We start from the raw sequence: 44,392 nt of genomic DNA on the forward strand, positions 1-44,392 counted from the left end.
CCCCCCCCCCGCGACTCCCTCGCGCGCGCCGCTCGCGGCCAATTCTGGCCGCTCACGGGCACGCGCCACCGCATCGGCTTTTATAAGTCATCTCCGTTGCAGCCCGTCTATTTTTAATTGTCACATCGACCTACCGTCTCGATCGAACCCACGTTCGAAGGGGCTGCCCTCACGGAGCTACTGAGCCGGATCCCACGCCGAAACCGCCACACCCGGCGTGGGGTATATACGCGCGAACGGCCTACGTGAACTCGTGACAACCCGGACCATCCGCGCCCGCGACCGGCCGGTGTTCGGCGTCGACGTGCACAGCGGCGACGTCCGCGGCGACGACCCCTCCTACGCCCTCGTCATCCTGGACCCCGTCGACGAGGACGACCCGGACGCGCCCGACGCCGACGGCCCGATGGCGCGCGTGACCCGGGACGTGGTGTCGTTCCGGAAGCTCTGCCGGCTGATCGACGACCGCGAGCCCCTCTACGTCGCCACCGACAACGCCTACGAGCTGGCGGCGGACAAAAACGAACTCGTCGGGTTCCTCCGGTCGCTGCCCGACGGCACCCGGCTGGTGCAGGTGACCGGCGCGGAGCGCCCGGAGCCGCTCTCGCGGGTCGCCTCCCGCCACGGGATCCCGTACGGGAAAGAGCCGATGAAGGAGGCGGAGGCGTCGGCCCGGCTGGCCGCGGCCAACGTCGGCCACGAGGTGACCGCGTTCACCGACGAGACGACGGTGAAGGTGTCCCGCGGGCGCTCAACCGGAAAGGGCGGGTGGAGCCAGGACCGCTACACGCGGCGGATCCACGGCAACGTCCGGAAGCGAACGCGGCAGGTCCAGTCGGAGCTGAAGGACGCGAACCTCGACTTCGAGCGCGACGTGACCGAGAAGTACGGCGGCTACGCGAACGCGACGTTCACGGTCGAGGCGCGTCCCGAGGACATCCCCGTGTCGAACTCGCGGGCTGGCGACGTGCGCGTCGAGGTCGAGCGCGAGCGCCGCGACGGGATCGAGTACGAGCCCCTCGTGCAGCGCCGCGACCGGGTGATCGTCGGGATCGACCCGGGGACGACCACCGCGGCGGCCGTCGTCGGGCTCGACGGTACCGTCCACGCGCTCTACTCCTCGCGGACCGCCGACACGGCCGACGTGACCGAGTGGATCATCGAGCAGGGCCGCCCGATCCTCGTCGCCGCCGACGTGGAGCCGATGCCGGAGACCGTCGAGAAGTTCCGGCGCTCGTTCGACGCCGCCGGGTGGCGGCCGACCACGGACCTCCCGGTCGACGAGAAGCTCCACCGGACCCGCGAGGCGAGCTACCAGAACGACCACGAGCGCGACGCGCTGGCGGCGGCGCTGTACGCCTACGACGACCACGAGGACCAGTTCGAGCGCATCGCGGCGAAGACCCCGCCGCGGCTCGACCGCGGGGCGGTGATCGCCGGCGTCGTCGCGGGCGGGGCCTCCGTGGAGTCCGTCATCGCGGACCTCAGCGAGGACGACGGGAACGACGGGGGAGACGGGGAGGGCGACGCCGACGAGACGGACCCCACAGAGCCGGAGCGCACCGAGGAGGAGGAGACGATCCGCCGGCTCCGGGAGCGCGTCGAGCGCCTGGAGTCGCACACGGAGTCGCTGGAGGCCGACCTCGCCGACCGCGACGAGCGGATCGCGGAGCTGGAAGGAGAGCTGGAGGAGGCGAAACGCGAGGAGCGCATCGAGGCGCGCTCCCGGCGGGCCGTCTCCCGGCTGGAGCGCGAGACCGACCGGCTGGAGCGCGAGCGCGACGAGGCGCGAGAGACCGTCGAGGACTTGGAGGGCAAAGTGGAGACGCTCAAGGAGCTGTGGCGGCTCGACCACTCCAACTTCGACGACGTGGCCGCCGACCAGGGGCTCGCCAGCGTGAAGACCGTCGAGCAGTTCACGCTCGACGCGCTGGAGGCCGCCGACGAGGCGTACGGGCTCGTCGCCGGCGACGTGGTGTACCTCCGGGACGCCTCGGGGGCGGGGCGCCGGACCGCCGAGCGACTGGCCGAGACGGAGCCGCGGGCGGTGATCCGGGACGGAAACCTCTCCGACGTCGCCGATCAGGTTCTCTTCGACCACGACGTGCCGGTCGTCCCGGCCGACGCGGTCCCCGTGCGCGAGGTCGACGACCTGGCGGTCGCGAGCGAGAGAGAGCTGGACGCCGCCCTCGACGACTGGGAGCGGGGAGCGGAGCGGCGGCGGAAAGCCGAGAAACAGGAACACCTCGACCGGATCATCTCGGAGCATCGGGCGGGGCGGACGCTGCCCGAGACCGAGGAGTAGGTCCCGGGGCTCCGAGGCGGGCGCTCGCTCCCTCGCCACCCGTCCGCGCGCTTCCAGAAGTCATATGTCCGACAACCGCACAGTCGTGCGTATGGACGCCTACGAGCGGATCACCCGGAACGCGGCCGAGGTGGTCACCGAGGAGGAGATCGAGGCGCTGGCCGACGACCCCGACGGGAAGCGGGCGTACGTCGGCTACGAGCCCTCGGGCGTCCTCCACATCGGGCACATGCTCACCGCGAACAAGCTCATCGACCTCCAGGAGGCCGGCTTCGAGGTGACGGTGCTGCTCGCCGACGTACACGCCTACCTCAACGACAAGGGGTCGTTCGAGGAGATCCGCCACACCGCCGAGCGCATGCGCGACCAGTTCATCGCCTACGGGCTCGACGAGTCGAACACGCAGTTCGTGCTCGGCTCCGACTTCCAGCTCGACGACGACTACACGCTGGACCTCCACTCGCTGGAGCTCGAGACGACGCTCGCGCGGGCCGAGCGCGCGATGGCCGAGATCACCTCCGGCGACTCCGTGAAGGTGTCGCAGGCGGTGTACCCCCTGATGCAGGCGCTCGACATCCCGTACCTCGGCGTCGACCTGGCGATCGGCGGGATGGAGCAGCGCAAGGTCCACATGCTCGCGCGCGACGTGCTCCCGAGCATCGACCGCGAGCCGCCGACGAGCCTCCACACGCCGCTCATCGCCGACCTCGGCACCGGACGCGGGAAGATGTCCTCCAGTGCGGGCGTCACCATCTCGATGGAAGATTCCCGCGACGACATTGAGTCGAAGGTGAACGACGCCTACTGCCCGCCGACGGCCGACCCCGAGCCGACGGACGACGGCGAGGCCCGGGAGAACCCCGTCCTGCAGGTGTTCGAGTACCACGTGTTCCCGCGGTTCGACGCCGTCACCGTCGAGCGCCCGAAGGAGTACGGCGGCGACCTGGCGTACGAGGGCTACGGGGCGCTGGAGGCCGACTTGGAGTCTGGCGAGCTTCATCCGGCGGACGCGAAGGGCGCGCTCGCGGAGTACCTCGACCGCCTCATCGCACCGGGACGCGAGCAGCTCGCGGAGTAGGCGGACTCACTCCTTTTTGTCGCCGGGCGCGTGTCCCGCGTACTCGCAGGTCCCGTCGAGACAGTCGCGGCCGGTCGCCGTCTCGAAGACCGGGAGCCCGCAGTCGCACTCGTCGACGACGACGCCGGATGGGACCGAGAACGTCGTCTCGCAGTCGGGGTAGCGCTCGCAGCCGAGGTAGACGCGGCCGGGCGCGGATTTCACGAGCAGTTCGCCGTCGCAGTCCGGGCAGTCCCAGACGCGGTCGAACCGGTCGCTGACGGCGTCCTCCATCGGGTCGCACCCGGGGTCGAGACAGAGGTGGAACGGCTCGCCCCGCTCGATCCGGATCTTCGGGAGGCCGCAGTCGTCGCACACCCCGTCGGTGACGCACGCGCCCGCCGGGAGCCCCCACCGCTCCTCGCAGTCGAGACAGACCACGTCGCCGCGCGAGCGCACGAGCGCCCCGCCGTCCTCCGGGCAGGTGCCGACCGGAACTCCGGCCTCCGTGATAGGGAGGGCGCGGCCGGCGGTCGCCTCCTCGGCGACGACGCGGAGGCGTCGGGTGCCGTCGCGGGCGGTGACGGAGAAGCCGTCGCCGTCGCCCTCGACGACGACCGAGTCGGGGCGGGTGAGCCACGCGACGGGCTGGTAGCCGTCGGCGTCGTGGACGAGCGTGGTGTCGTCGGGCTTTATGAGGACGACGACGCGCCCGCGGTGCGTGCGGGAGCGGTCGCCGCGCTCGGTCACTCGACAGTCGCCGGCGAACACGCGGAGTCGTTCGGGCATACGACGGGTGGCCGCGGTATGTGTGAAAAGCGGTCGTTGCGGGGGTTTATCAGGGATATAGAGCGGTTGTTGTGAGTGGTCGAGATCGGGTGTCTCTCGTTGCTGGCGCGGTGACCGATTCCGAAGTTTCGGCCGATCGATTATAAATGGTTGATCGCATATCGACGGTGAAACCTCCAAATCCACAGCCGCTCGTTTATAAACCACTACTGGTGGATCGATGGTGGACACTGTCAAAGCCCCAGTCGCGCTCGGCTCCCACAGCTCGCTGCGGTCCTCGGTCGCTGCGCTCCCTGTGGTCCTTGGGTCGCTGGGGTTCGCCGAGCGCGACTGCCCCTTTGAGTCCCACCCCGCCCCCACAGCACCGCACCTCACGCCTCCCCAACCTCGCCGCTCGCTCGGGGCTCCCTTCGGTCGCCCTGTCACTCGCGGCGTCCCTCGCACCGTCGGCTCGCGGCCCTCTGGGCCGCTCACCGGGGCGCGCCACCGCACAACTATTTATAAGCGATCGTCGCTCCCACTCATGACTCTTTAAATATCCCGTCGCCAGCGACGACTCACGGGGTCGGATTCCGACGCCGCTCCTACTCCACGCGAACCGTCCGCGCGGCCCTGACGGGCATCAGCGGCAGGTCGGGGAAGACGGCCTCGACGACGAACGCCAGTTCGTCGGCGTCGGGCGGCCCGAACACGCCGACCGGGACCGTCGTCTCCCCGTCGAGGTACGTCGTCGTCGCGGTCATCTCCACGTCGTTGACGGTGACCCGGATTCCCGTTCGAGCGCTCCCGGAGACGGTCGAGACCGCGACCTCGCACATGTCGTTTTCGCCCGCCGCGATCGCGTCTGGGAAGTCGCCCCAGTCGACGTCGATCCGGGGGCAGTCGCGGGCGGCGTCGACGATCCGCTCGGCGACAGAACCGCTCATCCCGGCGTTCTCGAGGGCGCTTGAGCCGGCGTCGACCACGGCGGCGGGGGAGGTGAGCCCGGCGTCCGCGAGCCGCTCCGCGCGGCCGGAGCCGACTCCGTCGATCGCGGTGAGTGCGACCGCCTCCCGCGAGACGCCGTGTTCGACGCGCGCCTCGACGCGGCACGCGAGGTTCGCGGCGCGCGGGCCGGCGAACCGGTCGAGGAACTCCGAGAGCGCGGCGATCAGGCGGAGCGCGTTCTGTCGGATCACCCACGCGTCCGACCGCAGGTCCGAGGGGATCGAGTCCGCCATCCCGGCGAGCAGGATGGCGAACACCTTGCGGTGGCCGTCCTCCAAGTCGGTGTCGTGGCCGTCGAGGATGCGATCTATCGCGTCCGACTCGGCCGACCGCGCCGAGACCGAGTCGAACTCGCCGGCCGAGGCGACGGCTTCGAGGATACGGTCGACCGTCAGCGTCTCGCGGTCGGCCAGCTGCCGGAAGCGACGGGCGGTGTCCAGCCGGAGGTAGTACTTCGAGGCGAGCCGACCGAGCCCCGTCGGCTCGATCGCGAGGTCGTCGTCGGCCGCGACGAAGCCGTCGTCGACGAGCGAGTCGAGGGTGTCGCGCACGCGGTCGCGGAGGGTGCCGAACTCGTACTCGTCCGGTTTCGACTCGGCGCGGACGTAGTAGAAGGTCGTCTCCAGCCACTCCATCACGTCTTCGAGCCCGCGGATCGTCCCCATCGCGATCTCCGCGTTGAGGTGCGACTCGAGTTCCGCGGCGAGCCGGGACTCGATCTCTTTGCCCTGCTTCAACAGCTTCCGGTACTTGTCGGCGTCCGCTCGGTCGCAGACCACCCAGCCGTACCCCACGTCGTCGTAGCCGGGGCGACCCGCGCGCCCGAGCATCTGGAGGACGTCGAGCGGCGAGATGTCCGTCTCCCCCTCCAGCGGGTCGTGGTACTTCGTGTCACGGATGACGACGCAGCGCGCCGGGAGATTCACCCCCCACGCGAGCGTCGACGTCGAGAAGAGCAGCTTGATCTTCCCCTGTTTGAACCACTCCTCGACGCGGTCGCGGTCCCCCTTCCCGAGCCCGGCGTGGTGGAAGCCGACGCCGTCGGTGACCGACTGCCGGAGCGTGTCGTTGGTTAGCCCCTTGGCCTCGTTGTGGAAGTCGTAGTCGTCCCGCGAGTCGATCGGGATGTCGCGGTCGGTTATCTCGTCGCGCGCCTTCTTGGCCGCCTGCACCGTGTCCTGCCGCGAGGAGACGAACACGAGTGCCTGCCCGTCCTCGCGCACGTGCGGCTCCGCTAGGTCGAGCGCGCGGTAGAGCCGCCGGTACTTGTCGGCGAAGGCGTTCGAGCCGTGCGAGTACGTCTTCACGTCCGTTTCGAGGTCGACCGGCCGGTACTCGTCGCCGAACTCGTAGGTCGTCTCCGCGGGCGCGTCGAGCCACTCGGCGACGTCGGCGACGTTCGGCATCGTCGCCGAGAGCGCGACGACGCGCGGGTCCTGTAAGCGGCGGAGCCGCGAGACCGTCACCTCCAGCACCGCGCCGCGCTTCTCGCTGTCGAGGAGGTGGACCTCGTCGATGACGACGCAGTCGACGTCGGTGATAAACGAGTAGCGCGCGGAGTCGTGTTTCCGCGTCGCGCTGTCGGCCTTCTCCGGGGTCGTCACGAGCACGTCCGCGCGCTCCGCGCGGCGGGGGTTGAGGTCGCGCTCGCCGGAGACGACGTAGACGGAGTAGCCCAGCTCCTCGAAGCGCTCCCACTCGCTCTCCTTCTCGTTGGTGAGCGCGCGGAGCGGGGCGACGAAGAGGGCAGTTCCCCCCTCGGAGAGGGTCTTGCAGATCGCGAGCTCGGCGAGCGCGGTCTTCCCGGAGGCCGTCGGCGCGGAGGCAACGACGTTGTGATCGGTCTCCAAGATCCCCGGTAACGCCTCCCGTTGCATCCGGTTGAACTCCTCGAACCCGAAGGCGTCGGCGAACTCCGGCACCGCGTCCGCGACCTTCACGGCGGACCACGCCCGTGGGAGACTCGACGGCGACCGAGAGTCGTTCGCATCACGTCGAACCGGGGGCTTCGAGAGCAAAGGCGTTTCTCATGCGGTCGGCGGAGACGGGGCGTTCGGCGGCCGGCGGTGTCGAGGCCTTCGGCGTCGACCCCGAGCGTTTAGGTGACGGCGGGTCGACCCACCGGTATGATACCGTCGGATCCGATCGTCGTGGGGGCCGTGGCCGTGATCGCCCTCCTCGTCCTGTTTGCCGTCGTCAGCCGTCTGCGCGGGCCGTCCGAGGAGGCGAAGGAATCGAAGCGCGCCCACGAGGCCGCCCAGGACCGCGACCCGCCCGTCGAGATCGGCGAGACGTACGAGCTCGGCATCACCGAGCTCACCGACCATCACTCCGGCGAGGAGGTCGCCGTCGGCAAGGTCGAAGGGTTCGTCGTCTTCACCGCGGACATCCCGCGCGACCTGTCGACGGGCGACGTGATCCGCGCTAAGGTGCTCTCGTTCAACGAGGGGCGCACCTCGGCCGACGCGACGTTCGTGACGAAGGCGTAGCGAGACCGCGTTCGGATCGAGCGGAACCGGAGCCCGGAGCGAGCGGAACCGGAGTCCGGAGCGAACGCGCGCCGCCGGCTCCACCTCCGCCCCGAGCATGAGGTTCATACGTGGTGGCGACGAAGTGGCTTCGTAATGGCTCAGGCCGGGAATCAGGACCTCACGGAGCGGTTCATTCAGTTCTACCGTAACTACTACCGCGAGGAGATCGGCACCCTCGCGCAGCGATACCCCAACGAACAGCGCTCCCTGTACATCGATTACGACGACCTGTTTCAGTTCGACCGCGACCTCGCGGACGACTTCCGCACGAAGCCGGACCAGATGCGCGAGTACGCCGAGGAGGCGCTGCGGCTCTACGACCTCCCCGCCGACGTCAGCCTCGGTCGCGCGCACGTCCGCATCGAGAACCTCCCCGAGAGCGTCGACATCCGCGGCATCCGCGTGCACGACGACCACATCGGGAAGCTCGTCTCGGTCAAGGGAATCGTCCGCAAGGCGACCGACGTCCGCCCGAAGGTGACCGAGGCGGCCTTCGAGTGTCAGCGCTGCGGCACGATGACGTATATCCCCCAGAGCGACGGCGGCTTCCAGGAGCCGCACGAGTGTCAGGGCTGCGAGCGACAGGGCCCCTTCCGCGTCAACTTCGACCAGTCGGAGTTCATCGACTCCCAGAAGCTCCGCATTCAGGAGTCGCCGGAGGGGCTCCGCGGCGGCGAGACGCCGCAGTCGCTTGACGTCGACATCGTCGACGACATCACCGGGAAGGTGAGCCCCGGCGACCACGTCACCTGCGTCGGCGTCCTCCACATCGAGCAGGTCGAGCAGGGCAACGAGAAGTCCGCCATCTTCGACCTGTACATGGACGGCGTCTCCATCTCCATCGAGGACGAGGAGTTCGAGGACATGGACATCACCGAGGCGGACAAACGCGAGATCATCGAGCTCTCCAACCGTGACGACATCTACGAGGCGATGGTCAGCTCCATCGCGCCCGCCATCTACGGCTACGAGGAGGAGAAGCTCGCGATGATCCTCCAGCTCTTCTCCGGCGTCACCAAACACCTCCCCGACGGGTCGCGGATCCGTGGCGACCTCCACATGCTCCTGATCGGTGACCCTGGTACGGGTAAGTGCCAAAAATTTGATACTAAAGTGACACTAGCCGACGGGTCTGAACAGGCAATCGGGAATATAGTAGAATCAAGCCTCGAGGAGCCGATAGAGGTTGACGACGGAGTGTACGAACCGGTTGATATTGACGTTCAAACCGTAACGGAAGCGGGAGAAGTCGAGACTGGGACCGCAACAAAAGTCTGGAAACGAGAAGCGCCGGATGAGATGTACCAGATTACGATGGCCTCGGGGCGAGAGGTAGAAGTGACGCCATCACACCCTCTGTTCAAACAGTTGGACAGAGGATTGTCTCCACAGCGAGCGGATCAATTGGCGGAAGGAGATCTCATTGCCGTCCCCGAAAATATCGACGCGGATTGGAACGATTCGCTTGACGTTTCGTTCCAGCGGGTCGAAACCTACAACGCGAATTCCTTCACCCCTCCCAGTCAGATCGACCCCGCACTGGCGCGGCTTCTCGGCTACATCATTGCTGAGGGCCACACCCATATTTCGGGATCAAGCGCCGCTACCGCGATCACGAACGTCGACGAAGAGATCCTGACGGACGTGGAACACTGCTTCCGGGAGTTGGGTGTTCGGTGGTCCCGCCGGGATAAACAGGACCACGAAACCGCCGAGATTGTCAGCTGCTCTTCGTTGGAGTTCGTCCGGTTCCTGAGAGAACTCGAACCGGCGATTCTCGAGACTTCTGAGGATCAGCTCGTACCCAGTTGTCTTAAACGAGCGAGTCCAAAAAACAAGGCAGCATTCCTACAGGCGTACGTTGACAGCGAGGGAACTGTCTCGCCAAAGGAACGCGAGATCACAGTTTCCTCGATGAGCAGAGAATTGCTAGCAGGTGTACAGACACTGCTTGTTGCGTTTGGTATCCAGAGCCATCTCCGGAGACGGCACAACGACAGCTATCGACTGCACATCAGTGGACGGGATTTCGTCAAATACGTCGACGAAATTGGGTTCGTTACCGATCGCAAAACGACGGCCTCGCGAGCGTTCGAGGACGTTCCAGAGAACACAAACACGGACGTGATCCCCGGACTGAGTGACGACCTCCGGCGGATTCGCGAGGCGCTCGCGTTGTCGCAATTCGATATCGGACTGCCGCGTCCGACGTATCAACACTACGAACGTGGCGACAGAAACCCGAGTAGATCGAGTCTGAGAGCGGTTGTCGACACGTTCGAAACTCGCTTGGACTGGCTTCGCGAGAAGCGCGGAGAGCTGCTGGACGGCGACTGGCAGGGAGTCGAGACACTGCGGAAGGAACTGAACATCTCTCAGAAGATGCTCTCGGAGGGTATGGACGTCTCTCAAACCGCGATCAGCTACTACGAGCGGAACGACGTCGCTCCCGACGGTGGACAGACCGCGGACGCAAAGGACGTGATTTTGGATCGTCTCGATGAGGCCTTATCGGTCGCCCAAGATGTCTCCGAACTCGATCGTCTGTGTGCGAACGACGTTCACTGGGACCGGATCGAGTCGATCGAGTCGGTCGATCCGGATTACGAGTGGGTCTACGATCTCGAGGTCGCAGACACGCATACGTATCTCGGAAACGGCGTCGTCTCCCATAACTCCCAGATGATTTCGTATGTAGAAAATATCGCGCCCCGCTCGGTGTACACCTCCGGGAAGGGCTCGTCCGCGGCTGGGCTCACGGCTGCAGCCGTAAGGGATGACTTCGGCGACGGCCAGCAGTGGTCGCTCGAAGCCGGCGCGCTCGTCCTCGCAGACAAAGGGATAGCCGCTGTCGACGAGCTAGATAAGATGGATTCGGCGGACCGGTCGGCAATGCACGAAGGGTTGGAACAGCAGCAGATCTCCGTCTCGAAGGCGGGGATCAACGCGACGCTGAAGGCGCGGTGTTCCCTCCTCGGCGCCGCGAACCCGAAGTACGGCCGGTTCGACCAGTACGAGCCGATCGGCGAGCAGATCGACCTCGAACCCGCGCTCATCTCGCGGTTCGACCTGATCTTCACGGTGACGGACACTCCCGACCCGGAGCACGACTCTCGGCTGGCGAAACACATCATCAAGACGAACTACGCCGGCGAGATCAACACCCAGCGGACGGAGTTGGCGAGCTCGGAGTTCACTTCGGACGAGGTGGCGGAGGTGACTCAAGAGGTCGCCCCGGAGATCGACTCCGAGCTGCTCCGGAAGTACATCGCCCACGCGAAGCGGTCCTGTTACCCGACGATGACGGAAGAGGCGAAGGAGCTGATCGAGGAGTTCTACGTCGACCTGCGTTCGAAGGGCGCCGACGAGGACGCCCCGGTACCCGTCACCGCACGGAAGCTGGAGGCGATAGTGCGGCTCGCGGAGGCGAGCGCCCGGCTCCGGCTCTCGGACACCGTCGAGCGCGAGGACGCGGACCGCGCGACCGACATCGTTGAGTCTTGTCTCAAGGACATCGGTATCGACCCGGAGACCGGACAGTTCGACGCCGACGTGGTGGAGACGGGCACCTCCAAGAGCCAGCGCGACCGCATCAAGAACATCAAGGCGCTCATCGCCGATATCGAAGAGGAGTATCAGGAGGGCGCGCCCGTCGACGAAGTGCTCGACCGCGCCGGCGAGATCGGGATGGACTCGGGAAAGGCCGAAGCGGAGATCGAGAAGCTCCGGACGAAGGGCGAAGTGTACGAACCCAAGCAGGGCCATCTCCGAACGACGTAGATGGACCGGATCTCCGCGATACGGAACGTCGAGGACGCTCTGCGCGCGTTCGAGAACGGCGAGGCCGACCTCGCCGACACGGAGCGGCGGGTGGCCGCGGTGCTCCGGACCTACGCCACGGAGTTCGACGGCGACGACGACGTGTTCCGCGCGATCGGCGAGGAGCCGGTCGACGGGCGAGTCGTCGTGGCCCCCTCCGCGCCGGCCGCCCGCGAGCGCGTGCTCGCCCTCTCGGGAATCGATGCGAGCGGCGCGGGAGAGACCGATAGTTCAAACGATCTGACAGTAGACAAAAACGACGCAGTCCCCGAGTTCGAGGTCGAACGCGTAGTCGATCTGGTGTAGTTCGGAACAGCTAAGTTTGACCCCCGATCAGCCGCGTTCGTGCTGCTGATCGTGACGTATTCGGAGGCGGCCCGCACGGGCCTTCGGAACCTGTGTCGACGCCACGAGGAGCCGGTCGTCCGGCGGTTCGGGCGGGCGGCGCTGCTCGACGCGACGGAGTACGCCGCGTTCCTCGCCGTGCGGCTCCGCGAGTCGCACGGGGGAGATGTCCAGATCGAGCGGACGGAGCCGTTCAACGAATTCGTCTCGCTCGACGAGCCGGTTCGCGAGGCGGCGAGCGCGTACGCGAATCGGGAGGCGACGGCGACGCCGTACGCCGCGTTCGCCGCCGGGACGGAGCATCCGGATCCGGAGGGGCTGAAAGGCGAGGAGCTGTGACCGCCGGACCAAACTCGGAGGTGCCGGGAGAGCGCTCAATTCCCGCGCCCGCGACGGTCCTCGGTCAGGTGCCGACCGGCACCAGCCTCCGACGGGAGCTCGCGGCCGCGGCGCGGTCGCGCGGATGCGAGTCGTCGGTGAACGACGAGATCGGTCGGATCCGCGACGAGATCGTGGCGATCGAGACCGAACCGGTCAATCTCGCCGCGGCCCGTCGGCGGGTCGCGGAAGCGACCGGGGAGGAGGAGCGACTGAAGGAGCGCGTCGCAGCACTTCGCGGCGACGTCCGAGCGCGGAGAGCCGTCGAGGCGGAGACCGACGAGGCGCTCGGCGACCTCGAATCAGCCGCGGCGGAGCTCTCGAGCGCACAGACCGAACGGATTGCGGCGGAGCAGGCGCTCGAGCGGACCCGCGAGCGGGCCGCCCGCGCCCGCGACGAGCGCGAGCGACGGCTCGAGCTCCGGGACCGGCTGCGGAATCGCCGCCGAGAGGCGCGCCGCGAACTCGCTCGCGAGACGTATCCGGCGTTCCGCGACGCGCTCACTGCGGTCCCCGGCGCCGAGCCGGCTCAGGCCGGCCCCGACCCGTCGGAGTACGACGGGCCGGAGATCGCCGCGTCGCTCGCAGCGGTTCGGACCGCCGACCTCGATACCCCGGTCACGCTCGGCGTCGAGGCCGCCCGCTGGCTCGCCGAGCGGAGGTCGAGGTCGCCGGAGCGGGTGCTCGACGCGACCCTGGCCCGTCCGGACACCGCACCGGAGGTCGCGCCGGACAGGTGACTGACGGCGGCTCCGTGCCGAAATTTAAATCGGATACCGCGGGAGCCGGCGTATGGATCTCTCGTGGACCGTCGACCGAGCGGGCGACGCGTCGCTGGTGCGCTGTCGCGTGCGCAACGACGACGCCGCCCCGCGACGCGTGCGAGTGGAGAGCCGGTTCGACGCGCCCGTGTTGCCGCCGCGACGGGCCGGTACGCCGGTAGACGGGTGGGACGAGAGCGGGGTAACACTCCGGGTCGACCCGGACGAGAGACAGGGGTTCGGCTTCGCAGTCCCGGTTTCCCCGGTCGATCCGCCCGTCGAGATCGCCGATGTCGCCCCGATCGATCCGGGTGAGAGGATCGCCGACCCCGACGAGGACGGCGGAACCGCCGGTTCGACCGCAGCCGACGCGCTCCGCGAACTCGCCGAGCACCGGCCGCCGCGGGCCGCGGTCGACGGGGATCGCGAGGTCGACGATTACCGTGATGACGCCGCTTCGGTCGGAAACGCGTGCGCCCCCGGCGGCGAACGCGACGGCCCCGAGCGCGACGCGGACGGATCGGAGCGAGCGGCTCCCGCCGCGATCGACGACTGGTTCGACGCGGTCGAGGCGCGGCTCGCTCGGGCGGAGCGGCTCGCCGACGCCGACGTGGAAACGGCGACCGAAGTGGTCGCCGACGCGGGCGGCGTCGGCGCGCTCGCCGACCTCGACGACCGACTCACCGACGACGCGGAGCGGCTCCGAACGGTGAGCGAGCGCGCGGCGTCGCTGGCGGAGCGCGCGGACGCGACCGACGTCCCGATCGGGGCGCTGGAGCGGCTCGCGTGATTCTTGCCGCCGCCGGCGGCAAGGGCGGCGTCGGGAAGACGACGCTCGCGTACAACGTCGCCGCCGCGCTCGACGCGGTCGTCGTCGACGCCGATCTCGGTATGGCTGACCTCCCCGGCGGTCGCGGTCCGGACCTCCACGACGTCCTCGCCGGACGCGCCGACCCGACGGAGACCGTTCGGACCGCTCCGGTCGACGTCGTCCCCTGCGGGCGGACGCTCGCCGGTGCCCGCGCCTGCGACCTGTCCGCGCTGGGAGACGCGATCGCGGCGATCGAGCGGGAACACGGCGTCGTCGTCCTCGACTGCCCGGCCGGCCGGCGGGCGGACGCCGGCGTCCCGCTCGCGGTCGCGGACGCCTGTCTGTTGGTCGTCTCCCCTCGGGCGTTCGCGCTGGCCGACGCGATCCGGACGCGGGAACTCGCCCGCGAGCTCGGCGCCGGACTGGTCGGGTGTGCCGTCAACCGAGTGACTGAGGAGCCCCCCACGGGGGCCATCGCCGACGCCTTGGGGGCGCCCGCGGCGGTGGTCCCCGCGGACCCGCGGGTGGGTCGCTCCGTCGCGGCGGAGCGACCGGTCGTCCACGCCGCGCCGGACAGCGACGCCGCGGCGGCGATCGAGGAGCTGGCCGGTCGGGTCCCCCGCTGACGGGGCGCCCAGTGCGGGAATATCGGGTCGTTTTACACGATCGGGAGCCGACGGGGAGCCATGCTCACGGTCGCGTTCCTCGTCGGCGTCGCCGTCGTCGCCTTCCTCGCGGTCGAGGTCGGCCCCCTCTACGCCGCCGACCGCTTCCGCGACCTGCGCGAGCCGACGGCCGGAGAGCGCGAGCGGCTCGCCTCGCTCCGCGAGACCGCCGGCCTCGACGTCGACCGGGTCGCGATCGAGACGAGACGCCGGGAAGACGGAGGCGCCGAGGGAAGCGAGGACGCGATCGGGCGGATCGACGCCGGCGTCCGCGGCCCGCCCGGAAGGCGGGTGCTGTTCGTCACGGAGAGCGTGCTCGACGCGCTCGACGAGGACGTCGCGATCGGGCTCCTCGCGGCCGAGGCGGGGCGAGTCGAGACGTACTACGGCGAGTTCCGCGCGGTCGCGATCGCGGCGGTCCTCGCGATTCTGGCGGCGATCGTGACGGTCGCGGTGCCGTTTCAGGCCGGCTTCGCGTCGCTCGTCGCCGTCGGGCTCGCCGCGTTCTGGGCCGGTCGACGGGTGCAGTACGCCGCCGACGACCGCGCCGCCGACGCGGTCGGCGCGGGGCGCGTCGCCGACGCCTTCGAGCGCGTCGCCGCCGCTCGGGGGGTCGAGCCGGAGACGGGCGACTGGTCGACGTGGTTCGAGGTCCAGCCGCCGCTCGGCGACCGGATCGCGACGCTCCGAGAACGGGGGGACGGCGAGAACTGAGAGAGCCGGTACGGTCGGCGCTCGCTACTCGGCGACCCGAGCGATGACCTCGTCGCAGTCGACCCGCACCTCGTACTCGCCGACGGCGAACGAGAAGGCGACCTCGCCGTCGGAACCGCGCTCGACGAGCGAGTCGAGCGCGTCGGGGTCGACGTAGTCGTACAGCACAACGTCCGCCTCGTCGGCGAGCGCGTCGGGCTCGACGCCGGCGAGGCTCGCGATCGCCTCCACGACCGCGAGGCTCGGCGACCGGTCACCGCGGCCGTGGGCGACTCGGACAGACCCGGAACGCGAGCCGGCGTCGGAAGCGCCCGTTGGAACACTACTCATACTCTTTTTATTGACAGATCAGTATATAAACTCTCGGTGTAGCTTATCAGATCAGAGAATAAGAGCCCTCGACGTCAGGCCCGGAGCGAAACGGTTAACGGCGTTTGCGAGCCACGCGTTCGGATGGCACCCGAACGCGTCACGGCGGCTATCGCCCGGGGAGTCGACGGCGATGCGTCCGGACTCTTTTTCTACTAGCCGGCGCGCGGCGGACCCGCCCCGCGGTCGGGGGGCGAAACCGCGCGGTTCGGCGGCGACGGGACGCCACGGACGCGAGCCGACCCACCGTGTCGCCCCGCGACGGCGACGTCCCGGAACCGTTACCAACCAGCCACACGCGTATGGATACAACTCGAATGCGACTCCCACAACGACAGCTCGCGGTCCTCGAGGCCGCGAGCGCGACGGACGAACGGACGATAGACGAGATGGCGACGGCGACGGGGCTGAAACCCGAGACGGTCGTCGGCGCCGCCTTCGACCTCCGCGACGAGGGACTCCTCTCGCTGGCGGAGCGCACCGTCGACACCCTGGACCTCACTGACGAGGGACGGCGCTACGTCGACGGCGGGCTCCCCGAGACGCGGCTCTACCGCGCCGGGCTGGCGCTTGACGCCGACGAGTCCGCGGTGTCGATGGGGGAGGTCATCGGCGAGGCCGGCCTCGAGGGACCCGAAGTCGACATCGCGCTCTCGAACTTCGCGCGGAAGGGCCTCGGGTCGATCGACTCTGGCGAGCTACGGGTCGATCCCGACGTCGACCCCGACGCCGACCCGGAAGCGGCCGCGCTCGCGGCGCTCGTCGAGGGCGACGACCCCGCGGCCGACGAGGCCGTTCTCGACCAGCTCGACTCCCGCGGGCTCGTCGACCGCGCCGAGTCGGTCACCCGCTCCGCGACGCTCACGGAGGACGGCGTCGACGCCCTGATGACGGGCGTGGAGGCGACGGAGACCGTCTCGGAGCTCACGCCGGAGCTGCTCGCCAGCGGCGAGTGGCGCGACGTGGAGTTCTCCGAGTACAACGTCGAAGCCGACGCGCCGACGGCGCGCGGCGGCCGGAAACACGTGCTCCGCCGGACCGCCGACCGCGTGAAGGACGTCCTCGTCGGCATGGGCTTCCAGGAGATGGAGGGCCCCCACGCCGACAGCGACTTCTGGATCAACGACTGCCTGTTCATGCCCCAAGACCATCCGGCTCGGACGCACTGGGACCGGTTCGCGCTGGACGTCGACCCGATGGACCGGATCCCGGACGAGCTGATCGCTCGCGTCGAGGCGACCCACCGCGACGGGTGGGGAGTCGACGGCGACGGCTACCACTCGCCGTGGTCCGAGGAGTTCGCCCGCGAGGTCGCCCTCCGGGGCCACACCACCTCGCTGTCGATGCGCTACCTCTCCGGCATCGCGGGCGCCGAACTCGAACCGCCGCAGCGCTACTTCTCCGTCGAGAAGGTGTATCGCAACGACACGCTGGACCCGACGCACCTCCTCGAGTTCTTCCAGATCGAGGGGTGGGTGATGGCCGAGGACCTCTCGGTGCGCGACCTGATGGGCACCTTCGAGGAGTTCTACCGGCAGTTCGGGATCACGGACATCCGTTTTAAGCCGCACTACAACCCGTACACGGAGCCGTCATTCGAACTGTTCGGGGAACACCCGGAGACCGGCGAGGAGATCGAGATCGGCAACTCCGGCGTCTTCCGCGAGGAGGTCACCGGCCCGCTCGGCGTCGACTGCGACGTGATGGCGTGGGGGCTCGCCTTGGAGCGGCTCGCCATGCTGACCACCGGCGCGGAGGATATCCGCGACCTCCACGGGACGCTGGCAGACATCGACTTCCTGCGGAACGCGGAGGTGAGCTACTGATGCCCGTCGTCGACATCGACACCGACGAGCTGCGCGGGCTCACCGGCCGTACCGACACCACGGACGCGGAGTTCGAGGAGGACCTGTTCGGCCTCGGCCTGGAGTTCGAAGGAGAGACCGACGACGGGCTCCTCCAGTTCGAGTTCGCGCCCGACCGCCTCGACCGGCTGAGCGTCGAGGGCGTCGCGCGCTCGCTGCGCTACCACTACGGCGACGACCGCGGCGTCTACGTCCCTGAGACGAACGACCCCGAGTGGACGATCGAGGTCGACGAGTCGGTCCCGGACGAGCGCCCGTACGTCACGGGCGCCGTGGTCCGCGGCGCCGACCTCGATGAGGGCGCGCTCGAGTCGCTGATCCAGCTCCAGGAGAAGCTCCACGCGACGATGGGTCGCGGCCGCGAGAAGGGCGCGATCGGGATCCACGACCTGGCGATGGTCAAGGGCGCGCCGCTCCAGGAGGGGTCTGAACCGTCGATCACCTACCGCGGCGTCGACCCCGACGGGGTGTCGTTCGTCCCGCTGGACGCGAACGACGAGCTGACGCCGACCGAGGTGCTCGCCGAGCACGACACCGGTCGAACGTACGCCGACCTCGTCGAGGGCCTGGACCGGCACCCGGCGATCTACGACGAGCTCGGCCTCTTCTCGTTCCCGCCCGTCATCAACGGGAAGCGGACCGAGGTGACCACGGGCTCCCGCGAGCTGCTCGTCGAGCTCACCGGCACCGACCAGTGGACGATCGACCGGATGTGTAACATCATCTGCTACGCGCTCTCGGCGCGCGGCGGGACGGTTGAAAAGGTCGAGGTGAACTACGCCGACGGCGCGACGCATCCCAGCGAGTACGGCGCCGAACTGGTCCGCCCGAACTTCGACACCGACGAGAAGGCGGTGAAACACGACCGGATCGAGACCCTCCTCGGCGTTGACTTCGAGCCCGAGGAGGTCGTCGACTGCTTCGAGCGCGCCGGCCTCGAGGCCTCCTACACGCTCGACGAGGACGTCACCTACGAGGTGGAGATCCCGCCGTACCGCGTCGACGTGCTCCACCCTCTCGACCTGGTCGACGACGTGGGGCGCGCGTACGGGTTCGATAACCTGGAGCCGCGCTACCCCGACGTGGGGACGGTGGGTGGCCGTCACGAGCGCTCCCGGCTGGAGGACGCGGTCCGGACGAGCCTCGTCGGGCTCGGCTTCGAGGACCTGCTCAACTTCCACATGACGAGCGGGACCGAGAACTACGACCGGATGCGCGTGGAGCCGGGGAGTTCGGCTCTCGGCGGCGGCGAGCCGGTCGAGATCACCGAGCCGTACAGCGAGGAGTACACCCAGCTCCGCACGTGGGCGCTCCCGTCGCTCGTGATGCTGTTAGAGCGGAACACGCACAACGCCTACCCGCAGGACGTCGCGGAGGTCGGCTTCGTCGCCGAGCGCGACGACGCGGGGGACACGAACGTCGCCGAGCGCCGTCACGTCGCCGGCGCGGTCGCCCGGCGCGACGCCTCCTACGAGGCCGCGAAGGGACGCCTGCAGGCGGTGTGCGACGATTTCGGCACCGACCTGGAGACCCCCCGTACCGAGCACCCCTCCTTTATCGACGGCCGGACCGCTACGGTCGTCGTCGACGGCGACGAGGTCGGCGTGATCGGCGAGCTGCACCCCGCGGTCCTCGTCGAACACGACTTGGAAGTCCCGGTCGCCGCCTTCGAGTTCGACCTCGACGCGCTGCGCTGATCGGGACCAGAAGCGATATACCCGTCTTCGCGAGTCGGCCGAGTGTGAACTGCGAACGCTGCGGGGAGGACACGTCGGTCGTACACCCCGACGTCGACGGGTTCCCGTACTACCTCTGCGTGCCGTGTGCGGAGGAGTGGGACGCGGTGCGCGACGCGACGACGACGGTCGGGTCGGCCGGCCGGTCGCCGGGGCGGTAGCGGTCGGGACGGCACCGTCGGACTCGACACCGAAACCGCGGCTACTCCTCGAACCCCTCTTCCCACCGGAACGCCCCGTCGCGCTGGACGACCTCGCCGTCGACCTCCGTCCGGGAGCGCCCGCTCACGTCGCTTATCATGTCGACGTGGACCGCGCTGTCGTTGCCGGACTCCCCTTCGGGCAGGCAGGCGTCGTAGGCGCGACCGACCGCCATGTGGACGGTGTCGCCCATCTTCTCGTCGAAGAGGATCGAGTCGGTGAACCGGTCGATCCCGCGGTTCATCCCGATCCCGAGTTCGCCGAGCCGCCGGGCGCCCGGGTCGGTGTCGAGCACGCCCGCGAGCGCGTCTTCGCCGGCCTCCGCGGAGAAGTCCACCACTTCGCCCGCCTCGAAGACGAGGTGGACGCCCCGGACGCGGGTCGCGTCGATCGTCATCGGCACGTCGAAGAAGGCCTCGCCCGCGGTGTCGTACGGGGCGGTGAACACCTCACCGGAGGGGAGGTTGTGTGAGTCGTACGCCACGGAGGCGGCGGAGTTGACCGCGGTGCGGCCCGCGATCGACATCGTCACGTCGGTGTCAGGCGCGCCGTCGCGCTCGGTGACGAGCCGGACCTCCTTCCCCTCATCGAGGATGGTCTTCATCTCTGCCATCTCCTCGGCGAGCGCCTCCCAGTCGCGGAGGACGGCGTCGTAGACGAACTCTTGATACTCCTCGTAGGCCATCCCGGCCTGCTGTGCGAGGCTCCGGGTCGGGTGGACCGTCGACACCCAGTCGGTGTCCATCCGGGCCTCGCGGATGCCCCGTCTCGCTTTCACGTAGGCCTGGCGGGTTTCGCTCCCCACGTCGGCGCTCGCGGTCGTGTTGCGCCCGCCGCCAATCCGGAGGTAGGCGTCGGCGGCCTCGAAGATCGCGCGGTCGACGGCGGGATCCGCGTCGAAGTCGTCCGCGTCGACGTCGCCGTCGGCCTCCGCCTCTGCGCCTTTTAAATACGCCCGGGAGAGCTCGTCGGAGCCGTACAGCGTCGTCACGGTCGCCCCGCGCTCGCCGAGCGCCTCGGCGACGGCGACGCCCAGCTCGTGGGCGTCCTCCGCGACGCTGACGACGACGTCGTCGCCGGCCTCGACCCGAGCGCTCCAGTCGACGAGCACTTCGGCGTGCTCGCGTACGCGTTCGTCCATGCGCGGGTGTTTCGGGGGATCAGTTAAATATGCACTCTCCCCCGCGAGGTCCGTGCGCTGATATCTGCCGGCCGGCAGACCCCCGGAACGCGTCAGAGGGACAACCGGCGTCCCGACGGGCGCGTGACCCGGGCGAGCGTGGTCGTCAGTCGAGCCGGTTTCCACAGAGCGGACAATAAAACGCGTCCGCGTCGACGCCCTTGCCACAGTACCGGCAGTACACGTCGTGTTGACTCCCGTCGTTTCCACCGGGATCGGACTCCCGTGTCGCCTCGTCGGCGCTCGCTTTGTCGGGGCGAAACGCTTCGGTCTCGTCGGTGCCGCTACCCGTCTCCGGCCCCGTCCCGAATATCTCGGTATCGCCGCCCGTCTCGGTCGCGTCAGTGCCCGGTCCCGGATCGAACACTCTCGTGTCCCCGTCGGCTTCGTCCGCAGCAGTCGTCGCCGGCTCGGGGTCGACCACCGGCTCGCCTCGTTCACCCGGTGGCGCGCTCAGGTCCACGGGGTCGACGTGCAGTTCGTGGACGGTGTAGATACCCACCTCGTCGACCATCCGATTCCTCGCGTCGTCACCGCACAGCGGCGGCCGGTCTTCGGAGCGGAGAGCGACGAAGCCCGGCCGCCCGGCGTGGAACGCGACGTAGTAGTCGCCGCTGTAGACCCGGTCGGAGAGCTCGACGTACCCCGTGAACGACGTCCCGGAGAGGTCCCCGATGACCCTCTCGATCGGCAGATCGCCCGTGTAGCGCCGCAACTGTCGCTTCCCCCTCCCGTGTACGGCGACGAGATACGGGAGTTCCGGCGCGGGCGCCTCTCGGGCCCGGTCGACTCGCCCGGTCTCGCCCGGCGAGGGGAGGTCCCGATTCGCACGGACGGCGAACCCGTTGACGACCAGTATCGACGTCCGCCCCGCCGACGTCGACCAATCTAACCCCCCCGAGAACCTCCGGCCCGCCGATCCGAACTCTTCGAGAGAGCGCGATCCGGGACCGTCTACTGGTACCGAATCCCAATGGTCGGTGATCGATTGTACGTCGTACTCCATTTTACCTCTTAATGTCACGTCGGCAAAGCAACTCTTTCGGTTCCGGAACGACCTCGGTCGGCGGTCTCGCGGGGGCGAGAGCGACACGTGACCCCGGACCGCCGGGGTGCACGTCATCTCGTTCCCGACGGAGCGGAGACCGGACCGCGGAGCCGCGGGGCCGAGACCGAGGGACCTGACCGGGTCGCTACGACAGACCGAGCAGCGCCGCGATCTCGTCGAGGTAGTCGTCGTAGATCCCGACAGCGGACTCGATCGGGTCCGGCGACGCCATGTCGATGCCGGCGAGTTCGACGACGTTCAGGGGGTAGTCGGAGCCGCCGGCCCGCAGCATCTCGCGGTAGTCGGCGGCCGCGGGCTCGCCCTCCTCTAAGACCCGCTCGACGATCGCGGCGGCCGCGGAGATGCCGGTCGCGTACTGGTACACGTAGAAGTCGTAGTAGAAGTGGGGAATGCGCTCCCACTCGCGCTCGACACCGCCGGTCAGCTCGGTGGGCGCGTAGTAGTCGCCCTTCAGACCGGCGTACATCTCGTCGAAGGCGTCGGGCGTGAGCGCGTCGCCGGCCTCCACCCGCTCGTGGATCCGCTGTTCGAACGTCGCGAACATCGTCTGCCGGAAGAGCGTCGAGCGGAACCGCTCGAGGTACTCGTCGAGCACGTGCGTCCGCAGCTCGTCGTCCTCGACCGTGTCGAGCAGGTGGTGGGTGAGCAGGGTCTCGTTGACGGTGGAGGCGATCTCCGCGACGAAGATCTCGTAGCTCGCGTCGTGCCACGGCTGGGCGTCGCCCGCGAGCTCCGAGTGCATCGAGTGGCCGAGCTCGTGGGCCAGCGTGTACATCGAGGCGATGTCGTCCTGGTAGTTCATCATGATGTACGGCTGGGTGTCGTAGGTCCCGGAGGAGAACGCGCCGGAGCGCTTCCCGCGGTTCTCGTAGACGTCGACCCACCGCGAGTCGAGCCCCTCTGCCATCCGATCCTGGTACGCCTCGCCGAGCGGCGCGACCGCCTCGATCACCCACTCGCGGGCTTGGTCGTACTCGACGTCCGGCCCCTGATCGCCCGTCAACGACATGTACAGGTCGTGGCTCTCCAACTGGTCGACACCGAGGGCCGCCTCCTTCAGCTCCGCGTGCCGGTGGAGCACGTCGAGGTTGTCGTCGACCGTGTCGACGAGCGTGTCGTACACCTCGACGGGGACGTTCGAGCCGTCGAGCGCGGCCGCCCGGGCGCTGTCGTAGCCACGGATCTCGGCGCTCGTCGCGTGCTCGCGGACGGCCTTCTCGAGGGAGGTGCCGACCGTGTTGCGCACGTCTCCCCACTGCTCGTAGAACGTCTCGTGGACGCGGCGGCGGAAGTCGCGGTCGGGGTTCGTCTGGAGCTTCGTGAAGTTCGACTGCGTGATCTCGGTCTCCTCGCCGTCGGGGTCCTCGACGACGCCGTAGGTCATGTCGGCGTTCGTCAGCATCGAGTAGATCTCGCTCGGGGCGTCGGTGACCTCCGACAGGTCGGCGAGCACCTCTTCGACCTCCGCCGAGCGCGTGTGCGCTTTCATCCGCAACACGTCGTTCAGGTAGTGCTCGTACGCCTCCAGGGCGGGCTCGCTCTCGAGGAACTCCCCGACCCCCGCCTCGGTCAGCGACTGCAACTCGGGCTCGAGGTAGGAGAGCGCGCTCGAGGCCTCGGAGCTCAGCGACGACGCGCGCGCCGACATCGCCTGGTACTCCTGGTTCCGCGTGTCCTCGGAGCCGCGGAGGCGGGCGTACGTCGTCACCTGCTGGAGCTCCCGGAATATCTCCTCGCGGAGCTCGAGCAGCTCCAGCAGCGTCGCGGCGTCCTCCGTGACGCGCCCCTCGTAGTCGCGGAGCTCGTCGATCCGGTCGGCGACCGCCTCGTAGGCCGTCTCCCACGCCTCGTCGTCCTCGTAGATGTCGCGGAGGTCCCACTTGTACGCCTCGTCGATCGCCGCCCGCTCGGGAACCGAACTCATACCGTACGGTTCGCGCCCCGGGCACTAAGAGTTGTCAAAAGCGGAAGCTCCCGGGAGACGTGGACGGTGAGCGCGCGGCGGGCTCCCGGCCGGCCCGCGTGCCGCCGCCGCTCCGCGGGGATCACTCCCCCGTCGCCCACTCGGCGAGGTCGACGACGAGCACGATGGCGTCCTCGCCGTCACGGTAGTAGTTCGAGACGCGACGGACCGGCTCGAACCCCTCGCCGGCGTACAGCGACCGGGCGACCGCGTTGCTCTCGCGGACCTCAAGCCGCACGACAGCGACGCCGACGCCGCGGAGCCGTGCGAGCGCCGAGCGGAGGAGTCCCCGTCCGAGCCCCTCGCCCCGCGCGTCGGGGTGGACCGCGAGGTCCTTGACGTGGCCGATGTCGCGGCCGTGGTTCGGCGTGGAATCCGCGACGACGTAGCCGACGACCCCGGCGTCCCGCTCGGCGACGAGGAACGCCGGCTCGTCGAGCAGCCGCTCGAAGGCGTCGTACGGCCACGGATCCGAGAAGCAGGCCCGCTCGATCCGCACCAGCGCGAGCAGGTCCGCGCGCTCGACCCGACGGATCGTGGCGTCGACGGGGGTCACGGTTCGGATTAGCAGCCGGGAGGAATAAACGCGACGGGACGTCGGAGCGGTGATCGTCGGGCTCGGGGTCGCACCGCTCTCACCTGTCGATCCACGGCTCCGCCGCTCCGACCGCGTCCGGACCGGGCGCCTCGACGACGAAGCACGCTCCGCCGGGCCGCGGGACCTGGGGCGGGAGGTCGGCGACGCCAGGGTTCGACCGGAGGCCGACCGTCCAGCCGTGGCATTCGACGACCTCGCGGACGATGTCGAGGCCGTATCCCGTCCCCTCTGCGCTGGTGGTGAAGCCGGGCTCGAAGACGCTCTCGCGGTGCTCGGGGTCGATCCCGGGACCGTCGTCCGCGACGAGGAACCCCTCGTCGGTCGCGCTCACGACGACCGTGAGGTCGGCGGCGGCCTCGCAGGCGCGTTCGACGCTGTCGCCGGACTCCGTCCGGCTGCCAGTCGGGCTGTGCTCGACGCTGTCGCCGGACTCTGTCCGGCTGCCAGTGGAGCCGTGCTCAACACTGTTTCGGAACAGGTTCTCCAGCGCCTGCCGCAGTCGCCCGCGGTCGCCGCGGACCCGTGCGTCGGCACCGACGACAAGCGTCGCGTCGTCGCTTCCGGCGGTGCCCCACGCCTCGCGGACGACCCCTTCGAGGTCGAACTCGGTCGGCTCGTCGATCCCCGACCCCTGTCGGGCGAGCGTCAGCAGCTCGGAGACGAGCCGGTCGATCCGGTCGACCGCGCGCTCTCCGCGCTCCAGCGGGTCGGTGTCCTCCTTCACCCGCGCCATCTCCATCGACGCGCGGATCACGGACAGCGGGTTCCGGAGGTCGTGCGAGACGATGCTGGTGAACCGGTCGAGCCGCTCGTTTCGGTCGGTGAGCCGGCGCTCGCGAGCCTTCCGCTCGCTCACGTCGCGGGAGTTGATGAGGAGCCGGCCGACGGCGACGTCGTCGGGAAGCGACCGCGTCCGCGACTCTAACCAGACCCAGTCGCCGTCGGCGGTGCGGTACCGGTACTCCATCGTGGGCGCCGCCTCGGGATTGTCGAGAGCGTGGTAGAACCGCTCCGTCACGCGCTCGCGGTCGTCCGGGTGAATGTACCCGAGCGGCGACCGGCCGACGGTCGACCCCTGCTCGTAGCCGAGTACCTCCTCGATCGAGGGGCTCTCGTACCGGACCCGCCCGTCGCCGTCGACGACGGTGACGAGGTCGGTGCCGTACTCCAGGAACTGTCGGAACCGCTCCGGAAAGGCGCGGTCGACGTCGACGCGACGCGCGGTGACGACGCGTCCGCCGAACTGCGGGGCGAGCTCCTCGTCGACGACCGACTCGACCCAGACGAACCCCCCGCTCGCGTGCCGGACCCGGTGCGTGACGGTCCGATCGGTCGCGACCGCGGAGAGCGCGTCGGAGACGGGGTCGCGGTCGTTCGGGTGGACGCGGTCCAGCAGGTCGGTGCCGAGCAGCGCCTCGCGCTCGACGCCCAGCACCGCGGGCACCGACGGGCCGGCGAAGAGTACCTCGCCGTCGACGGCGACCGCCGCGATGAACCGGTCCGAGCCGGGGTCGCCCGCGGTCGCAGGCTCCGCCGTTTCGACGTCACCCTCGGACGTCGGCCCAGACTCGGATCTCCTCTTGGCGCTCGAGCGATTCCGGTCCGCCGGCGTCCGCCCTTCGTCACCTCGGCAGGCCTCGCTTCGCGGCGCGGACGATCGGTCGCTGGGACGGAGGGTCACGTTCGTTCTGTTCGCGCTACGGACGCCTAGGTATAAACCCGCGTGCCGCAGATATCAAAACAGATATTTCACGGGGCTGCGAACCAATGGCGAGGGCGCGGAGAGGCGGTTGGCGGGTTCGAGTGATCGGCGGGCCCCGGAGATCCCGACTCCGCTCGGACGGGAAACGGGAGCGCAGTCACGCGATCGCGACGCCCCGAGTCAGAAGCGTTAAACGCACGCCGCGGATATCTGAGCGTGAGGGCGCGTAGCTCAGCGGACAGAGCACTTGGTTCCGGACCAAGATGCCGCGGGTTCAAATCCCGTCGCGCCCGTTCCTTCGCTTCGCTCAGCCACGGGCGCGACTGGCTCCACGCTCGCTCACTCCGTTCGCTCGCGTGGATCCCGTCGCTTTCTGTCCCTTTTGAAAGAATGCATCCGACCATATTTGATCGGGCGTGGATGCTCTCCCTCGCAGGAGGGTTTTTGTTCAGCCGTGAAAACCTCGATCTTGAATGAGAGCATCGACGGCGAAGGAGGAACTGCTTGATAAGGGATTACAGATCGACCACGAGCAGTTTGAGCAGCTCTGTAAAATGGTGATCGAGCGTGCGGAGCCAACTCGTGAACTTGAGCTAACGCCGTTCCGTGGCGATGGTGGAATCGATATTCACGCGGTCATCGATCGAGAACTGTTCCACGCACGGCTTGGCATTCAAGCGAAACAATATGCTTCTGGAAACACCGTCGGCGCTCGCACCCTCCGCGGATTTAAAGGCGCACTCTCTGAGCAACAGTACCATATCGGAACGGTGATCACAACGTCCTCGTTCACTTCTGGGGCAGAGACAAGCGCAGATCAAGATTTCATCCGATTGATCGACGGTGACCGGCTCACAAACATTATGATCGAGAGCGGTATCGGCGTCGTTACAGACGACGAATCATACGAACTCGATCCCACGTTCTGGAGTGCGTTCGAGAAGCCGGAGCGCACCGATACGATTCCGTCACTAGAAGTACCACAGGCGGACAACTTTGACGTGATACGCACCGTCATCCAGGCAGTTGGAGTGGGTTCCGACACTAAACCCAATATCGCAGACTACGTCCGAAGACAGACAGATACGGACACGTTCGATCCGCGGCAAGCGGATTATTACGGTATCGCCGCGTGGCTTCTCCAATTTCTCCACAAAGAACAGGAGATCGACGTCGACAACTACACGATCCGCCGTTGGGGACTCACCCGGCTCGGTGAGGAATACCTCACGTACCTCGATCGTGGCAATCAAGAATCTGCGGGTGACCTTCTCACAGAGCAGATTCGCGATGTCGAGATCATCTCTCGTGTATACGCTCAACTAGAAGCAGACGGTACTCTCTCCCGAAGTGATATTACGGAGATCCTCGCTGCCGAAACAGATCTCTCGGACTCAACCACTCGTCGACGTGCCCGAACCGTCGGACAGTGGCTCGTTCGCCTTCCAGAAATCACTACGAGCGGTCGAGGAACTCAGCAACAATACGTTCTAGCCTCGACGCCACGCTGAGGGATTTTTGACGACTCATTCAGTAAAGTCGGAGAGAGTCTTTCGCCGTTGCTCATCTGGTGGAACGTTTGTAATGAGTACTTCCGAGACTTCCCCACGACTGCTGGCATCACTATTTATCGCACGAGTGGCGTCTACGTATCTGACCGAGTACGCGTCGTAGCCCTCGTATAATTCTACAACCGGCGGCGAATTAGAGAGGATCACGGAAACGCCCATCTCTGTGAGCTCTATGACGACATCACGAAGCCGCCGTTGGTCCTCTCGATCGAATCCAGCCGCCTGATATGAGTTAAAATCCGCGGTTTTCGACACCGGTTCGTACGGCGGATCAAAATACACAAGATCGCCACTAGAAGCCTCATCGACGACGTAGCTAAAATCCGTATTGAACACGGCCGTGTCTTGGAGGACGCGCGATGCCTTTCGGATCCGCTGTTCTTGTACCCAATCTGGATTTGAATACCGTCCGAACGAGACGTTGAATTCGCCGTCACTGTTCTCCCGGTACAATCCGTTGAAACATGTCCGATTCAAGTATAATAGTAAGCTCGCCTCTCGGACTCTCTCGTCCTGTGTTAGAGTCGACTGGGTAAGGAGCGTATTGAACTCCGAGCGAGCGTCGTAGTAGTATTCTTCCGTATGCTCGTGTGTTTTGTTCTCGGTAATGAGGGCGTCCGGTTGGTCTCGAGCGATCTCATAAAACGTTGTTAACCGTGTGTTCAGATCGTTTATTGTCCCATCGTCAGAACCCTGATAAAAAAAGACGGCGCCACCTCCTACGAACGGTTCGTGATACGCCTCATATGAGATCGGAAACAGCGCCGTGATCTCTGAGAGAAGCTGGCGCTTCCCACCCGCCCATTTTAAGATCGGCTCCACCATTCAACATAGATCTCCTCGGTATTAGCAAAAAACTGTCTCGTTGGAGTAGCAGTCTCTCTCGGTACTTGATCTGTCTTGTTGAGGTGGCGCTTGGGGGTTAGTTACCCGTAACACCACCCTGTTCTCGGAGAACTGTTGCTACGTCTCCGAGCCTCTCTGACTCCTTCGGGAGATTCTCAAGCGCCGTATCAAGATCGACCGCCAGCGAATACTGGTTTTCGTCGCCACGACCCCGACCCTGCCGCTTATTGAGCACGTTCGTGTCAGCGAGATCATTTAGCCGGTCACGGAATCGACGGTTCGAGAGGACGTTCACATCCACGTACTCACAGAAGCTCTTGTACTGGGTGTAGATCGGCGTCGTCGTCACGGGCGTGTCACCGTGTATCCCGTGATACGTGACCGCCATGAGCGCGAGCATTCGTTGATTCGGGAGTGTCTGAATCCCCGACTCGATGGCTTTCGTCTCGAGGAAGTCCCGTGCTTCACGCACGTGCTCCTCTGTGACGGTCGTCTCACTCCTATCGTCGGCGAATCGGGTCGCACGGAACAACAGACGGATCGCCTCGCGAGCGTCTCCCGTATCCTGTGCGCCTAACGCCGCGGCAAGCGGGATCGTGTCGTCGCTCAGAATCTCGCTTCGGAGGTGCTGGAAGTCCTCAATGTCGTCCTCGAAATACGTGTCACGGAGGGCACCGACAGCACGTCGTGCGAGGATATTGCGGAGCTGATCGGCGTCGTACGGTTCGAAACGGACCTCATCCTCGCCGAGACTCGACCGGACGTCGGCGTCGAGGTTCTCGCGGAACTGGAGGTCGTTTGTGATCCCAATGAGCGAGAGACGGACACCGTCCGGATTCGACCGCGGGAGTTCGTAGAGGATGTAGTCGTCGTCGCCGATTGCGTCTATTTCGTCGAGGACGACGATGACTGTCCCACCGACTTGCTCCAGATTTTCGATTACCATGTTGAGGAGGGTCTTCCGCTGGTGACCGCTGGGGAGCTCCTCACCGGGACCAAACCGCTTCTCACGGAGTCGCTTGACGAGGTGGGTCAGGACGTGATAGGAGCCGTCCATGCCCTTACAACGAATGTGAACCACAGTGAGGTCCATCTCAGAGTCATCAGCGTACTCCTGAAGCTGGTCGGTCTTGAGACGGATTCCGACGGTCTTCCCCTGACCGGATTGACCGTATACGATCAGATTTAGCGGCGTCGACCCCATCGTTGCCGGACGGAGCGCGGAGTGGATCTGGTCGAGTTCAACCTCGCGCTCCGGTAGCGACTCGGGCTGATACGTCTGCTCGTTGGGGTTGAGGACGTCCATATCCTCGAAGATCGTGTCTTCGTCGCCGAACGCCTTCATACGCTCCCGTTTTTAGGAGACACACATAAACCCCCGTGTCCTACATGTCTTCCTGTCTGGGATACGGGTATGCGTCCTGAAAGTCTCCACCAGTTCTCTCCCGGTTCTACTGTGCTCTGGGTGGCAGCGGGGGATGGAGGGGGGTACGTCCGGCAAACTGCTCAGACGCTTGACTGCCGCTCCAGTGTCCTCATAACGAGCTACGATCACAGAACCGCTCTGTGCCTGATACGATACTCGTATTCATCGGCCTAGGACCGCGCGACCCTGGGAGGGGGGTGCGTCCGGCAATAGACCGCAGCGAATGACGCTTCGAGAATAGTCGGCTCACAACATTTTATCAAAACTCCCGGAGACGCATGTCTATGGAACAAAATGTCTCGCAGATCCACGAGCACGACCTCCGCTCGGTGTGGGAGAACGAAGAGCGGGACTTCACGCAATGGTTGACAGAGAACATCGACCTGCTCGCATCCGAGTTGGGGATAGAGATCGAGGACGCACGAGTGGAGGAAGCCGTCGGCGACTTCTCGGTCGACATCGTCGCACGAGAGATGAACACGGGCGAGACCGTCGTTATCGAGAACCAATACAATCGGACGGACCACGACCACTTGGGGAAGCTCCTGACGTACTCGTCGGGAAAGAACGCCGGGTTCACGATGTAGCTCGCCGAGGAGTTCCGGCCGGAACACCGGAGCGTCCTCGAATGGTTAAATGAAACTGGGCCGAAAGGTGCGAAATTCTTCGCAATCAGACCCCGCGTCGTGAGTATCGAGGGATCCGAGGAGCGTGGGTTCGAGTTCGAAGTCGTCGTTGAGCCGAATGAATGGGAACGCGAGGTGAGTACCGAGTCGCTTTCCGACTCCGAGCATAGCTACCGTCAGTTCTTCGCCGAGATGGTTGAGGCGTACTCGCAGCGCCGTCCGAACTGGTACAAGCTCAAGCCCGGACCTCGGAACTATCTGACGTTCAGTGCCGGTATCTCTGGCGTCCGATTCGGCTGGGTATTCCATCAGGGGCCGGAGTTCTCCGTTGAGCTCTACATCTCCACGTCGGTTGACATCCTCCTCCGGCTAAAACCGGAGGAATCCCGAGCGTTGGGATATTACGGTTTACAGTCTTCTCGTTCTCTCGGTGTGAACCGTCCGCTCTCGCGGTCGAACAGGAAGACTCTGGGCTGTGCCAACCAGCCGTTACTCATATCCTCTGTCGGGGGACTCTGAGTTATCTTTCGCCGGATGTTTACTGCACCGTTTACGTCTGCGTTCATCGTCGTCTCGCACGACGAACAAACGTACAGACCACGCTCCACTCGGTTGCTGTCACGAATCTGTCCGCAACACGAACACGTCTTGCTCGTGTTCTCCTCGTCTACACGGTCAACGAGGATACCGTGTTCCTCGGCTTTGTATTCGAGGAGATGAGCGAATCGGTCGAACTCCCAACCGTGGAGTTTCTTGTTCCCTGACGCACCCCAGTTCCGCGAATCGCCCTTTTCATCCTCGCGGATGTAGCTGAGGTCGCCAACCGCAATCTTCCCCACTCCTTCTTCGACACACCGTTCAACGATGTGTTTCGAGAGTGTGTGAAGGAAGTGGTCTTTACGCCGAGAGAGTTTCTGCCGAGCCTTCCGCGCACGCTTCGACGGCCCACTTTCCCCTTCGGTTTGGTACTCCTCGCGGGTGAAGTAGTGCTTGTCCTCTTTCAGCACGTTCCCCGGATACAGTTCACTCGCCCCATCTTCGTAGTCGATGGCGAGGTAGTTGCTGATGCCGAGATCGATCCCTGCCGTGTTGTCGCCGGGTGCGTTTTCGACTGGAATTTCTTTCTTACAAACGAGGTGGAGTTCCCACCTGTCTCCGTTCCAGACGGCACGCACCTGCTGGATGTTCTCGACTTCTACGTCGGGTCGGGTTTCGTACTCCGCGAGGATGAAGTCAGACCGCGACTCTTTCAGGTTGAAGCCCTTCGAGAGGCGAAGTTGGCCGTGTTTCGTGTCGTGCTTGATGGCCCGTTTCTTCCACGTGACGGTGGAGCGCGGGTGGTCGTCGCCACGTTTCCGGTAGCCCGGTGGGCTGTTGCCGTCGTCGGAGTTGTACCAGCCGACGAACGCCTCAGCAAGCTCTTCGAGAACTCGCTGACTTGACTGCGAATGTAGGTCACTGTAGCGTTCGTGGTCTTTCAACTCCGACTTCAATTCGGCTTCGTCAGGTATCTCACCGGTTTTGTCCCACCGTTGTTGGATGTAGTAGCGTCCGACGTTCCACAGTTTGGATGTAGAGAACCCACACTGGTCGAGGCCATCACGAACCTGTTGGTGGTTCGTGATGCCTGCGACGTAGGTGCGGGTCGTCTCTAACATCGTACTAACTTCATAACACATTATGTAACAATATAAATTAAAACCAACGACTGGGCGTTGAATATCCGGCTGGAGTGTCGTCGTGGATTGGCGGTCAGAGTGTCGGATTCATCCCGCGCCTTTAGGCGCGGGTATTCTCCTCGCTCTGTATAAGGAACGCAACGAGGAGATATTCGAGGCGCTGAAACGCGAACGAACGGATATTGAGAGCAATTTAGGCGTCGAGTTGGAGTGGGAACGTCTGCCTGAGAAACAAGCATCCCGGATCAAGCAGCCTGAAGATATTGATAGGACGATCACCGATCTAACCGCAGACCAGCGAAATCACTTGGTCGAATGGGGGGTGGATGCGATGGACGAATTCCAGGAGGAGTTCGAACCACGTCTCTCCGCTCTCGGCTCCAGCTGATCACTGCTTCTACTGGTGTAACGAACTCGCTGTGTAGGTGCCTTCTATTCTCACCGTCTTGTTGGACGCACCCCCCTCCCCCAGGTTCTATTTTGAATCACCCCAACCTCTGCCGCTCGACTTGAACCTCTCTCCCTGAAACTGTCACTAACCACGTTGAGGGGTTGTTCTCCTGTGTCGATGTGCTAATCCCCGCAGTCGGACCCGTGACGATGAGGGGGGTCTCGTAGCCCGCTATCGAAGCGCGACTCCCAACGTGTAGATCCCCCGAAGCGATCAGGTCCAGCCACTCGTCGGCTGAATCGAGGAATTCCCTGAGATCCAGATGATTCGGATCGGTCCGGTGGATTGGAGACTCGTTCTCGTCGACCACTGGGTACGGTGTGTCGTGTAGGACGAGGATCGATACGGACTCCCCATTGTCGCCGGGCCTCTCCGGCGGGGGACTCGAAAATTCTCCTGCCCCGTAATCAAGTCCAGAAAGTCGCACGACATCATCTCCGAATACGACCGTCTCTCCACCGATATGGACTCCTGGACCCCGGCGTAACGTTCTGTTACCCGCTTCGTTGTCGTGGTTTCCGTGGATGTAGTACACCGGAACCCCCGTGTCGTGGGTGCGTCGGATCTCCTCGCGAACGTGATCTCTGTCTTCTCGGGTTATCTCGTGGTCAAACACGTCGCCAGCGTGAACGACTGCGTCGACGCCAAGGTCCCGAGCACGGGCAAGACTCCGACTGAACGTTTGTCTGTTGTCGACCTCTCGGGCCCACGGGGATTTCGTATTCGATGGCCGATGTCGATATCCGACGTGTGTATCGCCGAGGACGAGGAGCCGTAACCGGTCTGATTCGGGTGTAACCCGCTCGACAGCAAAATCCGCGTTACTGTGGATCCGCAGCTCCGGGCCCGAGGCGTCGATGTATCGCTTCGCTCGTCCGCCCCTGATCGGGTAGGTGGCACCGACCTCCCACTCCACCGTTACGTCGTGTTTCTTCCAAGTAACGACCTGTAGCTTCACCCCGTCAGCATCAGTCGCGATGAGTTCCACGTCTCGAGGCGGTTTAGGGCCGGTGTTGACGTCGTGGACCATCACCTCCAACGGACCCGTTACGGACTGGTTGTGCCGAAGGCCGCTACTGGTCTCCACGGAGTACGCCAACCCGGACGTCCTGTTAGTTCTGCTGATAGTGACGGCCACATCGAATTTGGATATTCTCCCAAGCTAGTAGGCGTCCAGAACGATTTGATCGAATCAACTCATCAATGTCGCGCGAGACCATTCCTGCCACAAACCCCCCGATATCGATGTTTTTCTCACGAGTGGACGAATCTCTTTCTGGGATGTGAGCCACCAATATCGGCGCGCTGTATGGCGATTTGACGACATAGATCGCTCGTCGATATGAGTTGGTAGATAACCTGTGATCTCGCCTCTGTAGTTGGCGACCAGACGCAAATACAGAACGACAATTGGTGTCAGAGTAACTCATACGATCAGATTCACACCAGAGTTGTAGGTTGTTTTGGCAGGAATTGGTGAATATAGGCCGCCCAACCACCAATTCTGACCAACCTATATCAGTAAGTTCGGTCTGCGCACTGACGTGACCAATCGCACTGAATCGGTCGCCGCTCGTATCGACTCAGACTCGAAGACCAAGCTCACCCGCGCTGCCGAGGAGTGTGATCTCACCGTCTCGGCATACCTCGAGAGTGTTATCGAGGAACACATCGACCAGAATCCCCGCGATCTTCGAGCACTCGAACCGTCTCCTCCCCGAGATTCTGACCAGACGACGACCACTACACCCGAGGAATCACCGGATGGATTCGTCAAGGAAATGCTCGAGGAGTTAGAGTAACCGTGTCCAACGAGGTCCCTTCCATCGCCGAGCCGGACAGCCTCGAGAATCGCCTCGAGGAGTTGCTCGAACAAACGACTGAGTCGCTGGAACCGACCGACCCGGAACGAGCGCTCGAACTCTATCTCGACGATAAGGCTCGCGACTGCCAGGAGGCGACCGTCGATGCCCATCGCTCTCGGCTCGGCTTCTTCGTTGACTGGTGTGACGACCAGGACATCGACACGCTCGACCAACTCTCCGCTCGCGACCTCAACGAGTTCCGCGTGTGGCGGCGCGAAGACCTCAACGTCGTCAGCGAGAAGACGCAGATGGACTCGCTGCGCGTGTTCATCGAGTGGTGCGAGACCATCGACGCCGTCGAATCCGGGCTGTATCGCAAGGTCGACTCGCCGAACCTAGACAATGGCGAGAACGCACGAGACACCGTGCTCAACGCGAAACGCGCACAAGAGATCCTCGCTTACCTCGAACGGTACGAATACGCCACAACGGAGCACGTCTGCTGGGTCGTCCTCACGGAAACGGGCGTACGCCTGGGAGGAGCTCGTGCCCTCGACGTGGGCGACTACCAAGCCGACGCGGAGACGCCCCACATCGAGATCCACCACCGGCCGGACTCGGATACACCGATCAAGAACAAAGAGCCGGGCGAGCGTCGTGTCGCAATCACCGAAGCGGCGTGTGACGTGATCGACGACTACCTCGAACAGCGCCGCCCGGACATCGTCGACGATCACGGCCGGGATCCGCTCCTCGCGACCCAGCGAGGTCGCGTGGGAACGTCGACTATCCGGACCTACGTCTACCGATGGTCACGGCCGTGCGCTATCGGCCGGGAGTGTCCACACGACCGCGATCCTGACGACTGTGAAGCCGCCAACAACGAGGCACGAGCCGCACGCTGTCCGTCGAGCGTGACGCCCCACCCGATTCGCCGAGGATACATCACGCAGTTGCTCCGGGCAGGTGTTCCGGTCGAAATCGTCAGCGACCGGTGTAACGTCTCGCCGACGATCATCGACCAGCACTACCACGTGCGGTCGAAGGAGGACAAAATGAAACAGCGGCAGGAAGCCCTCGACGACGTCGACGGTCGTGGTTCATCGTACACCTAGTCGTCACGTCCCGACTATCGAGTGTCGCAGACACAGACGCCGCCTTCCCGTATCTGGTCCGTGACGTACTGGTGAACGCTGCGAGAGAGTGCATACATACTATCTGCTTGCTTCTCCGTGGGCCGCTTGCCGCCATAATAGCTGTCCGTTCGGTTATCATCGTACAGTCCCCGAAGCTCTCGTGTCGCCGGCCGCGAGAGCAGACCGAGCTCCACCGCTCGGTCGTAACAGTGCGTGTGGTCGTGGAAGTCGTCCAGCTCGTCACCACCGACTGCGAGGGCATAGGCCTCGATAGACCGCTCGGTTGCTCCGAAGCAAAGTTCGATGACAGCGGTGTAATGTCCTTCTCCGTTGATCCGTGCGACCGCATCCAGCAGCCGACACGCCTTCGTGAGCTGTGTCTTCCACTCGTCGTCGGTCGCGATCGCGTCCTCGCGGTTCGGGACCCCGAACCCCTCCTCGTTGAACGCGTCGATAGCCGCATCGAGAGCTGTTCTGATATCCCGCGGATCGGACTCCTCACTCATCGAGATCACCGTGGAAAACCATGCTCCGGACCGTCTGGAACTTCTCCGTCTCGTGAATTACGATCCCGTCGCTGAGTACCTCCCGTATCTCGGCGATGTACTTTGGGACCGCCTGAAGCGCCTCAACGTCTATCTCGTACTCGTACCGGCCGTTCTCAAACTCCTCGTCTTCGAGTGCCTGTTTGACCTGATTCGCCGCTCGCTGGTTTGCCATCCGATCTTCCTCGACGAGCACCCAAAGATCGATATCGCTCCGCCGGTCCGCTTCGCCTCGCGCGACGCTACCGTACAGAACGATCCCGATCACGCTGTCGAGTTCGCCGTGGAGTTCGGTTGCTGCTGCTCTCACCGGTTCTTGAAACTCGGCCTGAGGAATCTGTAGATAGGGGTCGTCCGGGACGTGGAGCCGCTCCTGGTTGATACGAACCCATCGCGTGTTGCCCTCGCGTCGTTCGACGACGAGATCGTTTTCGGAGAGTACGGTTACCGCCTTGGAGACGCTCGGCTGCGAATAGTCCACTGCCTCAACGAGGTCACTAATCGAGAACTCCTCAGTGTGGTGGCGACATAAAAAAGAGAGAACTGTATCTGTGGCCGTACTACCGAATAATTCTCCGCTTTTGGCCGGTATAGCGAGAAGTATCTGTAACCCGTCTTCGGCCTCAATATTCGAGCTACTTTTCATAGCAAAGGATCTGTTTCTCTTTCTACTTAAACTTTATAAGAACAGGGCGGCTTAGTTTATAATACATAGTTCTCTGAGAGGGTCAGCGACGGCGCCCGAGAGTGGCTCTAGATGTCGTCGAGGTATCCTCTCCGTTGTTCCATCTTCTCTTTCTGCGAGCGCTGGTCGTAGTGCTGGTCGATAACGTCGGCCGTCACGTTCGCCCGGTCGCCGACCACCGTCTCGGGCACGTCGCTCTGTAGGTAGTGCGTGATAGCGCCACGACGGAACGGATGCGGACTGACGCTAGACGGACACTTCGATGCTGCGCGACTTATCGTGGCCTCACAATCGGCCGGTTCACGGTCGTGTGGACATGCTTGGCCGTACTCGCACGGACGGGACATTCGGTAGCATTTCATCCGAAAACTAGACTTTGAAATTCGGCCGCCGCTCGTCGTGAGAAGCGGGTTCCGGCCGTGGTCATCCGTGACATCGAGCCGCCGCTCCCGGATCCAGTCGTCGAGGACGAGACAGACCTCGTTCGAGACGGCGATGATCCGTTCGCCTTCTCGCTTGTTCTTGAGTGGCGTGTCGGTATCGGGCCGATGCCGGAGTCGGAGGGACTGCTCTTCGGGGTCGTAATCTTCGACATCAAGCGCTCTCACCGAACCCATCCGAAGCATCGTGTGCCACAGGATCTTCGCGATCACGTGGTGAAGCGACGCGTACTCGTATCTCTCGAGGTACGTCAGTAGTTCCTCTGCGTCCTCGGTCTCGAGCATCACGTCGCGACTGTTCTCTCGGGGCGTGATATCGGGCGAGCGGACCTTCTTGTGGAGGTCCTGTTCGACGGCGTCGATTGACTCCAGCCACTTCACGAAAACGCGTAGCGTGTCCATCTGCGTCTTCTCGCTCACCTTCGTGAGATCGCCGACGTTTCGACGCCAGAGCCGGAACTCCTGAAGCCGCCGGCCGGTCAGCTTGTTCAGGTTTTCGATGTCGCGTTCCTCACACCACCGGAGCAGGAAGCTCCGGCGTGACTTGTGAGAGGCGACGGTCGCGTCCGCGACCGAGGTCTCTTTCTCCGCGATATACAGCTCGAATGCCGTTTCGGGGTCGATTGGTTCGAGTTCCATGGTTCGATCGGTCTCGAACCACACGAAGACGCGGCCTTCGACACCCGTTCAGCGAATCACCAACTTTTCCGAGTCGAGGGCCGTATCCCGTCGCGCCCGTATCGTTCTAATCGGATGACTGCGTCGGGGTAGACACCGCAATACTGCGAGGCGTATGCTTTCGTTCGACAGGTGACCGTCCACGGATGCATTAGTGGGGTTCGCGTACACCCAAACAGGACGCAGTAGAGAAAATCAATCGCTGATTGACCCATCCACCTCGCTTGATCGGAGAGACGGTCTCGAATTCGACGGGATCCAACTACTGTCTGGAGAAGATCCAGTCAGTACAAGGCACTTATTCGTCTTCGAGGGCGTCGTAGACGTCCCGGTTCGCATCTCGGTCGTTCGCCGCGACCCGTCGGACCAGTTCCCGCCGGATGTCCTCCATCACGTCGTCAATCGGAGAGGTCGTCTCTGCTCCTTCTTCGGTGGCCATGCCTGAACGGACGCTTCGAACGCGGTTAATCGTTCGGGTCCGACGAATCGCCGGTCAGCCGGTCCAGCCCGTACCGGACGAGTTCGTCTCGCCACTCATCGTTCTCACCGGCCAGATCCAGCTCCTCGGTGTGGGATCGCAGATACTCGGTAGTATCCTCCTCATCGACGGCCGCTTCGTCGGTGCCGAACTCTTTCAGGATCGTTCTCACTTCGTTGTCGTACTCGAACCGGTACCCGTTGAGGAAGTAGAAGACGACCGTCACATTGAGTGCAGTTCGTTTGTTCGCATCGACGAAGGGGTGGTTAGCGACGAGGAGCCGGAGGAGGTGATACGCTTTCTCGTGGATGGTGTCCGGTCCGGAACCGAAACTGCCCTCTTCGATGTAGTTCAACGCGAACTCGATGTCACCACGCGATCGAACACCGACGGGAGTATCGGGATACTCCGCGACGACGTCGTCGTGGATGGTGACGACGTCTTCGACGGACGGGTACCACAACGGGTCGGCCATTCGCTCTGGCGTCGGTGCTACACCAGTGTAGATTTTGTCATCGCCGGCTGAACGATGTCTGATATCACCGTTTCAATGACGTCGATTTCGACCGTCTCACACCTGAAAGGTCTAGTCGTTCGACAGTCGAACCAGCGCCCGTCGCGCCCGTATCGTCATAATCGCATGACGGCGGCGGGGTAATTGCCGCAATACTGCGAGGCGCGTGCTTTCGTTCGATGGGTGACCGTCCACGGATGCATCAGTGGGGTTTGCGTACATCCAAACAGGACGCAGTAGAGAAGATCAATCGCTGATTGGCTCATCTATACTGAGTGATCCGTACTTCACCTGTATCGGTTGCGGTCGGGTCTGACGGTACCACCAGCTGAGGATCTCAACAGGTTCTTGAATTTCGTAGTGAATGGACCTGCAAGCTCCTCGGAATACTTAGCGTATCCTCGCGGGCAACTGCTACTCCCCGACGCTGTTGAGCGCGCTGTTTAGCTCGAAGAGCTCGCGGACGACATCGCTGTCCGCGACCCGGTATCGGCGTGGTGACGTGTTCGGAACCTCCTCGATGAGTTCCACCTCAACCAAGAGGTCGGTATAGTTGCCGACGGTCTGGCGCGTGACGCCAGCGTGTTCTGCGAGTTCGGTCTTGTTGAACTCGCGGTTCGGCGGGAGATCGAGCAGCGCGTCTACGAGAATCGGGATCGCATCGTGCTGCGTGAGGTAGAGCCACCCGCTCGGGTGCTCCTTCCGGAGCTCCTTCTTTGCTCCGCGGTCGTCCGCCTGTTCCATACTACTCATACACAGAGACACCATCTGTGTGTGTATAAGTGTTCCCACTAGCGTTAATCGTCATTAACAGTCTTTATGTGAGTATGGATTCATCCCTCCGCTATGGAGAAGCCGTCGGTGAAATGTGCCCTCTTGGCGACGATGATAGCGAAACACAAGTGGGGCACACCGATCACGGAGGAGGCACTCCTCAATCTCTCAGCGATCGACGGCGACTATCCTACTGCGCGAGATGTCTACGCCGACCTTCGCCGCGAACCCTACATCACCTACCGCGGAAACCGCGGTATCGAACTCAACAAGAGCCGCTTCGACAAACTCGCCGATGTCCTCTACCACGAGTGTGGCTGGGAAGCGTGGGAGATCGACAGTCGTCTGAAGCACTACGAGGGTATCGAGGAGCACGATTGGAAGTGACCCCGCTATACTGAACGAGCTAGCTCCCGCTGAGCCGGAGAGGCCGATACGAGATGTGGGCTCTGTATCTCGCACGGATCGTATAGAGTGTTAACTTAGTTGTCAGAAAGGCGGTTTTGAACCAGCCGCATTCGACCGCCTCACGCCTGAAATGTCCAGTCGTTCGACGTACGACGTGCGTGTTGACCTCTCAGCCGAGGGGTTCGATCCGTGGTGCGACTGCCCGTACGACGGATCGAAGGCGTGTAAGCACGTTGTCGCCGTGTTAGTTCGGTGTGCCGACGACGTTCTGAGGGACGAAGGCGACCGGCTTGACGCCACGCTCGACGCCGCGGATACGGACAATCTTCGGGTCTTCTTCGGGGAGACGCTGGCGACCGACGCTGCCATCGGTGAACGCTTCTTCGCCCCTTTCGGTGAATCGTCGACGCGGTCGGTCACCGACCTGCGCGCTGCGATCGACCGGCAGTTCGAGGAGACGAATCCCGACTACCTCGTCGTCTTCGAACCGATCAACTTCTCGGAATGGTTCGACCTCGCGAGCGAGTATCGCGATCAGGGACGGTACGCGTCGGCAGCGGCAGTGTATCGTGCCCCCGTCGAATCGCTCGACGGCAACATGGAACGTGTCGACGAGGCGTACGAGCACTTCTCGCAGGCATTCAAGCGAGCGCTCCACGGGCATGTCGACTGCGTGACGGCCGGAGATATCGACGCTGACGAGGCCGCCGACGCCGTCGCGTTCCTCAGGGAGCGGCCGGCACCCGGGACGCCGTTGCTCGGCGAGTGCTTTGAGCACGCAGCGGCGAAGTTAGAGGAAACGCTCACTGAGCGGCGAGAGCATTAATTCACCGCTATCTCGCTTTTCGCCGCGCTTCAATTGCTCACTCTCCGAGCGCGGCAACAATGTCGTCGATCGTATAGAGACGTACATCGTCACGTCCGGCAGCGGCTTCGCGGACGCTATCGGTAAACCCGCTCCGGGAGAACAGCGCGTATTCGACCGTTCGCGTGCTACCGCCCGACGGCTGCCACCGGAGTTCCTCGACATGCGTCTCCAGTGAGCCAAGTGCGCTGTAGTCGAGTGGCGATTCCTGATACTTGCACTCACCGACGACGAGCGTTTGCTCGTCGGTGAGTCCGACAACGTCGATCTCGTGGTCCTGATACCACCACTGTCCGACATCGACGATCGGTGTCTCGCCGTACAGCGTCCACAGGGCCTCACAACACAGCTGTTCGAAGGCGGGAGCGACGAAGTCAGCCAACTCCGGTTCGACGAGCCGTTCGTAGGCGTCGTCGCCAAACTGGTCGTAGCGATCCGAACTCCCGTACAGGAACCGGAACCAGAACCGGAACAAAGGGTCACGCAGCCGATACTGGCTTCGCTTGGATCGCTCCGGCTTCTCCGTCACCGGCACGTGCCGTTCGATGAGCCGAAGCCGAGAAAGTCGATCCAAATACGTCGATAGCTGGTTGTAGTCGATACCCGTCACACCGGCGATCTCGTTCCGTCCGGTCGCCCCGCCGGCGATCGCTTCGAGGATCGAGAAGTAGCGCGTCGGCTCTGTCAGCTCCATACGAAGAACGTACTCCGGTTCGTTACGGAGCGATCCGTGATGAGTCAGCACCGTCTGCTGAATGTTCTCGCTGAGTGATCTGTCGGCGTCAACTTCTTCGAGGTAGTAAGGAACGCCACCGAACACACTCCACGCACGCAGGGCCTCGTCCGGTGTCACACCGTCTGGTAAAAACTCCGTCGCGGCGTCGAACGAAAGTTCACGGATGTCGAGGGTAAGGGATGTTCGCCCATATAGCGGGCTGTCTCCAAGCAGAGTCGCTTCCTCCATCATGCTGATCGACGATCCGACCAGAACGAACGTCGTCTCCGACTCGTCGAACTTGTGATCGAACAACGCCTGTAACACTGACGGGAGGCTCTCGTCCTGTTCGATCAGGTATGGGAATTCGTCGAGGACGACGATCGCATTTTGCTCGGCGAGATACCTGAACAGCCGCTCCCAGTCGGGCCGAATGTCTTCGATGCCGGGAAACGTCTCGGCTGCGGCCTCGATGAACTGTTCCAGTTGAAGCTCTCGCGTCTTCTGTCGTGCCTGATAGAAGACTGTGTTCGCCTGTCTCTCAAGCGCCTTCTTTACGAGTCTCGTTTTCCCCAGCCGTCGCCGTCCGTACACGACCGCGAGGTCTGCGCTCCCCGAGTCGAAGAGATCGTAGAGTCGATCCAGCTCCTCCGATCGGTTCACGAAGTTTACCATGGCGACGAGTTGGTGACTCTGGAATAAAAATATTCTGAATAATCATATTCCAGAATATCATATTCCGGGATATCATATTTGAGTATATTATAATGGATAGTGACGAGCAGTGATCGGTGAGCGCGTCTCAGATGTTGTCGAGATACCCTCGGCGCTGCTCCATTTTCTCATCTGACTCCGTCGGTCGTAGTGCCCGTCGAGAACTCCTGGCGTCACGTCCGCAGGATCGCTGACGACATCTTTCGGAACACCATTGCTTAGGTGGTGAGTGATTCCACCACGTCGAAGAGCGTGTGGACTGACGTTCGAGGGGCAGTCGAACGCGGCAGTATACGCCATCGCGTCACAATCGTCTGGATCACGGTCATGCGGGCACTCTCCAGTGGAAACGCAGGGCCTTGTGTACCTGTAGCCATCCCCCCGAAGCGTCGATCGGTGCGTGCGTCCCTTCGACGTTGACACGAGTGGTCGCCTGCCGAACTCGTCGTCTACATCGGGTCGCTGATTGGCTATCCAGTTGTCGATAAGCCCGCACACCCTGTTCGATAACGCGATCAGCCGCTCTCTATCTCCTGCATTCTTGATTGTCGCTCCGGTCTCAGGTCGATGGACGACAGCGATGTATTGCCCGTCTGAATCGTAGTCGTTGACGCCGAGCGAGTGGACCGCACCGGTCCGCATCATCGTGTGCCACATCAGCGTGAGCACGACGTGAGGGCGTGATGCGTACTCGCACTTCGAGAGGTACTCGAGAACCTCTTCAGCACGATCGGACTCGAGCATCACGTCGCGGACGTTCTACGGGTCTCGTAACACGGGCGACCGCACCTTCGTGTGGAGGTCGTCGACGGCGGCGTCGATACTCTCTAACCACTTCACGAAGACGCGAATTGTATCCATCTGGGTCTTCTCCGTGGCGGGTGCGAGACCACCCTCACGACGCCGCCACAGACGGTACTCGTGGAGCGTCCGTCCGCTCAGCTTGTTCAGGTTGTCTATGTCCTCCTCGTCACACCAGCGAACGAAGTGACCGAGACGGGAGCTGTGCGAGTACAGCGTTGCCTTGGCCACCTCGGCTTCGCGATCGGCGAGGTCCAGTTCTACGGCTGTTTCCGGGTCGATTGGTTCAAGACTCATCGCTCTTGGTGGCGCGAGTCGTAGTTACGACCCCGATCTGAAGTCCCTGATTTCAGGCAGTACAGGCCCGAAAAGACGATCCGTTCTCAGTATGAACTCCCGCCCGTCGCGCCCGTTACATTTTCTGTCAGAGCGGATTAGTACGTTGACAAGCAGACATATAAGCCAAACTTCGTCGCTTTGAATTCTTTGTTGTCGGTGGGCCCGCGTCGACTATCGACATATGCATTTTCGTTGCAGCTCATGCCTTGTCTCCATGATCGAGTCGACAACGGCGAACAACGCTTCCATCGCGTCTATTCGCAGTTTCGCCATGCTTGTGAGCCGCCGTCGTGACTATGCTTAACCCCTCATCGCAGCTACGCTGTGAATACACCGGCAGAGCCTTGTTTAGACGCGGTGTGGATAGGGCGAAACAGCCGCTATCCAAAGAAGAAAATCAAACAGGGAGGCTCCACAGATGGATCCCGTTCAGTCAACATAGACGCTAACCCGCGTTCCCGGGAGCGTCTAAACAAGGCCCACCGGTAGCATTTCGTATCCCACCGTGCCTGCGAGAGCTGATGTCGTCACTACGCAAGTTCGTGGACTGTAACGGAAACCCTGTGTGACGCTTGATAAAGGTGACCTCGGGACGGGCTGGAATCCTGTCCACGGCGAGATCACGGCCGAGCAACGAGTGTACGTCCAGCGACTCGGCCGGGGTCTACGTCGTTCCGGCACTTGCGGACGGACAAATCCCGAACCTCTCCGAGGAGATTTGGTGAAACCCGCTGCAAGGCGGTTCTTGACGCGACACCGTAGGATTCGATACAGAAGTAACGCCAGATTCATTTGTCTATTCATCCAATTCTATCGAATTATTCTCAATATAACTCGGTTTAAACGTGAAAAATAATCTAATGATCACTAACGATCAGTGATCAGTAATTAAAACTAGAAAATTAGATTTAGATATACGCTCTTGTGTAGCACATTGTTGATTTCAGAGAGTTGCTTTGACGGCGTGTTTGAGCGCTTTTCGTCCGGGTTTGCGGTAGAGTTCTCGTCTGAGTTGGAACGCTCGGAGATACTGTGTGAGGCGATCTTTTGA

General features: G+C 64.1%; 40 protein-coding genes, 1 tRNA gene and 2 pseudogenes. 22 read left to right on the top strand and 21 right to left on the bottom strand.

What is annotated here, in order from left to right; all coding sequences use genetic code 11:
• The first annotated feature begins 253 nt into the window (after positions 1 to 253).
• Positions 254 to 2,305 (top strand): DUF460 domain-containing protein, encoded by a 2,052-nt coding sequence (locus tag N5096_RS00775; RefSeq protein ID WP_267662438.1) that lies wholly within the window; start codon positions 254 to 256, stop codon positions 2,303 to 2,305.
• 91 nt (positions 2,306 to 2,396) lie between these two features.
• The gene (locus tag N5096_RS00780; RefSeq protein WP_267662439.1) at positions 2,397 to 3,383 is read left to right on the top strand and encodes a tyrosine--tRNA ligase; all 987 of its coding nucleotides are present in this window, start codon (positions 2,397 to 2,399) and stop codon (positions 3,381 to 3,383) included.
• A 6-nt stretch (positions 3,384 to 3,389) separates the two neighbouring features.
• Here N5096_RS00780 and N5096_RS00785 read toward each other — a convergent pair whose 3' ends face one another.
• Together N5096_RS00785 and N5096_RS00790 are read right to left on the bottom strand one after the other, a co-directional pair.
• Entirely contained in the window at positions 3,390 to 4,151 is a 762-nt protein-coding gene (locus N5096_RS00785) for a topoisomerase DNA-binding C4 zinc finger domain-containing protein (protein ID WP_267662440.1), read from the bottom strand.
• A 584-nt stretch (positions 4,152 to 4,735) separates the two neighbouring features.
• Entirely contained in the window at positions 4,736 to 7,078 is a 2,343-nt protein-coding gene (locus N5096_RS00790; RefSeq protein WP_267662441.1) for a DEAD/DEAH box helicase, read from the bottom strand.
• A gap of 186 nt (positions 7,079 to 7,264) precedes the next feature.
• On the opposite strand from N5096_RS00790, the gene N5096_RS00795 reads away from it, so the two are divergent.
• The 8 genes from N5096_RS00795 to N5096_RS00830 all read left to right on the top strand — a co-directional run bounded on the left by N5096_RS00795 (position 7,265) and on the right by N5096_RS00830 (position 15,162).
• Complete coding sequence (locus tag N5096_RS00795; protein WP_267662442.1) at positions 7,265 to 7,627, top strand: TRAM domain-containing protein; 363 nt, start codon at positions 7,265 to 7,267, stop codon at positions 7,625 to 7,627.
• Positions 7,628 to 7,762: 135 nt separating this feature from the next.
• Positions 7,763 to 11,449: an LAGLIDADG family homing endonuclease gene (locus N5096_RS00800; protein WP_267662443.1), complete on the top strand. Its 3,687-nt coding sequence runs from the start codon at positions 7,763 to 7,765 to the stop codon at positions 11,447 to 11,449.
• Positions 11,450 to 11,794 (top strand): DUF7854 family protein, encoded by a 345-nt coding sequence (locus tag N5096_RS00805; protein WP_267662444.1) that lies wholly within the window; start codon positions 11,450 to 11,452, stop codon positions 11,792 to 11,794. It begins immediately after the preceding gene.
• Positions 11,795 to 11,833: 39 nt separating this feature from the next.
• Positions 11,834 to 12,172 carry a DUF7855 family protein gene (locus tag N5096_RS00810; protein ID WP_267662445.1) on the top strand — a complete coding sequence of 113 codons (339 nt, stop codon included), beginning with the start codon at positions 11,834 to 11,836 and terminating at the stop codon, positions 12,170 to 12,172.
• Positions 12,169 to 12,951, top strand: a complete 783-nt coding sequence (locus N5096_RS00815) for a DUF7856 family protein (protein WP_267662446.1) — start codon at positions 12,169 to 12,171, stop codon at positions 12,949 to 12,951. Before N5096_RS00810 ends, N5096_RS00815 begins: the two co-directional genes overlap by 4 nt.
• A 52-nt stretch (positions 12,952 to 13,003) precedes the next feature.
• Positions 13,004 to 13,762 carry a DUF7857 domain-containing protein gene (locus tag N5096_RS00820; protein WP_267662447.1) on the top strand — a complete coding sequence of 253 codons (759 nt, stop codon included), beginning with the start codon at positions 13,004 to 13,006 and terminating at the stop codon, positions 13,760 to 13,762.
• Complete coding sequence (locus tag N5096_RS00825; protein WP_267662448.1) at positions 13,759 to 14,409, top strand: nucleotide-binding protein; 651 nt, start codon at positions 13,759 to 13,761, stop codon at positions 14,407 to 14,409. The genes N5096_RS00820 and N5096_RS00825 overlap by 4 nt, the downstream gene beginning before the upstream one ends.
• Before the next feature lie 60 nt (positions 14,410 to 14,469).
• Positions 14,470 to 15,162 (top strand): M48 family metalloprotease, encoded by a 693-nt coding sequence (locus tag N5096_RS00830; protein ID WP_267662449.1) that lies wholly within the window; start codon positions 14,470 to 14,472, stop codon positions 15,160 to 15,162.
• A gap of 24 nt (positions 15,163 to 15,186) precedes the next feature.
• Here N5096_RS00830 and N5096_RS00835 read toward each other — a convergent pair whose 3' ends face one another.
• Entirely contained in the window at positions 15,187 to 15,492 is a 306-nt protein-coding gene (locus N5096_RS00835) for a HalOD1 output domain-containing protein (RefSeq protein WP_267662450.1), read from the bottom strand.
• A gap of 356 nt (positions 15,493 to 15,848) precedes the next feature.
• Here N5096_RS00835 and pheS point away from each other — a divergent pair, with 356 nt between their 5' ends.
• The 3 genes from pheS to N5096_RS00850 are packed head-to-tail and all read left to right on the top strand — an operon-like array spanning position 15,849 to position 19,293.
• Positions 15,849 to 17,357: a phenylalanine--tRNA ligase subunit alpha gene (gene pheS / locus N5096_RS00840; RefSeq protein WP_267662451.1), complete on the top strand. Its 1,509-nt coding sequence runs from the start codon at positions 15,849 to 15,851 to the stop codon at positions 17,355 to 17,357.
• The gene (pheT, locus tag N5096_RS00845; RefSeq protein ID WP_267662452.1) at positions 17,357 to 19,093 is read left to right on the top strand and encodes a phenylalanine--tRNA ligase subunit beta; all 1,737 of its coding nucleotides are present in this window, start codon (positions 17,357 to 17,359) and stop codon (positions 19,091 to 19,093) included. The genes pheS and pheT overlap by 1 nt, the downstream gene beginning before the upstream one ends.
• A gap of 44 nt (positions 19,094 to 19,137) precedes the next feature.
• Complete coding sequence (locus N5096_RS00850) at positions 19,138 to 19,293, top strand: hypothetical protein (protein WP_267662453.1); 156 nt, start codon at positions 19,138 to 19,140, stop codon at positions 19,291 to 19,293.
• Between the two features lie 41 nt (positions 19,294 to 19,334).
• Here N5096_RS00850 and N5096_RS00855 read toward each other — a convergent pair whose 3' ends face one another.
• The 5 genes from N5096_RS00855 to N5096_RS00875 form a co-directional block, all read right to left on the bottom strand.
• Positions 19,335 to 20,474: an aminopeptidase gene (locus tag N5096_RS00855; protein ID WP_267662454.1), complete on the bottom strand. Its 1,140-nt coding sequence runs from the start codon at positions 20,472 to 20,474 to the stop codon at positions 19,335 to 19,337.
• 145 nt (positions 20,475 to 20,619) lie between these two features.
• On the bottom strand, positions 20,620 to 21,519 hold the full coding sequence (locus N5096_RS00860; protein WP_267662455.1) for a zinc ribbon domain-containing protein: 900 nt from the start codon (positions 21,517 to 21,519) through the stop codon (positions 20,620 to 20,622).
• Positions 21,520 to 21,706: 187 nt separating this feature from the next.
• Positions 21,707 to 23,506, bottom strand: coding sequence for an oligoendopeptidase F (gene pepF, locus N5096_RS00865; protein ID WP_267662456.1), 1,800 nt, complete (start codon positions 23,504 to 23,506; stop codon positions 21,707 to 21,709).
• Positions 23,507 to 23,627: 121 nt separating this feature from the next.
• The gene (rimI, locus tag N5096_RS00870) at positions 23,628 to 24,101 is read right to left on the bottom strand and encodes a ribosomal protein S18-alanine N-acetyltransferase (protein ID WP_267662457.1); all 474 of its coding nucleotides are present in this window, start codon (positions 24,099 to 24,101) and stop codon (positions 23,628 to 23,630) included.
• Between the two features lie 79 nt (positions 24,102 to 24,180).
• Positions 24,181 to 25,824: a PAS domain-containing protein gene (locus N5096_RS00875; RefSeq protein ID WP_267662458.1), complete on the bottom strand. Its 1,644-nt coding sequence runs from the start codon at positions 25,822 to 25,824 to the stop codon at positions 24,181 to 24,183.
• Positions 25,825 to 26,065: 241 nt separating this feature from the next.
• Here N5096_RS00875 and N5096_RS00880 point away from each other — a divergent pair.
• Together N5096_RS00880 and N5096_RS00885 are read left to right on the top strand one after the other, a co-directional pair.
• Positions 26,066 to 26,138: transfer RNA gene (locus N5096_RS00880), tRNA-Arg, on the top strand.
• A 180-nt stretch (positions 26,139 to 26,318) separates the two neighbouring features.
• On the top strand, positions 26,319 to 27,356 hold the full coding sequence (locus N5096_RS00885) for a restriction endonuclease (RefSeq protein ID WP_267662459.1): 1,038 nt from the start codon (positions 26,319 to 26,321) through the stop codon (positions 27,354 to 27,356).
• Between the two features lie 15 nt (positions 27,357 to 27,371).
• Here N5096_RS00885 and N5096_RS00890 read toward each other — a convergent pair whose 3' ends face one another.
• On the bottom strand, positions 27,372 to 28,241 hold the full coding sequence (locus N5096_RS00890; RefSeq protein WP_267662460.1) for a DNA adenine methylase: 870 nt from the start codon (positions 28,239 to 28,241) through the stop codon (positions 27,372 to 27,374).
• 97 nt (positions 28,242 to 28,338) lie between these two features.
• Positions 28,339 to 29,607: a Cdc6/Cdc18 family protein gene (locus tag N5096_RS00895; RefSeq protein WP_267662461.1), complete on the bottom strand. Its 1,269-nt coding sequence runs from the start codon at positions 29,605 to 29,607 to the stop codon at positions 28,339 to 28,341.
• A gap of 365 nt (positions 29,608 to 29,972) precedes the next feature.
• Between N5096_RS00895 and N5096_RS00900 the strand changes: the two genes are divergently transcribed.
• Positions 29,973 to 30,275: a hypothetical protein gene (locus N5096_RS00900; protein ID WP_267662462.1), complete on the top strand. Its 303-nt coding sequence runs from the start codon at positions 29,973 to 29,975 to the stop codon at positions 30,273 to 30,275.
• Between the two features lie 174 nt (positions 30,276 to 30,449).
• Complete coding sequence (locus N5096_RS00905) at positions 30,450 to 30,833, top strand: DUF4268 domain-containing protein (protein WP_267662479.1); 384 nt, start codon at positions 30,450 to 30,452, stop codon at positions 30,831 to 30,833.
• Here the strand turns inward: N5096_RS00905 and N5096_RS00910 are convergent.
• Positions 30,716 to 31,972, bottom strand: a complete 1,257-nt coding sequence (locus N5096_RS00910; RefSeq protein WP_267662463.1) for an RNA-guided endonuclease InsQ/TnpB family protein — start codon at positions 31,970 to 31,972, stop codon at positions 30,716 to 30,718. The genes N5096_RS00905 and N5096_RS00910 overlap by 118 nt on opposite strands.
• Before the next feature lie 82 nt (positions 31,973 to 32,054).
• Between N5096_RS00910 and N5096_RS00915 the strand changes: the two genes are divergently transcribed.
• On the top strand, positions 32,055 to 32,381 hold the full coding sequence (locus N5096_RS00915; protein WP_267662464.1) for a DUF4268 domain-containing protein: 327 nt from the start codon (positions 32,055 to 32,057) through the stop codon (positions 32,379 to 32,381).
• A gap of 97 nt (positions 32,382 to 32,478) precedes the next feature.
• On the opposite strand, the gene N5096_RS00920 is transcribed toward N5096_RS00915, so the two are convergent.
• The gene (locus tag N5096_RS00920; RefSeq protein ID WP_267662465.1) at positions 32,479 to 33,474 is read right to left on the bottom strand and encodes a metallophosphoesterase family protein; all 996 of its coding nucleotides are present in this window, start codon (positions 33,472 to 33,474) and stop codon (positions 32,479 to 32,481) included.
• Positions 33,475 to 33,988: 514 nt separating this feature from the next.
• Between N5096_RS00920 and N5096_RS00925 the strand changes: the two genes are divergently transcribed.
• Both N5096_RS00925 and N5096_RS00930 read left to right on the top strand, forming a co-directional pair.
• Positions 33,989 to 34,246, top strand: a complete 258-nt coding sequence (locus N5096_RS00925) for a hypothetical protein (protein WP_267662466.1) — start codon at positions 33,989 to 33,991, stop codon at positions 34,244 to 34,246.
• Positions 34,247 to 34,248: 2 nt separating this feature from the next.
• Complete coding sequence (locus N5096_RS00930) at positions 34,249 to 35,364, top strand: tyrosine-type recombinase/integrase (protein WP_267662467.1); 1,116 nt, start codon at positions 34,249 to 34,251, stop codon at positions 35,362 to 35,364.
• 14 nt (positions 35,365 to 35,378) lie between these two features.
• On the opposite strand, the gene N5096_RS00935 is transcribed toward N5096_RS00930, so the two are convergent.
• The 6 genes from N5096_RS00935 to N5096_RS00960 form a co-directional block, all read right to left on the bottom strand.
• Positions 35,379 to 35,891: a DUF8154 family protein gene (locus tag N5096_RS00935; RefSeq protein WP_267662468.1), complete on the bottom strand. Its 513-nt coding sequence runs from the start codon at positions 35,889 to 35,891 to the stop codon at positions 35,379 to 35,381.
• Positions 35,884 to 36,576 (bottom strand): nucleotidyltransferase domain-containing protein, encoded by a 693-nt coding sequence (locus tag N5096_RS00940; RefSeq protein ID WP_267662469.1) that lies wholly within the window; start codon positions 36,574 to 36,576, stop codon positions 35,884 to 35,886. The genes N5096_RS00935 and N5096_RS00940 overlap by 8 nt, the downstream gene beginning before the upstream one ends.
• A gap of 107 nt (positions 36,577 to 36,683) precedes the next feature.
• Positions 36,684 to 37,694: a tyrosine-type recombinase/integrase gene (locus N5096_RS00945; protein ID WP_267662470.1), complete on the bottom strand. Its 1,011-nt coding sequence runs from the start codon at positions 37,692 to 37,694 to the stop codon at positions 36,684 to 36,686.
• Between the two features lie 337 nt (positions 37,695 to 38,031).
• On the bottom strand, positions 38,032 to 38,172 hold the full coding sequence (locus N5096_RS00950) for a hypothetical protein (RefSeq protein ID WP_267662471.1): 141 nt from the start codon (positions 38,170 to 38,172) through the stop codon (positions 38,032 to 38,034).
• Positions 38,173 to 38,197: 25 nt separating this feature from the next.
• A complete protein-coding gene (locus N5096_RS00955) occupies positions 38,198 to 38,686 on the bottom strand; it encodes a type II toxin-antitoxin system death-on-curing family toxin (protein ID WP_267662472.1) in 489 nt (162 codons plus the stop codon).
• Positions 38,687 to 39,139: 453 nt separating this feature from the next.
• Positions 39,140 to 39,478, bottom strand: a complete 339-nt coding sequence (locus N5096_RS00960) for a helix-turn-helix domain-containing protein (protein ID WP_267662473.1) — start codon at positions 39,476 to 39,478, stop codon at positions 39,140 to 39,142.
• Between the two features lie 93 nt (positions 39,479 to 39,571).
• Between N5096_RS00960 and N5096_RS00965 the strand changes: the two genes are divergently transcribed.
• Complete coding sequence (locus N5096_RS00965; RefSeq protein WP_017343654.1) at positions 39,572 to 39,886, top strand: hypothetical protein; 315 nt, start codon at positions 39,572 to 39,574, stop codon at positions 39,884 to 39,886.
• A 151-nt stretch (positions 39,887 to 40,037) separates the two neighbouring features.
• Positions 40,038 to 40,733 carry an SWIM zinc finger family protein gene (locus tag N5096_RS00970; protein ID WP_267662474.1) on the top strand — a complete coding sequence of 232 codons (696 nt, stop codon included), beginning with the start codon at positions 40,038 to 40,040 and terminating at the stop codon, positions 40,731 to 40,733.
• A 37-nt stretch (positions 40,734 to 40,770) separates the two neighbouring features.
• Here N5096_RS00970 and N5096_RS00975 read toward each other — a convergent pair whose 3' ends face one another.
• From N5096_RS00975 to N5096_RS00985, 3 genes and pseudogenes are all read right to left on the bottom strand, one after another.
• Positions 40,771 to 42,162, bottom strand: coding sequence for an ATP-binding protein (locus tag N5096_RS00975; RefSeq protein ID WP_267662475.1), 1,392 nt, complete (start codon positions 42,160 to 42,162; stop codon positions 40,771 to 40,773).
• Between the two features lie 127 nt (positions 42,163 to 42,289).
• Positions 42,290 to 43,299, bottom strand: a pseudogene (locus N5096_RS00980) (tyrosine-type recombinase/integrase).
• A gap of 985 nt (positions 43,300 to 44,284) precedes the next feature.
• A pseudogene (locus N5096_RS00985) lies at positions 44,285 to 44,392 on the bottom strand (IS1595 family transposase); the annotation flags it as partial.

This window comes from Halorubrum yunnanense (assembly GCF_026586675.1).
GTDB classification, from domain to species: Archaea; Halobacteriota; Halobacteria; order Halobacteriales; family Haloferacaceae; genus Halorubrum; species Halorubrum yunnanense.

Bases quoted from the DNA above. Each gene is read 5' to 3' on its own strand.
- N5096_RS00975 (WP_267662475.1), bottom strand. From the start codon at position 42,162: ATGGTAAACTTCGTGAACCGATCGGAGGAGCTGGATCGACTCTACGAT.
- N5096_RS00935 (WP_267662468.1), bottom strand. From the start codon at position 35,891: ATGAGTGAGGAGTCCGATCCGCGGGATATCAGAACAGCTCTCGATGCG.
- N5096_RS00785 (WP_267662440.1), bottom strand. From the start codon at position 4,151: ATGCCCGAACGACTCCGCGTGTTCGCCGGCGACTGTCGAGTGACCGAG.
- N5096_RS00885 (WP_267662459.1), top strand. From the start codon at position 26,319: ATGAGAGCATCGACGGCGAAGGAGGAACTGCTTGATAAGGGATTACAG.
- N5096_RS00855 (WP_267662454.1), bottom strand. From the start codon at position 20,474: ATGGACGAACGCGTACGCGAGCACGCCGAAGTGCTCGTCGACTGGAGC.
- N5096_RS00950 (WP_267662471.1), bottom strand. From the start codon at position 38,172: ATGGCCACCGAAGAAGGAGCAGAGACGACCTCTCCGATTGACGACGTG.
- pheS (WP_267662451.1), top strand. From the start codon at position 15,849: ATGCGACTCCCACAACGACAGCTCGCGGTCCTCGAGGCCGCGAGCGCG.
- N5096_RS00910 (WP_267662463.1), bottom strand. From the start codon at position 31,972: ATGTTAGAGACGACCCGCACCTACGTCGCAGGCATCACGAACCACCAA.
- N5096_RS00940 (WP_267662469.1), bottom strand. From the start codon at position 36,576: ATGAAAAGTAGCTCGAATATTGAGGCCGAAGACGGGTTACAGATACTT.
- N5096_RS00800 (WP_267662443.1), top strand. From the start codon at position 7,763: ATGGCTCAGGCCGGGAATCAGGACCTCACGGAGCGGTTCATTCAGTTC.
- N5096_RS00895 (WP_267662461.1), bottom strand. From the start codon at position 29,607: ATGAAGGCGTTCGGCGACGAAGACACGATCTTCGAGGATATGGACGTC.
- N5096_RS00970 (WP_267662474.1), top strand. From the start codon at position 40,038: ATGTCCAGTCGTTCGACGTACGACGTGCGTGTTGACCTCTCAGCCGAG.
- N5096_RS00955 (WP_267662472.1), bottom strand. From the start codon at position 38,686: ATGGCCGACCCGTTGTGGTACCCGTCCGTCGAAGACGTCGTCACCATC.
- N5096_RS00860 (WP_267662455.1), bottom strand. From the start codon at position 21,519: ATGGAGTACGACGTACAATCGATCACCGACCATTGGGATTCGGTACCA.
- N5096_RS00960 (WP_267662473.1), bottom strand. From the start codon at position 39,478: ATGAGTAGTATGGAACAGGCGGACGACCGCGGAGCAAAGAAGGAGCTC.
- N5096_RS00830 (WP_267662449.1), top strand. From the start codon at position 14,470: ATGCTCACGGTCGCGTTCCTCGTCGGCGTCGCCGTCGTCGCCTTCCTC.
- N5096_RS00965 (WP_017343654.1), top strand. From the start codon at position 39,572: ATGGAGAAGCCGTCGGTGAAATGTGCCCTCTTGGCGACGATGATAGCG.
- pepF (WP_267662456.1), bottom strand. From the start codon at position 23,506: ATGAGTTCGGTTCCCGAGCGGGCGGCGATCGACGAGGCGTACAAGTGG.
- N5096_RS00835 (WP_267662450.1), bottom strand. From the start codon at position 15,492: ATGAGTAGTGTTCCAACGGGCGCTTCCGACGCCGGCTCGCGTTCCGGG.
- N5096_RS00900 (WP_267662462.1), top strand. From the start codon at position 29,973: ATGGAACAAAATGTCTCGCAGATCCACGAGCACGACCTCCGCTCGGTG.
- N5096_RS00795 (WP_267662442.1), top strand. From the start codon at position 7,265: ATGATACCGTCGGATCCGATCGTCGTGGGGGCCGTGGCCGTGATCGCC.
- N5096_RS00780 (WP_267662439.1), top strand. From the start codon at position 2,397: ATGGACGCCTACGAGCGGATCACCCGGAACGCGGCCGAGGTGGTCACC.
- pheT (WP_267662452.1), top strand. From the start codon at position 17,357: ATGCCCGTCGTCGACATCGACACCGACGAGCTGCGCGGGCTCACCGGC.
- N5096_RS00920 (WP_267662465.1), bottom strand. From the start codon at position 33,474: ATGGTCCACGACGTCAACACCGGCCCTAAACCGCCTCGAGACGTGGAA.
- N5096_RS00890 (WP_267662460.1), bottom strand. From the start codon at position 28,241: ATGGTGGAGCCGATCTTAAAATGGGCGGGTGGGAAGCGCCAGCTTCTC.
- N5096_RS00805 (WP_267662444.1), top strand. From the start codon at position 11,450: ATGGACCGGATCTCCGCGATACGGAACGTCGAGGACGCTCTGCGCGCG.
- N5096_RS00945 (WP_267662470.1), bottom strand. From the start codon at position 37,694: ATGGAACTCGAACCAATCGACCCCGAAACGGCATTCGAGCTGTATATC.
- N5096_RS00820 (WP_267662447.1), top strand. From the start codon at position 13,004: ATGGATCTCTCGTGGACCGTCGACCGAGCGGGCGACGCGTCGCTGGTG.